Source organism: Pseudomonas sp. IPO3774 (assembly GCF_013386835.1).
Taxonomy (GTDB): Bacteria; Pseudomonadota; Gammaproteobacteria; order Pseudomonadales; family Pseudomonadaceae; genus Aquipseudomonas.
This window is the reverse complement of record NZ_JACAQY010000049.1, coordinates 1-47,150: the sequence shown is the minus strand read 5'-3', so window position 1 is coordinate 47,150 and position 47,150 is coordinate 1. Positions and strand designations below refer to the sequence as shown.

Sequence of the window (47,150 nt, the reverse complement as noted above, 5' to 3'; positions counted from 1 at the left end):
GTGTGTTCACCGGCCCCTTACCGTTTGTTTCCTTCTACTCACTGCGATTGTTTATGACCTGTCTGTACCTGTTGTGTATGGAGACGTAGGGCACGCAAAGACGTCCTGTACGTCGCCGCAGTATGTCGCAGGCTCGTCCTATGTTGCGGACTCCATCGTGCAAAATAATGGATGGGAATACAGATGTAAAAACGACACCGTGAATAGATAGGCACAGTGCGGCTTCGCCGCACCGAACGTCGCGATCACTCTGGCAAAGCAGTCTCGGTACCTGCTCGCATGTCCATCGGCTCGGTGGCGAGCCAGATGGAGTCGATGCGGATCATCGCAGCAGATCTCGAAGGAAGGTCGCGCAGGCCGCAGCACTTTCCGTTGGCCAGTTCACTTTGACGGTACCACGCGGGGGCTGGATCTCAACGCAGATATTCGGCGATGCAGCTTGCGAATTTGCTCCAGCCAGCTGCATGGGCAACGGAATGAAAGCAGGTTGCAGCGCCGTATTTTGCTGCGTGTGTAACCGAAACCATTTGTGGACGAGGTTTGCGTTGAGGCTATGGCTGAGCGCGATGCTGGCAATCGAAGCGCCTGGCTGGGCACACTCTTGAATGACCCGGGCTTTGAAGGACTTAGAATAGGAACGGCATGTTGGCTGCATGAAATACCCGCTTAAAAGGCTAGAACTGGTGTCCACTTAAATTTAAGTGCACACCATGTCTTGGCTTTGCAGGGTTGGGTAGGTGACTTGGCCGGACGGGTACGTTAGCTGGGCACATGATGCAGTCAGTTATGGACGGCTGAGCGATTGTTTGTGCTCATACATGGCGCGATCAGCGTGCGCCAACAGGTCTTCCACGTTTGTGTGAAGCTCGCGATGATATTCGACCTGACCGACGCTGAAGCGGATGGCATAACCACGGTGCAAGGTAGCATTGCTCTCCTCCAACAACTCCTTGAACCGCGCCATGATCGCCGAGGTTTCGACTTGACTGGAGCCTGTGAGTAATGCGACAAACTCATCACCTCCCAGACGTCCCACCACATCGCATTCTCGAAAGGCGATGCGGAGCACATCGGCAAAGGCCTTGAGGGCGTTGTCTCCTTCAGCATGTCCATACAGGTCATTTATTTGCTTGAAATCGTTCAGGTCAAAAAACAGCAGGGTGGCCGACCTTTCGTGTCGCTGACACGCGCCTAATGCATGTTGGGCGAGGGTCATGAAACCACGTCGGTTAGATAGCCATGTCAGCTCGTCGATGCTTGCCATCTGAACGGCAACCAGTTCTTGTTCGGCCATGCCCGCCAGGTCGCGTAGTAGCGCGTAATCTTCAGCATCGAAATGGCGAGGTTTGAAATCGATTAAGCACAAGGTGCCCATCTTGTGGCCATCGGGAACAGTCAAAGGGTAACCGGCATAGAAACGGATATACGGTTTCCCCGTTACCAGTGGATTGTCCCAAAAGCGTTCATCCTTGCGAGCGTCTGCCACCAGAAGCATTTCATTCTTCAAGATTGCATGTCCGCAGAACGAAACTTCACGCGACGTTTCAGTCACGCTGAGTCCAACCCAAGACTTAAACCACTGACGATGCTTGTCCACCAGAGACACGAGTGCAATGGGAACATCAAACAGACGCTTAGCCAAGCGCGTCAGGCGATCAAAACGCTCTTCAGGGGCAGTGTCTAGGACATGGAGGTCTTGCAACACCTTTATTCGATCATCTTCGTTAGCTGGTTCACCGGGTACTAACATCACACACTCCATTGGCAGCAATGTCTCTGAGCATAGACTTGTTTGGCAGAAGTGGCGTCAACGGCGAGGTGGATCTTTCGGGCCGATTGGCCCAGCTATGAATTGGTTCCGCGTCTGATGGTAGAAACCTGTCCTGAACGCTTCCTGTTCCTGGCGCTTCCACCGCCGCAACATGACGTAGCGAAGGAAGAAAACGAGAGACACGACTATAGCTAGGCCTGCGGCAACTATCGATTTACTGTCCAGCTCCAAGTAGCACCTCGTTCAATATCGAACATCTCCAATGTGGGAGTTCTTCCATAATCGCTACACTTGGCGGCTCGTTTCTCAGTTAGTTGAAACCAGCACAATTTATCCATCGGGCTAGGTAGGGTGTTGCCGCTGACCGAAAACTGACCCAGGTGCTCAACAGTTTTTGCTCACTTTTTGAGCAGGAGAGCACAGGGTGATCAGCATGGAAATGTTGGGGAAAATCCGGCGGATGTACTTCTGCGACAAGCTTTTGCTGCATCATATACCCGTTCAGCAGTCTTGCCAGGCACTCGCAGCTTTTCCGAATGGCTATTTCACTTCCGACCGGGATCCTGCGAAAAACTTTGCGGTTGCGCGTCATTTTTCAGAAGCGCATGGCTATGAGTTGATGGGCGTAGGTGCTTCTTACATCGGCTTCATTCGTGCTGAGCCGCCTGGTGTATGCCGCGCTAACGCTGTGGCCAAAGACTTCTATGCCCTCTACAACACTAGCGATGAAGACCTACAAACACGTATTTCTGAAGTCGCAAAGGCAATCTCTGGTCGGACGTATTTGTGGCTCCGTTACGTGGAATGAGCTTCGTCGCATCCAAAGTCCGGCTGAATAGATAACAGAGCTAGTGAGAGGTCTGGAGCTTTTTGCAGCCTTGTAGGAGGGCATTGGCTTTGCGCGTTGTGTTCAGCCCACGACGGTGGTGCTATTGATTCGAGCCGCAAGATCTGACTGACTTACCTCGGTTGGCGACCCGCTGTGCGCGGGCAGGCTGTCGTGAACCGAGCTCCCGCGTCCCGCGGTATCTCGGCCTTACGGGCATCCATCCTTCACGCCTTCGGCTGTGCCAGCCTGCGCGCTCCGCTTGCCTCGGTTACTCAGCGCTTTCCGACGTTCTGTACCCGAGCAGCCTATAGAATCTAAACATTGATACTTCTGCTTCATTTAAGTGTCTATTCTATTGTGACTTGACAGTACCAATTGCTTAGGAAACTCCCATGTCCAAACTCGCAGAATTCCGCCAACTCGAAAAACACCTTGCTGAGCAGCTCCAAGCGCTTGAAACTCTGAAAGGCGACGCCGGCCTTAAGAAGGAAATTGAATTCGAAACGAAGCTTCGCGATTTGCTCGCAAAATATGGCTACAGCCTGAAAGACGTGATCAACCTGCTTGATCCACAGGCCGGTCGTCGTTCTCCAGTGTCTGCGCCAAAAGCCGGCACACGTAAAGCCCGTCAGGTGAAAGTCTATAAGAACCCGCACACCGGTGAAATCATTGAAACGAAAGGTGGTAACCACAGGCGCTTGAAAGAGTGGAAAAGTGAGCACGGTGCCGCGACTGTAGAGTCCTGGCTGAGCAAGTGATTTTGGTTGGAGTACAAGAGGGCCTGTGATGGCCCTTTTTGGGCTCAGTACTTGGCAGGTTTAGTACGCCGGCAGCGCTCAGAACAGTAACGAACTTCCTCCCAGCAGCGAGCCCATTTCCTCCTCCATAGGAAGGGAAGGCCGCAAGTCATGCAGGTTTTGACTGGGAGTTCACTCTTTTTCAAAATGATTCACCGTTATCTAATTTTGCGAGCAACAATTGACCACGTTGCCAGAGCGCTTGCTGCTTTGATTCAGGCATTCGGTCGAGGTTTTTATACAGCATGCCCAAACGGTGATTGCTGCGCAGGCGGTCGCTGTGACGTATCAGGAAGTGCCAATAGAGCGAATTGAAAGGGCAGGCGTCATCTGTGGTGCTTTCGCTCACCTTGTACGCGCAGCCACGACAATAATCGGACATGCGCTTGATGTACTGTCCGCTCGCACAGTAAGGCTTAGACCCCATGTAGCCGCCGTCTGCATGCATGACCACGCCAAGTGTGTTGGGCAACTCCACCCAGTCGACCGCGTCCATATAGATTGCCAGGTACCACTCACATATTTGATTCGGCGTGATACCCGCTAGCAGAGCGAGATTGCCCGTAATCATTAGCCGTTGGATGTGATGAGCGTGGGCATGCTTAAGGCTTTGGTTGATGGGTCGCGGTAGGGATGGCAGTTACCTGCCACCCCCCGCACAGATCCGTACGTGCGGAACTACCGCATACGGCTCCTGCCTCGGGTGTATGACGCGAAGCGATCCTCAGGGTAAGGATGTGCATTTCTGGGTCTAGGTATGTAGAGGTCAGCAAGGCGTCCGTAGCGTGACCATTGAAGCCGATTACGCTGGCTGCGACGTTTGAGGGCTTGCCGCCATAGGCGACATACCGCCGAACGAAAACCACCAAGACGTATCAGGTTTCCCGGCACCGCGTGGTAATTGAAGTAGCCCCTGACCACCCGAGTAAGCCATTGCCCTTGAGCCCGGATGGGCTCATGACGTCGGCGCTTCAGCTCATCCCGAATAGCCAGCAGCGTCGCACGCATTCGCTTCTTGACCGTCAGTCGCAGTATTTGAAAACCACCGCTTCTGTTGGTACTACAACAGTGCGTGAAGCCCAGGAAGTCAAACGCCTCCGGTTTACCTAACCCTCGCTTCCTACGATTTCTCGCAGCAAAACGACCAAATTCAATCAGCCGTGTCTTCGAGGCATTGAGGGATAAACCGAACCTGGCCAAGCGTTCCTGCAACTGCACCAGAAACTGCTGAGCCTGCCATTGCGTCCTGAAACCCACCACACTGTCGTCCGCGTAGCGCACAACAATCACATCGCCATGGGCATGGGCATGCCGCTGGCGCCATTGCCTTGCCCATAGATCCAGCACGTAGTGAAGATAGATATTCGCCAGCAATGGCGATATCACTGCCCCTTGGGGAGTCCCCTTCAGCGCAGCCACCCTACGGCCATCCTCCATAACACCCGCTTGAAGCCATTTGCAGATAAGCCCGAGCAGGCGCCGGTCTGCAATCCGGTGTCCCAGAAACATCAGCATCCATTCATGGTCGATCTCATCAAAGAACGACGTGATATCCGCATCCAATATCCAGTTCACCTTCTGGCCCTTCAGCGCGACCGTTAACGCATCCAGCGCATCGTGCTGGCTGCGTCCCGGTCGAAACCCGTACGAGAATCCCAGGAAGTCCTCTTCATAGATCACATTCAGAACGGTAACGACCGCCTGCTGTACGATCTTGTCCTCCAAAGAGGCAATGCCCAGCGGGCGCTGCCTGCCGTCGGCTTTGGGGATATAGACCCGCCGCGACGGCGTTGCCCGATAGGCTCCCCTGTGGAGCCTTCCGTGCAAATCGGTCACCCGCTGGAGAAGACCTTCCTCATATTCTCGCCACGACATGCCGTCCACGCCCGCCGCTGCATCGCGGCGCAGGGCATAGAAGCTCTGCGCCAATAACTGCGGTGTGATGTGGTGCAGCAATGCCGTGAACTGCATGCCCTTGTTCCTTCGGGCTGCTTCACGTACACCGTCAAGTCCCATCGACGCGCAGCTGATCCGGCTCAGTGTCCGGGGCGCGGGAGGCCTGTTGGTGTTTCCCTTGACTACGTCCCTTTCCTCCACTATCTCCGCAGGGCCAGGCCCTTTGTTCGATGGCTTCTCAGGTACTACGGACGTATCCGACTTCTCAGCGACGTGAACAGCAGGGTTACGGCTTTTGGCCTTTCCTGCTCCGCCCGGCGCTTGCGCACTGGGCGCCGCTGAGATCTCCCAGTTTCTGTGCGGAGGACTTCCCGGCGTGCACAGGGTCTCCGACCGCGCGGGATCAGAGCATGACTGACGTATAACGCCATGCTCCGTGTTGCCTTCTGCTTCGCTTAACAGCATCGGCATCCCGAATTCCTGATTACGCGGCTCAATGGCTGGCCCATCGGTTTCCCCTGTCAACGCTTCACCCTGCACCTCACGGTGCAACATGCATGACTCGGGGTCTGGTTGATTCGCCATTTCTTACCAGTATCGAACTTTCATCGACTATCCTCCGCCAGCTTTAACTGGCGCACTAAGCGTCCGGCGAACACGCCTTGCGTAGTTCAAAGGTAAGCGTCTGCTCAACACGTCTTGCTTAATGATCAGCGGCTTTACGGCCTCAATGCGAAACTGGCTGGTCTCGGGCTGGGCCTATACCGGCGTCTCCTGCGCGGGCTAAGCAATTGATCGGTGGCCATGCCGTAGCGCTGAAGAAGCGAACTTTCAGGTAACTCATCGCTGGCTATTCAAATTTTAGGTAACGATTGACAGTCTTCTCGAGTCCGGCCCCAATCCATCCCGGCCATCCGAACAGTGGTCGCATAGAAAACCATCCTAAAAAGGACGAAAGAATGGGCGTTTTCGATTACAAAAGTATGAAGGGCGAACAGGGTAAGGCGCTGCTGAACGATGCCTTGGCTTTATCGAAGTATGCCTATGACTCCACCGGCGAGCCGCTGGCAACAGGTGGCTGGGCGCCTATTGGTGCACAAGCTTTGGGTGTGACCGAACATGTCGACAAGCAAGGCACTTTGTGGGGCGAGACAGCATTGGCGGCTTCCGCCAACGTTGAGGTGCTGGGGCAATACGACAGCTCTGGTAAGCTGGTTGCCATAGGAATCGCGTTCCGTGGCACCTCCTTCGGCTTGACCCTCGATGGCCTGGGCGATGTAGCCAGTGATTTGGCGGCCGCCATACTCCCCGGATACGCCACCGATTACGCCAAGCTTGCCTTTAACACCCTACTCGGCAACGTCGCAGACTATGCTAATAACCAGGGGCTGACCGGTAAGGACATTCTGGTCACCGGCCATAGCCTTGGCGCCCTGGGCGCCAACAGCCTGGCGACCTTGAGTCACGATCATTGGGATGGCTTCTATCGGGACGCCAACTACGTCACATTTGCCTCACCCACTCAACGTTTAGGCGATACCCAGGTCTTGAATATCGGCTATGAAAATGACCCAGTTTTTAAAGCCATTGATGGCAAAGGCATCAGTACCTCGGCGCTTTTGTGGGGCAACGACAGGGCTTGGGATTCGGCCGCCAACAACCTAGTCAGTTTTACTGACAATTACGCCTCGGCCTCGGCACATTTTTCCAATAGCCTTAACTGGGGCGTGGCCAAGGCTCACTACCTGGAAGGCTATACCCATGGTCTTGGCCGCATTGCGGCCTCGGACTTCTACGACCTGACTAGCAAAAATTCGACCATTGTCGTTTCCAGCCTGTCAGATGCCGCCCTTGGAACGACCTGGGTGCAAGACTTGAACCGCTACGCCGAAAAACACACAGGTAACACCTTCATCATCGGCACCGAGGGCGACGACCTGCTCAAGGGCGGGGCGAGTAATGACTTCCTAGAGGGGGGCGCCGGCAACGATCGTTTCCGAGATGACGGTGGCTACAACCTTGTGCTAGGCGGTAAAGGCGATAACATTTTTGAGCTGCAAAAGTCCCTAACCACCTTCAGCTTTGCCAACGATGGCGATGGCACGCTGTACATCAACGACGCCTATGGCGGTATCAGCATAACTCGGGATGTCGGTGCGCTGGTTAGCAAGGAAACCTCCTATATACCGTGGACTTCAATCCCTTGGGGCTCCCATGACATCACTTATCAGGTTACCAGCAACGGCCTGCTGGCCGGAACCGACTTGATACAATACGCGGCCTCGGCCAAAGGTGATGCCGGCGACAACGTTCTCACCGCCCATGGTGAGGGCAACTGGCTGTTTGGCCTGGGCGGTGACGATCACTTGATCGGCGGCCAGGGCAATGATGTGTTTGTCGGCGGGGCTGGCAGTGACCTGATGGTCTCGGGAGGCATGAGCAATACCTTCCTGTTCAGTGGTGTATTCGGCAACGATCGGATCGAGGGCTATCAGGCCAGCGATAAGCTGGTATTCATTGGCATCGAGGGCCTGGGGCAAGACTACGATTACCGCTCCTATGCCTCCACAGTCGAGGACAACACCTTGCTGTCCTTTGGCGATAACTCCGTGCTGTTGGTGGGTGTTGGCATCACGCAACTGAACGGTGCGGGGATTTTCATCTCCTGACCCGGTTGGTTTTGTGCGTGTCGACCCACCCCGTAAGGGTACATTCATAGAGTGCGTATTCCACACTCATTCGGACACCCACTCCACGCACATCCGGACAGTGATTCCACGCTGATCCGGATACTGGTTCTATGAGTATCCGGACACCGTTTCCACGGTAAGCGCCTGCCCAACTCACCTTACGTAAGTTAGGCAGGCACCCACTGATGCGGAAGCAGTTGGTCGATATCACTGGCCCGCTGCGTCGGCAGTCGCGTCGTTAGCGGATGGCGAAGTCATCTACCCAACCAAGAGATCAAGAGCGATAAGAGCAAAAACGTCCACCATGCTGCACCCAATGACTGGGATTCAGTTACAGAAGCCGTGATCGACTGAGGTCTTGGGTTCTCATCACTACGGGTTAGGTTCGTTGCAACTTTCCAGATAGTACCCGATGAGCAATGACCGGTCATGATGAGCGAAATACGTAGTCGACATCGCCTTATATCCGATTCTTGTTCATCGGCTTACGCGTCCTTCCCACACTCGGTCGCCTTCGTGCAGCTGCGCTTCACTTCGTTCGCGGTGGTCATTTTACGGCGGGGCTTTCACCCGCAAGATTGCGCCCGTGCTGGGCGCACATCGAAAAGGGCCGCTCAGCGGCCCTGTGGAGATGTGAATCAGCGGTCAGTTGATAATTTCAACTCGGTCAACATCAATCTCACGGCTCATCAGCCCCTTGTCGACCTCACCTGTCAGCTTGACCAGCGTCTTCTCATCGAAGGGAACAGGTGGCAGATCCTCGTTATCGATTTCCACAGCGATGGTACCTGTGGTGTCTTTGAACTCGTACTTCTCGTGGTCTTTGAGACGATTGATGATATGACCTTGCAATACCACGGGCGTATCGTCGGATGCGGCTTGGGCGCTAGCAACAGTGACCATCGATTGCGCGCCTGGGCCGGTGTAACCAGCACCCGCTAGGGCCGCGGTGCTAAACAAGGGGGCCAACAGGAGAGCGAAGTAACGGGCTTTCATGGGAGTGATCCATTCTGGGGTTCGAAGGTGCCAGCATAAACACCGTGGCTGAATTGAAACTTAATGCAATACGCCAGGCATAGACCATGGTAGTGAATCAATCCTACGTCGCTGCCTGCCTTAAGGTGGGCCTAATAGCCATGGAATCCGTATCTCTGTAAGCGCTTGCCAAAGTCACCTTGCATGACTCATGCAGATACCCACTGATGCGGCAGCAGTTGATCAATCTCGCTCGACCGCTGCGTCGGCAGCCGTGTCAGCACATTTTTCAAATACGGATACGGATCACGCCCATTCATACGCGCCGACTGGATCAAGCTCATGATCGCCGCCGCCCGTTTCCCACTGTGAAGCGACCCGGCAAATAACCAGTTGGAACGTCCAAGTGCCCACGGTCGGATCGGATTGTCGGGTAGTGAGACGCGGTTGCCCGCGTCCAACCCCGTAAGAACCGTGTATGCGAGTGTCTCAGTACACGGCCAAAACCTCTGCTAAGGCGTCTTTGGGCACCCGCTTATACATCGTCGACGTTGGCAGATTTCATATCCCTTGGGCACCGCAGATGATAGATCTCAAGATTGGACGCTGCATCCGTCCCGCCGTGACCTGGTTTCACAATATGGCGACTGTGCCACGGCGTGTCTTTTGTCACTGCTTGAAGCAGGCGCTGCGCCTGCCGCCTTGTTGTACCAATATCCGTTACAACTTTGCTCGACCTTTTGCGGGCGTGAGCATTCTCTTGCCCCTGCGAGATTCGAAGTACTCATCCCATTCAGGGTCGTTGGGATTGGCAGTGGCTTTGACCTTGACATGTCGCACAAATGGTGTGTCCGAGGCTTCCAATAACGGGTACTGACGCTTCCGGCTATCGGCGGTTTTTCAGCACATGAGAATACCTATCGACGCGCCCCTTGTACTTTGAAATACCGATCTTTCACCCAACGGCGTGTCTTGCGGAGGTGGGACCGCCCACCTCCAGAGCATTTCCCACGCTGCGCTCTCCACCTGGTTGAAGAGAGGGGCCACATTGTGCATAGACACCCATTGCGGCCTGTGCGGGGCGTTTTGAATTAAGTTTCAATTCATCCACGGTGTTTATGCTAACGCCATCAAAACCCAGATTGGATCACTCTGAATCGCCCCTAGTTTCGTAGACACCTCCAAGCCCTAAAATGAGGCCCATTAGGAGGTGCCATGAGCAACCAGCGTTATCCCGAAGAATTCAAAATCCAGGCGGTCAAGCAAGTGACCGAAAAGCAGCTTCCTGTCTCGGAGGTGGCTGCACGATTGGGTGTGTCTGTGCACAGCCTCTATGCCTGGGTTAAGCGCTACACCAAGCCTCAGGAACAGCGCGTTGAGGAGGATGATCAGAGCGCTGAGGTTCGTCGTCTACGTGCCGAGCTGAAACGGGTGACGGAGGAGCGAGACATCTTAAAAAAGGCCGCCGCGTACTTTGCCAAGGAGTGCGGCTGAAGTACGCCTTTATTAAGCAGCAAGCGGGTCATTACGCGATTCGACGGCTTTGCCTGACGCTCAAGGTTCATCCCAGCGGCTACTACGCGTGGCTATCAGAACCAAAATCTGCGCGAGCCAAGGACGATCAGCGACTGCTTGGATTGATCAAACACTCCTGGCTGGAAAGCGGTGGCGTTTATGGCTATCGAAAGATCCATGATGACCTGCGAGAGGTTGGTGAGAGCTGTGGCCGTCACCGGGTGGCTAGGTTGATGCGCCTTGAAGGTTTACGTTCTCAGACTGGGTATCGACGGAGGCCTGGAAAATACGGCGGTAAGCCAGCCGTTGCCTCACCGAACTTACTGAAGCGCCAATTCGATGTCAGAGAACCCAACAAAGTTTGGGTCACAGACATTACCTACATCCGAACATATGAAGGCTGGCTGTATTTGGCCGTGGTGCTCCATCTGTTTTCACGCCAGATCATTGGTTGGTCAATGAAGTCGCAGATGACCAGCGACGTAGCCATTGATGCACTGCTGATGGCGGTTTGGAGACGTAAGCCGAAGCAAGAGGTGATGATCCACTCGGATCAAGGCAGTCAGTACAGCAGCTCAGACTGGCGAAGCTTCTTGAAAGCTAACAACCTGGTAGCCAGCATGAGTCGTCGAGGTAATTGCCACGACAACGCTGTGGCGGAGAGCTTTTTCCAGTTGCTGAAGCGGGAACGGATCAAGCGTAAAATCTACACTACACGCCAGGATGCTCGAGATGATGTGTTCGATTACATCGAGATGTTTTACAACCCAAAACGACGCCACAGTTTCAACAATCAGCTGTCACCGGTAGAGTTTGAAAAGCGTTACGCAGCGAGCCTTGAGAGTGTCTAGAAAACCCGGGGCGATTCAAATGGCCACTATTTTTCTTGTACATAGACAAACCACTTGTATAAGTATTTTTGCGAGATATGCTCAGGTGAGTGAACTGACAGTGGCGGCTCAATTACGCGATGAAATTGGTTTTTTGATGCCCTTTGTCGCCGTCAGAATCTTTGGCGTTCGGCAACATTCCTCAACAGATCCTCCTGCCAGAGCCATCCTGAAACCCCATGGACAGCTCGCTGTGCCCATTGCCGATCCACCGCTCTTTTGATGGCGATAGGCTATCAGGGCGATGCTTATTAATAGCTGGATGGGCAATTCGGCATCGAAATCACCATTCAATCGATGCAGTCGCTGCTGCCTTCAAGCCGGGATAATCATCAAGTGCAAGATTAGGCTCGCTTCCGCCCGTGTGCAGACTTTCTGGCTTACGTATTACTCCGGCTTCAGCATCGGCTCGCATCTGATCAAGCTCTTTGTCAAAAGCCTTATCCTGGACTGTGCGTTTGCTAACGTAGGGCTTCCGCTCAGGGTCTCGCTGCGCCGCATAAGTCGTTAGCGCGTCCGGATCGTTCAGTAGCTTTTGTTGAACCTGCGATTCGAGCATCGCACGAAGCGAGTCTTTGTCGGGACGGTTTAGCATTTTCATACTCCTTTCGGTTGCCCAGATCCGCCAGCAAATGGTCAGGCAAAATGGGGCACTGGGTAAGAGCAGATTCGAGATCTTTGGGTGCTGACGACGCGGATGGCTCCGGGCACGCTCTATAGTCGACTATAAAGTCTTTTCGAATCCACCAGCCAGCGAAGCCAGAGATCTTTGTTCTGGGAAGCTAAAACGATGATGCCTGTCGTTCCTTCGGGCTTAAGCCCGGCTCGACGTCCTCACGTCATTTGGCCTACTCACGACGCCCACTGAAGAATTTTCTTAGGAAAACGCAGCCTCGATAAATGCCTCCAGCGCTTTGTCTTCCAGTATCTCAATAGAGAAGTGCCCGAAGCGTTTGGGCAACCAAATGATGCGTGCTCCAGACGGGGATTGCAGGTTCGCACGAGCCAATCGCTTTCCATTTTCGTCTTCTGGCTGAACACCTGCGGCCATCAATTCGTCATAGGCTTTCTCGATGTCCGGTGTTGAGTAGCAGTGGCGGTAAATCATCCCTTCACCCGACGTGTCCAATAGCTCTTTCAGGTTTCCCGCCAACGGCTGTGCCAACATGAAACGCTCTTGGCCCATCAGCGCAATCGCGTAGCGCACATGCAGACCACCTCGTTCCCAGACGAGCGTTTTGGAGATCCTGGCGTTAAGTATCTGCGCGTAGTATTCACAGGCTTCGTCGAGATTCTTGACCAGTACATCTACGTGACTGAATTTCAGATCCATTTGCAGTCCTCCTGTTGAAACGGCGTCCATGGTAAACACGACATCGATGCTTCGCTGATCGAACACTTTTATCCAAAGTCGAAGTGAAATATCAAAACGGCGCTGGTAATGTCCTGGCCACGTTCGCCAAACCATTAAGGGATGGAGGCGAAAATAGAAGCCCTGGAGCCGCGAACCTCCGGGGCTTTGTTTTTCTACTCTGTGGCTTTTTCACGTACGGTTTCCATTGCTACTGCACCGGCAATGGTTACGTGCTTGTACCTGCAGGCTCAGAGCGCGGCGAGCAAGCGTTCGAGCTGTTCACGCTCCCTGGAGCTCAATAGGTCGACAGGATCAGCCCCGTCGCGTTGCCAGAGCTCAAGTGTCCCGACTCGGCCATCAGGCGACCTGCCGTTCTCGCAGTAATCCAGGGTGTCACAGTCATTGAAGAGTGTGAGTAGCCATCCATCAATCTCCACGCTCATGAGCCCGTGATAGATCTCCCCCCATGACTGGGTCGAGCTCCGCATCATGATACGTTGTCCTAGGGCGACGTACGTCAACACCTGGCAGACCTCGCGGGCGGGAAGAGGGGAGGTTGTGTTCAAGTCAGTTGAGTCCGAGTGATTGCTTGCCCATCGCCATAGCTTTGCCGAAAAAGCGATAATTCTGACAAGGCAGCACCGTAGAATGTCGACGTTTGGCTTTCCACAGTAAGATGTTCTCTTCGAACGATGCCAGAGAAGGGACGCGATGGAACTCCAAGACCTGCTTGCGAAAGGCTACTTTCCCGTCCAGCTTCCTACCGGGTTTAACACGAAACAGCTTGCGGCCAATCTGAGTCATATCCAAGCGCCCTGGGACGCCGAGTTAGCCAAAAAAAATTCTGTGCTGTCACTGGGCGAGCGCTTCTAGGTTGCCAGATCGTCTTACAGCAGACGTATCACATCCATCATCAATCCGGTCAATTTTTATGGGCTGGCTAGAGATATTTGTGAATACTGGCCCCGCATACAAGAACATTACGAAACGAGCGAAATATCCCGCAGCATCCCAGGGCCAGGGGGGAGCTTACGGGCGATTGAGCTGACGAAGTTCACAGACCTCTACGAGGAACGCGTTCGGCAATCCGCAGGTGCTCGTTACGCTCTTGTCACGGACATCTCAAGCTATTTTCCTACGGTGTACACCCACACCATTCCTTGGGCTCTTCACACCAAAGCCGTCGCGAAGACGAATAAGAAGAAGACCGCACTACACTTCGGCAACATCCTCGACGGTCGATGCATGGGTACTCAGGACGGGCAAACTGTCGGGCTCCCTATCGGCCCAGATACCTCTCACATCATTGCTGAGATCATCGGCGTTTCCATCGATAAGGCAATCCGCGAGGAACTCGGAGCTTGGCCGAAGGGCTTTCGGTACGTCGACGATTTCACGTTTTTCTTCAACCGAAGGGAAGAAGCCGAGAGGGCGCTTGCTGTAATCATAAAATGCGTCAGTTCGTTTGAGCTGCAGATCAATGCGTCCAAGACACGAATTGTGGAGGTGCGCGAGCTGGTGCAGGAGTCATGGAAATACAGCCTGAAAAAGCTCCAGATTTCCGCGATGATCAGGCAGCAAAAGGACGACATCCACTATTTCTTTGAGATGCTGTTCTCCTTGGAGTCGAGATTCAAAGATGAAAGCTTGGTGAAGTACGGCCTCAAACAGCTGTCATCCACCATCATCAAGATCCCGAACTGGCCCATTGCCGAAGCCTATCTGCTGAAGTGCGGCTACGGCTTTCCGAATACCTTGCAGGTAATTACTCAGATCCTCGCGACCTACCATCATCACGGATATCCGCTGAACCTCACCGCAATCACCGATTTCTGCAGCAACCTTTTGGAATCCGCCTCAGCGGCGAATCACCACAGTGAAACCGCATGGCTTCTGTGGTTGAGTAAGGAAATCGGAATCACGCTCAAAGCATCGCTAATTGAGCAAGTCTTGCGGGTTGAAAGTTCGGTATGTTCTCTCATAGCTCTTGACCTTTATTACAGCGGCTATGTAGATGACCTAATTGACGTATCGAACCTGCAAGCCCTTGTGTCCCCCGAAGCACTTTATGGTGCCCATTGGCTGATGGCGTACGAGGGCGGACGAAGGCGATGGCTCGGCAATACCGATTTGTCGTTTATCCAGGGGCACCCCTGCTTCGGTGTGCTGCTGGCCGCAGGTGTCGGATTTTACAATCACGAAGCCAAGATTCCGCCCATCTTCGTTCTTAAAGCAACCGCCCAAGGTGAAGCCCGGTTTAACACGGACGAGGAAATCGATGACAACTTCGAATTCGATGACATGGACGAGGAGTATTTCGATTCATCAAGTCGGGACGAGGAGGAGGTCGAACCTAAGATAGACAAGGCTGGCGAGGATGGCGATCCACTGGAAGATCCCGATGATCTCTATTGATATCATCGAGCAAGTCGTTGCAGCAGCCAGGGGTCAAGATCCTACAGAGCATTTGGATCTTGGCCCTCGGGCTGCCGTCACGCAGTGCCAGGCTTCATGACCTAATTCTCGAAGGACTGTCTTTCGAATTACTTGACCGGATAGGGAGCCTACAGCAGGTGCAGCGGGGGGGAACAACTGAATGGATGAGCTTGCCGGTTCGAGGGCTGACTTCAAAGCACCCACTGGATGTGTCGAGGACGGGGGTGGAGACGAGAGCCGTCGTCGATCTTATCGGTCGACTGGAGGAGGGGTGTTCTCGTGTGAGATTCGATAGGCGCCTCGTTGGGCTGCGGAGCTAAAGTTACTTTGCCTATCGCTCCTTCGGGCTTTCGCCCGGCTCGACATTACGTCTTTACGTTGCCTTTCGAAGTGTTAGATGGTGATTTGATGTACGGTTTCTTTGGTCGAATGAATGATCGGATCACTTGTTAATGAATTGTCTTGTAGTAATGGGGCGTGTTACTTGGTTGCTGAGGTTTGAAATGGGAGTAAAGTTTCATGGGCGGTAATTCAACTTTTTGTGGTGGGGATCAGAGTTGGGCAAATGCATGTGTGGGTAATAACGGAAGTCCAAGTTATGTGGAATACTCCAAAGGTTTTTCTACGGCCGCTAATATGCTTCTAGATCAGGTCATTGATGATGGTGGCATACATTTATACGTTGATGAGCTAATTTACCCAATTTGCTTTAACATGAGGCACTCAGTTGAGCTTAGGTTGAAAGGCGCTATAGATGAGCTGTTTGAAATCGCAGCTATCAAGGGAGTGTCTTTTGTATTTGATTCCGCTACTTCGCATGATATAGGGATCATATGGGGTGCTTTTAAGTCTGAATCAGAAAGCCTTGACTCTCGATATGTTTCATTAAATGCGAAAATTAATCAGATAATTTTAGATATAGCATCAGTTGATTCAACTGGTCAAACTTTCCGATACCCTGTTAGTAATGAAAGTCAAAAGCATTTGGCAGAAGTTTCAATAATTAACATTGTTGTTTTGAAAGAGAAGTTTGCGGAGTTGGAGCAAAGTCTCGATTTGCTCCATCGTCTGAATTTGTGGTTGCGTGACGAATATCAGCAAGGGACTCATACATCTAAGCTTTCACGTCCGATGATTTACCATTTAGCTATGCATTTGCCACCAAAAAATAAATGGGGGGACGAAAGCTTTTCAGAAACAAAATCAGAAATTAGGGCAGAATTAAATTTAAGCAGTAATGATTTGTCCAAAGCTATAGCAAAAATTACAGGGCACTATTATCTGGCTTCGTTGGTAGGTGTAACTATTCCACTGGAGGGTGTTGCAGACGATCAATTGATATGTTTTTTTGATGAGTGGATAAAGCTTCATCCAGATGCTGACGGACAAGATAATAATGATGTAGCAGAACTTGGCTCTCAGGCCATGCTTCAAGAAATTATCAATAGCTTTGCTGTTGAGCGTGAAATTTGGGATTCGTTGTCTGCAAGATTGACGCCGAAATTTCTTGCGGGAATGAAAGCTTTGTTTTATTTTGCTAGAGACAAAACTTTTGTTGAATATTATTCAGTGATATATGCAAGTTACTTAAAAGAGTTGCAGTTTTATTTTGATAAAGATGTTCAAGGTTTTAAGGAAAGCTTTAGGCATCTTATTCAGAAGACTAACGCTTTGGAAAATGTTCTCATCACCTTGTTCGCTCTTGGGAATGCATCGTTAGCAGAGTTGTTGATAGAACGCTATAGCTTTGCAAGCAATTATTATTGGATTGAAAAGGCTAGATCAGGTGAATTGTTTGGGTACCCTGACTTTGCAGGATATTGACGTAGCTTGTTCAGTGCTTGGAAGCTATCGTTGTCGTCTCAGGGGGATAGTTTTCACTGCTGGCGAGCGACAGGCATGTGGTGCTTGTGCACTTTAAATGCTTCGTCGTAATACCTTCAGCCGTTCCTCAGCTTTATGCAGGGCTTCGGGCACCTGGGCTCAGTTGTCATGTGAGCATCTCGATAGAAACAACATTTCTAGCATCGTCTATTCCTCGGTGATAGGTACCCGGCCAAACCAAGTCCAGCAACTCTAGCGTTTGCTTAAGTCGTTTCAGTCTATTTAGTAGATTTTTTTCTGTTAATTTGAATAACTACATCATTTTGCAATTTAAGCGATTCTACAGTAGCCAATAGACTTTTAATCTGATCCAGTAGCATTATTTCTCTGCCGATTGATTGCTGAAACTGAACCTCTAGTTCGCGCAACTCCGATTTTAACTTCTTTATAGTGTTTTGCTTGCCTTTTATAAGGTCGATGTCACTTGGCTTTTTGATTTTATTCGTGTTATTGGCTTGCTCTGCCATCGCTGTGGCTATCTGTGACCGAAGATCATCAAGCGAAGAGCGCCCTTTTTTCAGAGAACCTTTTCCACATCCTGCCTCAAGTGCAACATTGTCGTATGAGATTGGGCTGCCAGGTTTTATCCTGATAGGAAGGTTTTCTTTTAGCCTTTCTAGCGCGTCTTCGTACTTTTTCGTGAATGTCATTTTTTGCTCCTTAATTTTTTGATCTGAGCAAGCAAATTATTATTCATTTCCAGTTGAGTGCGATGTTCTACCGATCCAACCTCTAATGAATTCAAGAAAATTGTATGGTGTGTTGTAGCTTTTTCTAATTTCGATAGTTGTACAGAGGATTTAGAGCAGTTGATGCAGTGTGATATGTCAGCATGTGCAAGGTGATGGCAAGGCACTAATGACATGCAAGCACCAACGATCGTTTCTTTGAAAGCAGTTAGGCCTCGCTTAAAGTTTTGTATTGTGGACTCTCTAAACTCAACCACGTTTATTACATTAATTGGTTTTAAGTTTTTCTCAATAAAAGTTCCGTGGCCTCCAAATAGCTGTTCATTACTTGAAATGACATGCTTGATGTATGCTAGCGCATTCAGTTCTTGGCTTTCTCTAGTTAATTCATAGGCAATATGATCGGTGTTTTCTCCTATCAAGCTTTTTGCAAAAGAAGATCCCTTTGCGTAGTAGAGCATTATCGAACGCATGAAATGTCCCAGTTGAACGCGCATCGTTTCATTACTTACTAACCCACTTTGTGTGGCATAAACGGTAAGTGATCTCCGCAACTGATGAGTGGTGAGGGGCCAGGGTTTTCCAATCTGAAACTTTGTTTCTGACTCCCAGTCACGAAATGGAGATATGAATTGTAGTTCTGCAAAATCATCCTCTTGGATAGTCGGTAATTTTAACCAATTTCCATAGTCAGCAATCTCTAAATTGGCTAGTGTGAAACTTGTTTTCCTCCAGGCTTCAAATCTATTGTATCCGTTGCTATACGGGAAATGCGACGTTGATATGAAAATATAACATTCATCTGGCCTGACAATTTTTGAATGCCCTGCGATTGCATGAAATATTGTCACGGCTGCTTTAACAGCCGGTACAACGTCGGGCGAAGTTACAAAGCTGGTTTGAACTTTTTTTCCATGCAGTTTTGTAGTTGTAGTAAATACTCTGACTCTTTTTCCAGATGAAGTATTTGTATGTCCCAAGCAATTTAATCTAAGAGCATAACCCTCGCTGCGTCTCATGCCAGAGTAAATGTGAACGAGGGTTTTACAGCACCATTGAATGAAGCTGAAGTATTTTGAGAATTGTGAGACGTTTTCTATCGAATATTTCTCAATGAATTTCTCCATTTTATGTTGTTCAACAGCTTCTAAGAAGATTTTTTCATAGATGTTGTCGGCTCTCGGATTGTAAAATTGTTGCGTAATACTCCTACCGTAGTTTTTGTCTCTCGCGAGAGCATCTGAAAAAGCTACAATGTTCTTGGAGTGTTTATTGAAATAGTTGATTTCAACATGGCATGTAGCAATGATGTTCATGAAAATGTTGCTAGGGATTGCTGGGTGCTGCTTATATGTGTTGTTTGTATTAAGTAGTCCTCGATTTTTGACCGATAGTAAATGAGTGGCTGGTGACAGACCGTCAATTGCGATAAAGCGCAACTTTGATAACAACGCCTTTAGCCGCTTTAAAATGTAGTCTGGCGCTGACCTAGTAAAGTTCGAGAGATGTGATGGGTTTGAAAGGCATGAATAGATGTCAATTTTTTGTTTAACGCAATAGGTTCCAAAATTCTTCAACAAGGTGAGGTAGCCAAATAAGCTCCCGTTACAAATTCTAACGCCGTTGTTGCCGGATGTGACGCTGATTATTACACATAAAATTATTTTAACTTGCGAAGTCAAAGTGTTTTCACTAGGGGTGCCTGCAAACATGTTTTTAAAATACATGATGTTTTGGGCTTTTAACGAGGTTGCGTACGCTGTTAGATCCCATGTGTCTCTATGAAAATCAGGGAACGCTTCCTCAATCCATTTAGGTACTTCTTCGATAGTGATTAATCTATTTTGAGGTAACGGTACGAAATCGTCCGTAATGCGTGACTTTTTCATCAAATCATTCCCGCTGAAATAAAGAAATTCATCATCTTGCTCCAGTATGGAGTTAAGTTTTCATTGCTGAATACATCATGGTGAATCCGCTTTACCAGGAGTTCTTTTGACTTCGAAAGCTTTGATATGTGATCCAGATATAAGTCTATTCTTGCAATTGTTTCACCATGTACTTCATTGAAATGACTTTCTGAATCTGCGAGAGACATGGTCTCCATAGTGACGTATTTTTGGCTGCAAAGTTTACGTACATCCTCCTCGTCAGCGTGTATTCTGAAATTGTCACAAAATAGACAGCCTCGAGGATTTCCGCATTTCACGATAGCGCTGACGGCTTGAGCTTCTGGCATCGGATTATCTGGTTTTTTGCAATGCGCCGCTTGAGTAGCCTTATCTCCTTCCGGGCTTCTAAACTCCTTCAGTGTTATACCAATTATTCTGTCAGATACGGACTCACTTAACTTCATGAAAAATGTTGTCATTTCGGTTTCGGCTGTTTCTTTGTTTTCCTCTGAGTAGTTATTATCTGAAGTTTGAGTAGTGTGTCCCATGGCGTTAGCTGATGCTTTAACACCCTTGTGTTTTCGTAGCCATATGCTTTTGAATTTACGGAGTTGGCGATAACCTAGTTTTGGAATGTCGAGTCGAAGTGTCTTATCGATCTTTTCATAGTAATTAACTAGCTGGCCTTCGTCTAAATCATTTAAAGCTAAATTCTCATCCAAGGACGTGCGGAAGAAGAGTTTTGGATGCTGTCGGTCGCGAAGAAGATATTTTCGGAGATCCATGTATTTCTCTAGGGATGGCCTAAATACATTCGTTATAGTCCCGTAAACTTCTTTACCTCCTGCTCTGTTTTTTATTGTGCATAACAAATGATTTTTTGTGTCTTTTATTATTTCCAGGTCTTCCGGTAGGTCAATGATTTGTTTTTCATTTAGGCCGGAGTTGGCACAGAATAGCGCTAAGAATGCGTCTCTTGCAAAACTAGCTAGCGTGTATCTTAGTTTTGTGTAACGACAACTATTGGCTCGCTCAATAGTTTTGTTCGTTCTTACTGAGGTTTTTCGCCACGTGTCAGCAGAGTCTGTTGTTTCATCCTGAGTTAGGGGTCTCCCTTCTCGGTAATTCCAGGTTTTGCTTTTTTTCTCCACTGAGCGGACATACCAAGGGTTGCTAGGAATAATCCACGTTGGATCTTTATTAAAAGTCACCTGGCATGGTAGTTTTGTGAACTGCATAGTGATGTCGAAGAGTTGGTTGAAGATTTTACTTGAGATATTTAAGCTTTTTTGCATTTCTTCTTCAGATGGCGTGGCCGTCTGTTTCTTTGAATGCTTTGGAGCGCGAATCAAAAATAGATTGTTCTTAAAGTCAGTTGTTGTGTTTGGGAAAAACCATGATCCAGACAAAATTGCTTCGGATTGCAATAGTTGTAAGTAACTGGCGCTACGCTCTGTGGAAAAGGTATTTCGGAGATAGTTTGTATAGCTTCTCAATGCATCGGCATAAGACTCAGCATCTTCGCATGGATCTTTTAACAATGCAGAGTCAGCGTAATCAAAAAAAGCTGCAAGTCGTTCAAATTTAGAACCGATTGTAACCGGTTTGAGGCTCTTGATTTGTACTCTTTCAATGGCCGACTCTGTCCATTTCCTCATCGCTTCGCAGCGCGTAAAAATGAGACTTTGGTTGTCTAGTGATTTTTTTGACTTGGTTCGAGATCGTTCTTTGTAGCAAAAAATTCCAATGTCCACAAATTCGATTGCAGAGATTTTTAATAGTATCGTAGGTGGTGATATATTCAGAATTTTGTCATAAGATTCAATTTTTGTGGGGTCTATTATATTTAAATTTGAATTGTTACGCTCAATCATTGAAGTGTTCATACTGGGTCTGCACACAAAGACTGAACGTAGCTTTCGAATTCGGATTGGGTATGTGTAAATATCTTAAGTTTGTCTCGATATTTTAGGTATCGTTCTGTGGTCTCCAATCGAGCGTGTCCCATCCTTTCTTGTACATATCTCAATACCAGGTCGTAGTTTCCGGTTGTTGGTTTGATTTGCTCAAGTTTGTCTTCGAGCAAGTTCATGCCAAAGGTTGCTCGCAAGTCGTGGAAGCTTAGTCTGAATTTAGGGTGGTGTTGTCTGAGGCAAGGGAGTAATTGACGAGAGATAAATAATCTCACGGCTTCCCCTTTTGGTAGTGTTCTCGATTCAATGATTTTTGTGTCTTTCTTGGCGGTATAGTACGGGAATCCTGATTTAGTTATAAACAAGTAGTCCATTTCTGATAAAGGGTGTTTTGTTTTGGCGGTATGGCACCGTTTGATGTATCTTTCGGATTTGGCGTAAGTGCAGGCCATCAAAAAAACCCATTTCGGTATCAGTAACGTCATCGGCGTATTATTTTTATTGTCAATATTAGTACCTCTCCCTATCCGAATAGGTACTAATTCACCCTCTTTGGCTGCTCGATCGGATGTAAAAATAGATTTCGGTAGGGTGAATACCGTTTGGCTTCGTGCTCCAGAGGTCATTGCAATCAAGAAAGAAATTAACATCTCTGGGTTTTTTAAGTGAATCAGTGCTTGCACTAATGCCTTTTGTTCTTCTCGAGTTAATGGTCTAAGTTTACCGCCGTCCTCTATGAATGCATCGGTAGGGTCTACATTTTTTTCGGACTTAAACGTTAAGTCTGTTCTAGTTGCGGCTTTTGAGTAAGTTTGGCCTCGATCATCAGTGAAACTTTGGTAAAAGGTGCTTTCCTCCCAAAGTCTTAAATCTTTATCAATGATGTTTTCTTTTTTTAACCATCTGTAAAACGCTCGTACACTACCGAGCTTTTTTTTCGCAGTGCTAGCCTCCCCAGCACCTAACTCCATAGCTTCGCTTAGAAGTCGGTGGTATTGATATGTGGGGAGTTTTAGCTTTCTTGTTGAGAAGTCTAAATACCCTATTTCATTTTTCGATATTTCGTTGATGAAGTGAACTAAGTCATTTGCAATTCCTCTTAGAGTTCCATCGTTGGTACCAGGGATGTTTAGAATTCTGTCTAATAAGAAGAGGTTGCCATGAGTCCAAGGAGTACCATCTGCTTGAATAATCGCGCTGAAATGCGGGAAGACATCCTCCCAAAGTGCTCGATCATGCTTTCGTGTGCAATATGAATTGGAAGGAGTTGGATTGATGCGCGTTTTTTGATGTTTTTCCTCATCTGGAGCCAATGCAATCTGTGTGAGGTGCAGACGTTCAATTTCAATGCGTTTAAGCGGAGGGTTGATACCTGAAAACATGGCATGGACTCCTAAGGAATGAGTCCATTGCAGACTATGATCTGAATCCTGTCAAAGTACTGCTATGTATCTAGTAGCTTTGCGACTGGATACAGCCGATGGCGAACATGAAGCCCCGCGCCGAGTTGGCCCAGTCGGCACCGATGGCCAGGACGCTGGCGATGTCGAACGCGCTGACGATCTTGCCGCTGGCGCCGAGCTTGATCTTGTCCCGCAGGTTCAAGCCCACCAGGGTGTTGTGCACGAACAGCAAGCCTTCACGCAGCGGCACGCCGATGTGGTCGGTGAACTCCACCGGCGCGGCGCCGGTGCCGCCTTCCTTGCCGTCCACCACGATAAAGTCCGGGAGGATGCCGGTTTCGAGCATGGCCTTGGCGATGCCCATGAATTCCCACGGGTGGCCCAGGCAGAACTTGAAGCCCACCGGTTTGCCGCCCGACAGTTCACGCAGCTGGGCGATGAAGTGCATCATTTCGATGGGAGTGGAAAACGCGCTGTGGCGCGACGGCGAGATGCAGTCCTCGCCCATCATGATGCCGCGGGTGTCGGCGATTTCCTGGGTGACCTTGTGCTTGGGCAGGATCCCCCCGTGGCCCGGTTTGGCGCCCTGGCTCATCTTGATTTCGATCATCCGCACTTGCGGGTTCTGCGCCTGCACGGCGAAGCGTTCCGGGTCGAAAAGGCCGGCGCTGGTGCGGCAGCCGAAGTAGCCGCTGCCGAGCTCCCAGGTCAGGTCGCCGCCGTTTTCCCGGTGATAGGGGCTGATGCTGCCTTCACCGGTGTCATGGGCGAAGTTGCCGAGCTTGGCCCCCTGGTTGAGCGCGCGAATCGCGTTGGCGCTCAGCGAACCGAAGCTCATGGCCGAGATGTTGAACACCGAGGCCGAGTAGGGCTGCTTGCATTGCGGGCCGCCGACGATCACGCGAAACGCGCTGGGGTCGCTCAGCGGCGCGGGGCGCATGGAGTGGCCGATAAACTCAAAGCCCGACTGGTACACGTCGATCAGCGTGCCGAAGGGTTTGTCGGCACTTTCATTCTTGGCGCGGGAGTAGACCAGCGAGCGCTGGGCCCGGGAGAAGGGCAGGGCGTCGCTGTCGGATTCCAGCAGGTACTGGCGGATTTCCGGACGGATGCCTTCCACCAGGTAACGGATATTGCCCAGGATCGGGTAGTTGCGGCGCACCGCGTGGGGGCTTTGCAGCAGGTCGAAAATGCCGATCAGGCTAAGGATGCCGGTGACCACGGCGATCGGCCACAGCCATTCGTGTTCGATAAACGGCATGCTGGCGAGGGTGAAAATGACGCAGACGGCAAAGAACGCGTAACGGCTTAACAAGGACAGGCTCCTACAGGGCTCGATCAGGCGTTTTGCGCCTGCAGAAAAATCGAGAACAGCTCCGACTGGGATTTGATCCCTAGCTTGCTGTACATGTGTTTCTTATGGACTTTCACGGTTTCAACAGAGATTTCCAGCTTACGAGCGATTTCCTTGCTGGAGCAACCACTGAGCATCAAACGGCCCACATCCAGCTCCCGCGCGGTGAGTTGCGCGCCCCAGCCATCGTTGTGGATCGGCTGCTCCGGAGCGCTCACCTGGTTGAGTTCATGGGGCAGGCGCTGGCGCAGCAAGCCCAGTACCCACGGTTGAATCAGCGACAGCAGGGCAATCTGCTGTGGGTCAAAGCGCTGTTTGGAGCCCAGGGACAGGCATAGGGTTCGCCCGTCCGGTTGCTGGCAGTTGAACTGGATTTCATCGGCCACCACGTTCAGCCGGAAGTAACGCTGGTAATACTCGGTCAGCTCGAAATGCTCCGGGGCCACTTCGGCCAGGCGAAACAGCCCGGTGCGCGAGTGTTCGCGGCTGGCGATGTAGAAGGGATCGAGCAGGTATAAACCGTTGAGGTAATCCTGGAACAGATGGTCGGGTTCGCCGTCCTGGCCGGGGCATTCGGCGAACACCAGGGGCTTGTGCTCACTGCTGAACAGCAACACCACCCAACTGTCGAACGGCACATATTGGTCCAGCAACCGGACCAGTTGCGTCCAGAAATTCGGCTGGTCCAGGGCGTCTATCATCTGCCCCACCGAACGGTGCCAGGCGATGTCTTCCAGCGACAATGTCATGCATCTACCCCCATAGGGTTAACCCGGCTGCGTGATTTCCCGAGTGTTCGCGGCTGCGCATACTGCGCCACAGATAAAGAACAAGGAATAACCATGAAGGTCGAATTTGCCCAGCTGGCAGGCCGCGATAACGGCACAGCTTACAACCTTGAGCGCGCGTTGGCGGCAATTGCTGCGTGTGCGGCGGATACCCAATTGGTCGTATTCCCGGAAACCCACCTGATGGGCTTCCCGACCGCTGGCACCGTGGCCGAGGTGGCCGAGCCGGTGGACGGCCCGACCGTGCAGGCGATTATCCAGGCCGCCCGTGCGCGCAATATCGCCGTGGTGATCGGCATGGCCGAGAGCGACGCGGGCCAATTCTATAACACCACCTTGATGATCACCCCGGACGGCATCGCCCTGCGCTATCGCAAGACCCACCTGTGGGCCTCGGACCGCGGCGTCTTCACCCCGGGTGACCGCTACGCCACCTGCGTGTGGAACGGCGTGCGAGTTGGCCTGTTGATCTGCTACGACATCGAATTCCCGGAAACCGCCCGGGCCCTGGCGCAGTTGGGCGCTGAAGTGTTGATCGTCACCAACGGCAACATGGACCCGTACGGCCCCACCCACCGCACCGCGATCATGGCCCGCGCCCAGGAAAACCAGGCGTTCGCGCTGATGGTCAACCGGGTGGAAGAGGGCGACGACGGCCTGATGTTCGCCGGTGGCAGTGCGCTGGTCGATCCGTTCGGCAGCTTGCTGTTTGAAGCCGGGCGCGGGGAAGGGCAGTTCAGCGTTGAACTGGACCTGGGACAACTGGCGGCGGCGCGACAGGACTATCGCTACCTGGATGACCAGCGCTTGAAATTGCCGGGGGAGGTGATTGAGCGCGAGGACGGGACGCGGGAATTGTTGATCCCCAAACCCTGACACGGGTCTCGTGGCAAGGATGCTGTTGTGGCGAGGGGGCTTGTCCCCCGTTGGAGTGCGAAGCGCTCCCGCTTTTTCTGGGGCCGCTACGCAGCCCAACGGGGGACAAGCCCCCTCGCCACAGAAGCTGCATTTCACCAAAAAGCTGCTTCAACCATAAAAACTATTGCGTTCGCTGCACCGACTTCAGTTCTGCCATAAATCTAATAATTGCGCGGAGAATCGCTCATGGCTCGTTTGCAACGCACCCTGTCGTTAGGGTCGGTGGTGCTGTTTGGCATCGCCTATATGACACCGATCATTGTCCTGGGCACCTTCGGTATCCTGGCGCAATCCACCGCCGGCATGGTCCCGGCCGCTTACCTGGCCGCCCTGGTGGCGATGTTCTTCACCGCCATGAGCTACGGCCGCATGGCCTCGGCGTTCCCGGTGGCCGGGTCCGCCTACAGCTATGTGCGCAAGGCCATCAGCCCCAAGCTTGGGTTTATCGCCGGTTGGGCGGTGTTGCTCGACTACCTGTTCCTGCCCATGGCCATCTGGCTGATCGGCGCGGCCTACCTGCATTCGGCTTTCCCGGCCGTGCCGCAATGGGTCTGGGTACTGGCGTTTATCGGGGTCACCAGTGTGATCAACATCATCGGCCTGAAACTCGCCAACGGCATCAACGCCTTGCTGATGCTGGTGCAGTTCCTGGTGCTGGTCGCCTTCGTCGCGCTGTGCATCCACTACATCGGCGGTGATGCGAGCAAGCCGCTGTGGACCATCACCCCGTTCTTCAACGGCCAGATGCAAATGCCGTTGATCATGAGCGGTGCGGCGATCGCCTGCTATTCGTTCCTGGGCTTTGACGCGGTCAGCACCCTGACCGAAGAAACCCGCGACCCGCGCCGCACGATTCCCCGGGCGATCATGCTGATCACCCTGATCGGCGGGCTGATCTTCGTCGGTGTGTCGTACTTCGTGCAGATCGCCCACCCATCGTTCGAGTTCACCGACGTGGATTCTGCCGCCTACGAGATTGCCCGCAACATTGGCGGCGACCTGTTTGTGTCGATCTTCCTGATCGGCCTGATCGTCGGCCAGTTCGCCTCGGGGCTGTCGGCGCAGGCCAGCGGTTCGCGGTTGCTGTTTGCGATGGGGCGCGACGGGGTGTTGCCCAAGTCGTTCTTCGGTACTTTGCACGCGCGCTTCGGTACGCCGGTCAACAGCATCCTGCTGTGCGCGGTGGTTGCGTTACTGGCGTTGAGACTGGACGTCACCACCTCCACCTCGTTCATCAACTTCGGTGCGTTCCTGGCTTTCAGCCTGGTGAACCTGTCGGTGATCTTCCACTACTGGATCGGTGCCAAGCAGCGCGGTTTGCGGGAGTTGGTGCTGTTCCTGGTGTTCCCGACCATCGGCCTGGTGGCGGATTTGTGGTTGATGGTCAGCCTTGATCACCTGGCGATTTACCTGGGCCTGAGCTGGTTGGCGATTGGCCTGGTGTACCTGGGTTTCCTGACGCGGGGCTTCTCCCGGCAGCCCCCGGAAATGGACTTCCAGGAAGCCGCATAGAAGCTCGGGGTCTATTCTTATTGCAATCGGTTCTCGTTTGGGTGCATCATTTGTGTTACTGTATAACACTTGATGTTCACCCAGACGCCCCGGAGGCCTTATGAAACCTGGTATCCACCCCGACTACCGCACCGTGTTGTTCCATGACACCGCCGCCGACGTTTTCTTCCTGATCGGTTCCACCGTGGAAACGGACCGTACGCAACAACACAGCGACGGCAACACCTATCCCTACGTGCTCCTGGACGTGTCCAGTGCCTCGCACCCGGTGTACACCGGCCAACAGCGCAAGACCCAGTCCGAAGGCCGCATCGCCGGCTTCAACAAGCGATTTGCGTCGTTTGGTTCGGCCGGTAAAACCGCCGAGGCGTGATGCACCGCGCGTTACCTCAGGGCTGCTTCATTCAATGAAGTGGCCCTTTTTTATGCCTATCTGACGAAGTGATGTCGCAAGGCCATCACTGCAAAGAAAAACCGACTAAACTGCTGGGTAATGGCCAGGAGGCTGTTACCTTGACCGTAGGACACGCACATCGACGCTATACGAGGTGCCCCATGGGAGAGTCAGTGACCTTCGCAAATCCCGACCGCCCGGTGGTGCTGTTGATTGACGCACACCCGGACGTGCTGGACCGCCTGACGCAGTTGCTGCGCCTGGAACCCTTTGAATTATGCAGCGCCACCGACGCCGCTCACGCGCTGGCGATTCTGGCGCAGCAACCCGTCGACCTGGTGATGAGTGCCGCGCGCCTGCCGGACATGGACGGCGCCACCCTGCTTGCGCAGATCCACCATGATTACCCGCACACCGTGCGCATCCTGCTGACCGGTGAAACCGACCTGACGCTGATCATCAAGGCCATCAACGAAGGGCAGATCTACCGCTACCTGAGCAAACCCTGGAAAGACGAAGAACTGCTGCTGGCGTTGCGGCAATCCCTGGCCCATCAACACTCCGAGCGTGAGCGCCTGCGCCTGGAGCAATTGACCCGCCAGCAGAACGACGAACTCAAGCAACTCAACGCCAGCCTGGAAAAACGCGTGGCCTCACGCACCAGCGAGCTGCAGCAAACCGCTGACATGCTCGACCTGGCCTACGAAGAACTCAAACACAGCTACGCCACCGGCACCGAAGTGTTCTCGCTGCTGGCCAACCTGCGCTTGCCCCGAGCCAAGCAAACCAACCGGCAGATCATCGAGCTGGTGCGCACCTGGTGCCACGGCCGCGGCCTGGATGAGGCCAGCAATCGCGACCTGACCATGGCCGCCGCGCTCTACAACATCGGCAAGTTGAGTTGGAGCGACAACATGATGGTCTCTCCCAGCGACCTGCTGCACAGCACCTACCGTGAGCGGTACCGGGCGTATCCGGCCCAGAGCGAATCGTTGCTGATGACCCTGGAACCGATGAAAGACGCGGCACGCTTGATCCGCCACCACCAGGAACGCTGGGACGGCAGCGGCTTTCCCGACCACCTCAAGGGCGAAGCAATACCTGTAGGTTCGCGCCTGTTGAAACTGGCGGTGGACTTCATCGAACTGCAACGCGGCTTGATCCTCGAACGGCAGATGAACAGCGACGAAGCGCTGCTCTACATCCGCAAATACGCCGGGCGCCTTTACGACCCGGACATGGTCGAGGACTTCGTCCAGGCGTGCGCCGCGTTCCTCAGCGACGTGACCCTGGGCGACCCGTCGGTGAAGGTCCTGACCACCCGCGAACTGGCCGAAGGCATGGTGCTGGCGCGCAACCTCAACGCCGACAACGGCATGCTGCTGCTCAACGCCGGCAAGGTGTTGAACCTGCCGCTGGTGGACAAGCTGATTGCGTTCGAGGCGATGGAAGGGGCGAAGTACAGCGTGTTCATCAAGGAGCCGGATGAGGCACTGCTTTCGGGGTGAGACCGGTTCATGGGATCCTTGCGCCTTTGTATTCAAGGCGACCTTTTCATGACCTCCACCATTCGCATCGCCGCCGCCCTGCTGATCGGCAGCGACGGCCAGACCCTGCTGGTACGCAAGCGCGGCACCCAGGCCTTCATGCAGCCGGGCGGCAAGATCGATGCCGGCGAGCAACCCGCAGAGGCTTTGGCCCGTGAGCTGCACGAAGAACTGGGCCTGCGAGTTGATCCGGCGGCGGCTGTGTACCTTGGGCAGTTCTCGGCGCCGGCGGCGAATGAGCCGGGGTTTGTGGTGCAGGCCGAATTGTTCCAGGTGCACATCGACGTGCCTGTGACACCGGCTGCCGAGATTGAAGAGGTGCGCTGGATCGACCCGGCCGGTGACGGCGGTTTGCAGCTTGCGCCGCTGACTCGGGATTTGATTCTGCCGTTCTATCGCGCCTCTCTGATCCCTGCCTGATCTTGTGGCGAGGGAGCTTGCTCCCGCTGGGGCGCGAAGCGGCCCCAGGATTTTTGGGTCTGCTGCGCAGCCCAGCGGGAGCAAGCTCCCTCGCCACAGGTATCCGCTACAGGTCAGCGAACGGCGCTGACGCCGTCCAGGGTCGAAAACGAGGTGTCCTTGGCCGTCAGCAGAAAATCACGCATGTACGGCGCGTCCAGCATGTCGGCGCGAATCCCGGCGTACAGCGTGGCAAACAAACCTTTCTCCCCCAGCCGCTTGGCCTTCACATACCCCCGGGAGCTGTATTCATGCAGCGCCCAATGGGGCATGCCGCACACGCCGCGACCGCTGGCCACCAACTGCATCATCATCACCGTCAGTTCCGAGGTGCGCACCTGGGCCGGTTCTACATCCGCCGGTTCCAGGAAGCGGGTGAAGATGTCCAGACGATCCCGCTCCACCGGGTAGGTGATCAGGGTTTCGCTGATCAGGTCTTCGGGCACGATGTACGGCTTGTTCGCCAGCGGGTGCTGGTTGGCCACGGCGAGCATGGCTTCGTAGGTGAACAGCGGTACATAGGTGATGCCCGGCAGCTCCAGCGGGTCCGAGGTCACCACCAGGTCCAGGTCGCCACGGGCCAGGGCCGGCAGCGGCGCGAAGGCGAAGCCGGAGGCCAGGTCCAGCTCGACTTCCGGCCAGGCATCGCGGAACTGGTCGATGGTCGGCATCAACCACTGGAAGCAACTGTGGCACTCGATGGCCATGTGCAAACGCCCGGCCGTGCCGCCGGCCAGGCGCGCGATGTCGCGTTCGGCACCGCGCAGCAAGGGCAGGGTGGCGTCCGCCAGTTGCAGCAGGCGCAGGCCGGCGCTGGTGAAGCGCAGCGGCTTGGTCTTGCGCACGAATAACTGCATGCCCATGCGCTCTTCCAGTTCCTTGAACTGGTGGGAGAGTGCTGATTGCGTCAGGTGCAGGCGCTCAGCGGCCTCCACCAGGCTGTCGGCTTCGCGCAAGGCGTGCAGGGTCTTGAGATGGCGGATTTCGAGCACGGGGTCTCCATGAATATAACTTGTGACAAATTCGGATCGGTTGAGTTTGTCTCATGTTGATAGGCCTGTCGACCGTCGTGCTCAAGTCCCGCCGCCTCACACCCCGGCAAAGTGCCGGGTGGCCAGCGCTCGCCCGATATTGCCGCGCCAGATAGGGTCCACCGCGGTCCCGGCTTGCGCCTGGGCGACTTGCCATTGCAGGCCCAGGTTGCGCTGCTCGGGAATCTTCAAGTGGGCCTTGATGAACTCGTCGAACTGCGCCCCGGCCTTGTCGTAATGAAAGTGCGCATACCACAGGGTGGCGGGCGGCGTTTGTGTCAGGTCCTCAACCACGTATTCCTGAAGGTAATCCGCTCGTCCCTTCTTGCCTTCATTGAGGTTGCGGGCCGGTTCGCCCTTGCGAATCTCCACCACCCGTTGTTCGCGAAGGTAGTCCAGATAGCCTTCGGTGGGGGTTTTGCTGGCGAGGGTCTGGCGGATTCGCAGGTTGCGGCCCTTGATGGTCAGCTCCATGGCCTTGGCCCGCAGTTGGCGCACGAGGTCCTCGGTAGGGTCCAGGCGTTCCAGGCGATTGGCCCGCAGGTTCAACTCGGCCGCTTCACTGACCAGCAGGTGCTCCAGGTCCACCGGCAGCATTTTTTGCTCGGTGTAGGCGGTGGCGCGGCTTTCGTACAGCGCGACGTTGTCCAGGCGAGCCCTGGCTTCGCTCACCACGAACGGCTTGACGTTGGACTCCGGCGGCGCGGGTTCCGAGGCGGCACTGTCCTTGAGCCGGGATTTGCCGCCGGGGCCCTTCACCCAGGTCTCGACGCGCCCGCTGGCGCTCTCAACCTGGTAAGTGGTGGCTTGGGTTTGTGGGTCGATGCTCTCGGTGCCCACCAGGGAAATATTGTCCTCGGTGTCGAATACCCGCCGCACGGGTTGCCCGGCCGGTGGGCGGCTTGCCGGCGACTCCTTGATGGCCCGGCGGGCGAGTTCGATCATCTGGTCAATGTCGACGAAAAACGCACTGAGTTGCGCCTGGTCGAAATGCTGGGGGTAACCGAGGTTCCAGGTGCGGATGGTCAGCCGGAATTGTTCATAGGCCTGTATGCAGTCTTCCAGCACCTTGCGCCGCTGTGTGATGTTGGCGCTGGCGTTGGGCAGTTCAAAATGCGAAGCCCATGCGCGGTTGACTTTGGCGTAGCTGTCCCGGGCCTGGGCCCGCAAGTAGAACCAAGACAGCTCGGCAACTTCGGGGTAAGTCTCAAGGGTATCGAAGCGGTGTAAAAATTTCAGGTGCGTGCGGTAGCTGTCATTGAGCGTACGTCGGAATTGCTCCAGCATCGGGCTTAGCCGGGTACGGTGGGCGGCATCGGTAACCTGATCGAACCAGCGGTTGAACTGGGAAAAGTCGGCATCGATCCGGTCCAGGTCACGCAGAATCTCGCTGCTGATCCTTTTACGCTGCCGCAGGATCTCCAGCATGGCGGGAACGATTGCCAAGGTGTCGAAAACCTCGGGGGAGATAGCGGTCATGTTATGGGTTCCAAGCTCCAGGATCCGTGCCTCGATCTGCTTGAAGTGATAGCGCGCCCGGTTCAGGGTGGTCAGGGTCAGGCGCGCCGCATTGCGGCTCATGTCCTCTCTGATCGCGCGCTGGCGGTTGCCGCTGGTAAAGGGCACGAACTCCGTCAGTTCCTGATACTGGCGGCTGTACAGTTCGATGTCCTGCTCGAAGGATCTGCGGATCGCCGGGCCTGCGCTGTCGGTGCGGGCCATCAGTTCTTCGGTTCGGTTAATGGAGAGCGCAATCAGGTCTTCGCGGCTGTTGATACTGTTGGCCAGCGCCTGTTGGCGGCGCAGGGCGCGGTCGGTCCACCAGCGTGGCAAGTAATCACGGATCGACTGGGGCCAGATCGGATCAAGCACTTCGGCCATATGCCCGAGCACGCTGCCGCCACCCGCCAGGCCGCCCTTGAATGCGCTGCCGTAGACGCCGTAGTGAGTGTCCCATTCGCCGTTTTCATCCAGGGCAATCGGCTGCTTGTAGGTTTTGCTGCGGGTCGGGCTCAGGCGCCAGTCCAGGGGATCGCCGGCCAGCTCAACCTGATAGATGCGCCCGCGCCGCATGATGAAGTCGCCTTCGGTATGCCGGTACACATTGCGATAAAAACCGTGGGTCTGCGGTTGCAGCCCGGCCAGCGAGATCACTCCTTCATATTCATAACCGGCGAAACGCTGTGCCGCCCGCCGAGCCTGGGTGACCGAGGGCAGGTGCAGGCTGGCGGCGCTGCTGGCCAGATGGCGCAATTGACGCTGGCGCGTGGCGGCGCGGGCGTTGACCGGCAGGACGAGGCTGCCCGGCAGAATGTCCATGGCGCAGTCGATCAGCGACAACAGCACCGCCTCGACCTCGGCCAGGCCATGGCCGACGTTCCCGCGCAGGAACGCAGCAGTGGCCAGGTTGGCACTGGACCAGGCGTCATACAACGCGACGACCGAACCCACGAAAGGCACCAGCCCCAGGGCGATTTTCAGGTAGTTGAAGATCAGCCCGGCGCGCAGCGCATTCTGCTCCAGCAACAAGGCCGCGTTGGAGCGCGAGGTCGCGCGGTGCGCTTCTATGACGCGGCCCATATGGGCGTTCAGCAAATGGGCGGCCAGCGAGGTGGTGGCCGGCCACGGGGTCCCGACGGCAAAGACCGGATCAAAATTCCGTTGCTGGGCCTGGGCGATCCGGGCGAGGTGGGCGGCGGTGTCGCCCTTGATGGCCAGGCCGGCCAGGTAGGCGCTCATGCCGCTGACCAGGCTGAGGTCGTAGAGCGCCTTGCGGGCCAGTTCCAGGCTCGCGTAGCGCCGCAGGTCCTGGTTGTCCGGGCTGTTTGGCAGGTACAGCAGGGTTGTGCCGGAGATTTGTTCCTGGATGAAGGTGACCCCTGACAGGGTGGTCGGACCGAAGTCGGTATCTTCACCGCCCGCACTCAGGGTGGCCGGCAGCAGCACGATTTTCTTGTCTTCCACCTGCCAGGCATCCGCGTTGTCGGCGTCGATGGCGATGTTCAGCAGCCGCAGATCGTTGTCGTCGAATCGCCCCAGGGCCCGCGCGCGTTTGCCTAGCAGCATGAGCATCAGGCGCAGCGGCTCGGCCAGGCATTCGCGACGGTGCTGCGTGGTGAAGGGCGCCGCCGCGGGATCACCGAGGAAGGTGCGGGTGATCAAGCTTTCGTAGGCCCCGGCGAGGTCCAGCTCCTTGACCAGGGTCTTCAGGTATTCCAGGGACAGGCCGGTGGTCAGCCGGGTGGTTTCAGGGGCATTGGGGCCGGAGACATCGAGCTTCATGTAGGTCAGGCGCTGGGCCAGCGTCGGGTCGATGTTTTGCTGGGCCAGTTGCAACAATGACAGGGTGCTGCGGCGGGTACTGGGCACCGTCACATACTTGAACGGTGTACCCGGGCCCGCGTATTCGGACAGGTATTCGCGCTCCTGGCTGACCGTATCGGGCAGGTCCAGTTGCACCGACCAGGTGTGTTCAAGCTGGAAGTCTTCGCGCAGGCGTTGGTCCAGGCGGCGCTGGCCGAAGTCGTCGAAGGGTTCCAGCTCGCGCTCGAGCAGTCGCTGCGAGCGATGCAGGGCGCTGATCTGCGCGTGTATCAGGTGCTTGAGCGCCAGGCGTTCATCTGCCGGCAACTGGCTCAACTCCCCAGGCAGTGCCCCGGCCAGGGTGCTGCTGCGTTGTTGCTCGAGCAGTTGTCCATACGCCAGTTCCCGCGCCGGGCACACCGGGGTTTGCAGGGTAAACAGGGTTTGCTCTTTGAGTCTGTCCAGGCCTTCGGTTCGCTCCTGGCCGAACGGAGGCACCGGGAAGAGGGAGATCAGCGCATACGCCTGTTGTTCGCTGGCGTACAGCTGCTGTTGCAACGAGTATTCAATCGGGTCGCCGGTGAGCAGCGACAATTGCAGGGTGACGTCCTGCGCTTCGCTCGACAGCTTGAACAGCGAGTGTTCCAGGGCTTGGCGGGATTCGAAACGCTGCAGGCCCCCTGCATTGCCGGGCCAGTACAGCAACAGGCTGTGGGGCGCCGAAGAGGTCAGCGCGCTGGTCTGGGTGATGAGCAACAGGCCTGTCAGTTCCTCGGAACCTTCCCTTGGGTCACGGCTGGAGAGGATCAGGCGGGTCACCGCGACAGCCGGGCGGCGTTCCGGGGCCGCGGGGTGTTCCGTGACGGCCAGGAGCAGGCCGTGTTCTTCATCGCTGATCTGCTGGAGCGCATGCTGGATGGCGCCCTCGGCGCGCAGGGCGGCGAGCCGCGCCTGGTAGAGCGCGTCATAGTCCGGATTGGGTTTTTGCCGCAGCTCAAGTTGATCGAAGGCGGCTTTTTTTGCCAGCAGGCCGCTGGCGGCATCATTGCCGGCCTGCTCTGCGTCTTTCAGCGCCTGCATCAAACCCTTCAACTGCGCCAGTCGGGCGGTTTGCTCAGGGCCATCGCCCAGGAAGCGCTCCAGTGCGCTGCGTTGCAGCCTGATCGCGGCCCAGCGTTGGCCCAGGGCAATGTCGGCGCTGAGGTGGCCGAAGGGCAGGGCAGGAGGCAGGTCGTCAGCGTCCGGGCCGGGCGTAGCTGCCTGTTGATGCGGTGCGATAAGCATTGGGATTTCCCGGCGCTGGCTGTCCAGGCGGTCGGCATCATCCAGGGCATGGCTGGCGTAACGGGCCAGGTCACTGCCATTGCGATGACGGTTGCGCAGGCTTTCCAGCTGAGCCGCGTGCAGGTGCGACAGCAGGTCCAGAATGCCGTGCTCCAGGGGTTCGGTGCGCGAGCTGTATTCGACGGTGACAGCGTCAGCCGCGACGTCCGGCGGGATCAGTTGCTGATGCGCTGCGACCAGCCACTGCTCCATGTCGCGGCGTTGGCTGAAGACCATCACGCCGGGTTGCCGGCAGGGCAGGTACAGGGTTTGTGTCAACAGCGGCTCCTGGCCCACGGAGATGACCCAGGCGCCAGCCAATTTGACCTTGCTCTGGTCGGGCAGCAGCAACGCCAGCTGGCAGGTCTCGACAGGGCGTACGCCATTGGGGGTGGTGACCGGGTTGAGCACTGTCTGCAACGAGATCAGTTGTTGGGCACCCAGCCTTCCCTGGGCATAGGCCGATTGCCCGCAGGCCTCGAAATGCTGGCAGTACAGTTGTGCCGCCCGCTCGCGACGGGACAACGGCGTACCCGGCGCCCGGGTACTCCAATAGTTTTCCCAGCGGGCGCTGAGCAGTTTCCCCAGGCCCAGTGCCTGGAGCCGCTTGAGCAATTGCACGGGCGTGAGGGCTGACAGGCGGTGGGACGCCAGGCCGACCACGGTGCTGCGCGTATCCAGGGTGGGGGAGATGTCTGGAAACTGGCAGATAAATCCCCAGGCATCCACCAGGCTGACGAAGTGCTCGTCGTGATCTTCGGTCTTGAGAAAACCCAGGCCGACCGGTGCGGCGCCCAGTTGCCAATGCTCTGTGAGCAGTTGTTCGATGGAGTCGCGCACGCCGGGTGCCTGGGCAATCAGTTGATGCAGTTCCTGTTGGCTTTCGCGCCAGCGCGCTGAGGCTTGCAGGGACAGGCTCTGGTCCTGGAGGCGGGCCTGGCCTGGAAGCGACGGTGAGGCGAAGTCGCTCAGGGTGGCAGACGGGGGAAGTAGGGTGAGGTCACTCATGATGGTGTGTTCATGCTCTGGTGAGACCGGGCTTGCCGGTGAATGCACCATTAAAAAGGCGGGGCCAGGGCGTGAGGTGATAGATAGATACGCGGATGACCGTTGGGCGCCCTTCATCAAACTGTCACTGAACTGTGGCAGCGCGCTTGTACAAAGTTCATCAGACTCGCGCTCTACTGGGGTTCTGCGTTTCGGTGTTTTTCATGCGCGTGTTGTTTTTCATGGCCGCTCTGTTATTCGGCCTGCCGTCCTTTGCGGCTTCTCGATGTGATGTGAATGTCCCGACTGAACGGGTTGATCTGGAACAGGTGAGCCTGGCCTACCAGAGCATTGGTCGTGCCTCCGACCCGGCCTTGCTGCTGGTGATGGGCCTGGGCGGGCAGTTGATCCACTGGCCGGACGAAGTGGTGGTGGCCCTGTGTGAGCAGGGCTTTCGGGTGATTCGTTATGACAACCGTGATGTCGGGCTGTCCACCTGGCGCCAGGCACCGGCCAGCGCCAACCTGACCTTTGAAGTGCTGCGCTACAAGCTCGGCCTGCCGGTGGCGGCGCCCTACACCCTGACCGACATGGCGGACGACGCACTGGGCTTGATGGACGGCTTGCACATCCAGCAATTCCACGTGCTGGGCGCGAGCATGGGCGGCATGATCGCCCAGCACCTGGCGGCCATGGCGCCGCAACGAGTGGAAAGCCTGACGCTGATCATGACCAGCTCCGGCGCCGAAGGCCTGCCGGCACCGAGTGCGGCGCTGGTGCAACTGTTGTCGCGCCGCAGCGCGCCCAATCGTGAAGTGGCCCTGGAACAACAGGCCGACCTGCTGGCGGCGCTGGGCAGTCCTTATGTGAAGGATGATCGCAAGGTGCTGTTGCAGCAGGCGGCGCAGTCGTACGACCGGGCGTTCAACCCTGACGGTGTGAAGCGCCAGATCATGGCGATCCTTGCCGAACCGAGCCGGGTGCCGTTGCTCAATCAACTGCGGGTGCCGACGCTGGTGGTGCATGGCACGGCCGATCCGTTGTTGCCGGTGATGCATGGGGTGCACCTGGCGGCGCATATCCAGGGCAGCCAGCTGCGGCTGATTCCGGGGCTGGCCCATCGTTTCCAGGAGGCGTTCAAGGCGCCGTTGCTGGCGGCGGTCTTGCCCTACTTGCAAGAGCATCGGCAGGATGCGGCGCATTGGGCGCAGATCGACCCGGTGGTGCCTGCGAAGGTTTTGTAAGGGCTTGACGGGGTGTATCGTGGGACCTTTCCGGCGTTTAATGCCAGCGAGGTTGCCTAGTCATGAGTACTCCCCTGAAAATCGATTTCGTCAGCGACGTGTCGTGTCCCTGGTGCATCATTGGCCTGCGTGGCTTGACCGAGGCCCTGGACCAACTGGGTCCGGAGGTGCAGGCCGAGATTCATTTCCAGCCGTTTGAGCTGAACCCCAACATGGCTGCCGAAGGGCAGAACATTACCGAGCACATCACTGAAAAGTACGGTTCCACGGCTGAGCAGTCCCAGGCTAACCGGGCGCGGATTCGTGATATGGGGGCGGAGTTGGGTTTTGCGTTTCGTACGGACGGGCAGAGTCGTATCTACAACACGTTTGATGCCCATCGTCTGTTGCATTGGGCGGGGCTTGAGGGGTTGCAGTACAACCTCAAGGAAGCATTGTTCAAGGCGTATTTCACTGACCAGCAGGATCCGTCTGATCACGGGACGTTGGCGGGGATTGCCGAGGGTGTTGGGCTGGACCGTGTGCGGGCAGAGGAAATTCTGGCTTCGGACGAATATGTCGCCGAGGTGCGGGAGCAGGAGCAGTTGTGGGTATCTCGCGGGGTGACTTCTGTGCCTACCATCGTGTTCAACGATCAGTACGCGGTGAGTGGTGGGCAGCCGGCTGAGGCGTTTGTCGGGGCGATTCGGCAGATTATCAGTGAGGCCAAGGGCTGAATGGGGCTGTCAGATAAAAATCAAAAGCAGCCGACCTGAGTGTTAGAAGCAAAAGCAGAGCCGCTTTATGTGGGAGCGGGCTTGCTCGCGAAGAACCAGAGGGCGCCGCGTTGAATCAGGAGGCCCAAGTCATCGTTAACGACCTTCGCGAGCAAGCCCGCTCCCACATTTGGAGCGTGCCCGCCTTTGATTTTGCTGTTGCTTCAATCAAACTTATAGCTGATGGCCGTCTGCACCTGCCCCTGATTCACATCCCCGGTCTCCTTGACGATGCTGCTATTGGCCGCTGACCCCACCAGGTGTATCCAACTGGCACTGGTCAACAGCGACCACTTCGCATCCAAAGGAAACTCAAAACTCTGCGTCAACGTCAGGTTCTGAAACCCGGCACTGGCGTTATACGGCCGAAACCCGGAGGCCGCAGCCTCATTGGCATCCACCCCGAAAAACGTCTGCGCCTGGCGGGCATCGGCAAAGTGCGCCATCAAGCCGGTGCTGCCGATAATGCCGCTCCCCAACGGATAACCCAACTCGCCGCCGAGCTTGCCCACCACGCCGCTTTGATCACGCGCCCCGCCCACGGCCTGACCCACCTGCGCATACACCCGCCAGAACTCAGCCGGAGCGTATTGGATGAAGCCGCCGATCTCGGCCATATCCGAAACATCACGCAAGCCCCGCAGCGACCCATTGGCCGTCCGCCCCGGCAAGTAGTTGATGTAAGGCCCGGCAGTAAAGCCATGGGTATTCAGGGCACTCCAGGTCAGCCCATCGTCGGTACCCAGGCTGACACTCCCCCAATCCAGGTCGAAATACGGGATCGGCCGCGTTTCGTAGCGGCTGCCCGTCGGATCGTGGGGCTGATAGCTGACGCCTGCGCCGGCTTCACCGGTAATTCCGTCCGCCAGCGCAGCGCCGCAAACGCCCCACAGCCCCAGCAAGCCGGTGAATACAGCAAAAGTAACCCTGAACATGGAGCCATTTCCTTTTGTGAACATGCGCGCATGAACGCGCAAACGCCCTGCCTTAGGCAAGCACTCATCTAGGTTGTAGCGAGCTACAAAAATTGTAGCAAGTTCCGACACAACCACACGCCGATACCCGCCAAACCCTTTGAAAACAGGGGTTGGTGGCACTTGGCACACTCCATGCTCTATCCCCTGCAAGCGCAACAGCGCGTTCCTACTTCATAGGTAAATGCAGATGATCCACTGGCATATCGTGTGTGACTTCGACGGGACTATCACTCCTACCGACGTCATCGACAACGTCCTCCAACGCTTCGCCGGCCCCGAGTGGGAAACCATCGAGCAGGAATGGCTGGATGGGCACATCGGTTCGCGCGAATGCCTGAGCCGTCAACTGGCGCTGATCAAGGCGACCCCGGCCGAGTTGCTGGCGTATTTCGACAGCGTCGAGATCGACCCGGACTTCCCGGACTTCGTCGACCACGTCATGGGCCTGGGCGCTTCCATTGAAGTGGTCAGCGATGGCATCGAACAAGGCATCGCGCGGATTCTCTCGCGCAACTACGTGACCTTGCTGCCGATCCTCGCCAACCGCCTGCGCCAGGTCGACCAGAACAGCTGGCGCATCGACTTCCCGTATGCCAGCGACGCCTGCCGTGCCGCCTCCGGCAACTGCAAGTGCAAGTCCACGCCGCGCAACAAGCGCGTGCTGGTGATCGGCGACGGCAAGTCCGACATGTGCGTGGCCTCCACCGCCGACTTCGTCTTCGCCAAGGCCAGCCTGGCCGACTACTGCGAAGCCAACAACATCCCTTACGCGCGGTTCGACACCTTCGCCGAACTGCCGGCATTGCTGGCCAAGCTGCCTCAGGGCATCGCCGCCAACGCCACCTCCTTCAGCACCTCTTCCGACAATCAGGAACTCTTCCACCATGTCTGATATCCGCATCGCTACCGCAGAAGACCAGGTTCTTCTGGATAAAGAAGCCAAGTACTGCTCCTACGGCGACACCGTTCACTACATCGACCCGCCGCGCATTTTCAGCCGCTGCGAAGGCTCCTACGTGTGGGACACCGAAGACCAGGCTTACCTCGACCTGCAAATGTGGTACTCGGCCGTTAACTTCGGTTACGCCAACCCGCGCCTGAACAACGCGCTGAAACAGCAGATCGACACCCTCCCGCAAATCGCCAGCCAGTACCTGCACAAAGGCAAGATCGAGCTGTCGGAAATGATCGCAGTCGACGCCAAGAAAAAATTCGGCCTCGACGGTCGTGTGCACTTCAACGTGGGCGGTTCGCAGTCCATCGAAGACTCCCTGAAGGTGGTGCGTAACGCCACTAACGGCAAGAGCCTGATGTTCGCCTTCGAAGGCGGCTACCACGGCCGTACCCTTGGCGCTTCGTCGATCACTTCGAGCTACCGCTACCGTCGTCGCTATGGCCACTTCGGCGAGCGCGCCAACTTCATCCCGTTCCCGTACCACTTCCGCGGCCCTAAAGGCATGACCAAGGAAGAATACGGCAGCCACTGCGTGCAGCAGTTCGCCCGTCTGTTCGAAACCGAATACAACGGTGTGTGGGACCCGAAAGTCGGCCAGAGCGAATACGCCGCCTTCTACGTCGAGCCGATCCAGGGCACCGGCGGCTACGTGATCCCGCCGATGAACTTCTACAGCGAGCTCAAGCAGGTCCTCGACCAGCACGGCATCCTGATGGTCGTCGACGAAATCCAGATGGGCTTCTGGCGTACCGGCAAGCTGTGGTCGATCGAACACTTCGACGTCAAGCCGGACGTGATCGTCTTCGGCAAGGCGCTGACCAACGGCCTGAACCCGCTGGGCGGCATCTGGGCCAAGGAAGAGTTGATCAACCCTAAGATCTTCCCGCCAGGCTCCACTCACTCCACCTTCGCGTCCAACCCGTTGGGCACCGCGGTAGGCCTGGAAATGTTCAAGATGACCAGCGAAGTCGATTACGGCGCAATGGTCATGGCCAAGGGCAAATACTTCCTGGCCGGCCTGCAGGAACTGCAAAAACGCTTCCCGATCATCGGCGACGTCGACGGCCTGGGCCTGGCACTGCGCTGCGAAATCTGCGGCCCGGACGGCTTCACTCCGGACAAGGCGACCCTGGACTACATGGTCGAGGAAGGCATGAAGGGCGACATGGTGGTTGACGGTCAGAAACTCGGCCTGATCCTCGACGTGGGCGGCTACTACAAGAACGTGATCACCCTGGCACCGTCGCTGGAAATCAGCTACCCGGAAATCGACCTGGGCCTGAAGCTGCTCGAGCAACTGCTTGTGCGAGCGACCAAACGGTGAGCAGCCACGAGATCGACCTCGGTGAAGGTGATGCCGGCTTCGTTCTCGGTAGCGGTCCGATTGGGATCCTGTTGATCCACGGCCTGACGGGCACCCCGACGGAACTCCGTCGGGTGGCCCAGGGGTTGGCCAAGGTCGGTAACTGCACGGTGTACGTGCCGACCCTGGCCGGCCACTGCGGGGACAACAGCGACCTGCAAGCCACCGGCTGGCAGGACTGGTACGAAGGCGTGCGCAAGACGTTCGTCGCGGTGAAACAGCGCCACGAGCAGGTATTCGTCGGCGGCTTGTCGATGGGCGCGGTGATGTCGATGTACGTGGCGTCGCAGTTCCCCGGCCAGGTTGCCGGCTTGCTGATGTACTCCACGACGTTGAAGTACGACGGCTGGAGCATCAACAAGATGGCGTTCATCACGCCCTTGCTGATCCGTATTCCCTTCGGTGTGCGCCTGTTCCGCTTTACTGAAAAGCCGCCCTACGGCATCAAGAACGAGCGCCTGCGGGCGATCGTCGAGCGGCAGATGAAGGAAGGGGAGAGCAGCGAGGCGGGTCTCTTGACCATGGAGGGCGTCACGGTGCGCGAGTTGCACTGGATGAATGCCGTGGTGAAGAAACTCATGCCGTCGATCAAGACCCCGGCCCTGGTGCTGCATTCCATCGAGGATGACATCACCAGCCGTTGGAACGCCGATTACGTGGAACGCCATCTCGGCGGCCCCGTGACCAAGATCCTGCTGGACAACTGCTACCACATGATCACCGTCGACCTGCAATACCGTCGGGTGATCGAGTTGAGTGCCGAGTTTGTCGGGCAGCACGCACACGCCACAGAGGCACCTGAAGATTATCGACAGCTGGCTTGAACCCTAAGGATTTGACGTGATCACCGCCCAAGCCTTTTCGACCATTCGGGCCATCGAACGCAGTGCCTGGAACGACTGTTTTCCCGATGCCCTGGAGGATTGGGACTATTACGTGGCCGTGGAAAACGCCGCTATTGATGACTTTCAGTGGCGCTACCTCGCGGTGTTTGACGATGCAAGGCTGGTGGCGGTGGCGCCGGCGTTCATCACGCGGTATCGCCTGGACACCACCGTGTCAGGCGTAGGCAAGCGCTTTACCGAGCGCCTGGAGCGACTGTGGCCGGGTGTTTTGAAGTTGGGCCTGTATGCCATCGGCTCGCCGGTGGCGGAGCAGTGCAATGCGGGCATCGCCAGCCACGTTGCCGAATCAGGGCGCGAGGCTCTGCTTGCGCAATTGCTCGCTGCCGCGCGCCAGGATGCCGATACGTTCGGCGTCGGGCTGGTGGCGGTCAAGGATGCACCGACCAGGGACGAAGGCTGGTCAAACAGCTGCCTTGGCGCGGGTTTCCAGAGCATGCCCAGCCTGCCAACGGCCTTGTTGCCGATCCCTTTTGGTTCAGTGGACGCCTACCTCGGTTCCCTGGACAAAGCCACCCGCAAGGACCTGCGCCGCAAACTGCGTGCGCCGGGGCCGCGTGTCGAGTGGCGACGCAACATCGACGACGTACTGCCGCGCATCATGGCGCTGTATGAGGTCACCCTGGAACGCTCCGACCTGCAGTTCGAGCGACTGCCGGCGGGCTATTTCACCGGTATCCTTGAACAGCTGAAGGAACGTGCGGTCTGTGTGCTTTATTGGGTGGACGAGCAACTGGTGGCGTTCAACCTGATCCTGTTTAACCGGGATCGCCTGATTGACAAGTTTTTCGGCGAAGACAGTGACTACAGTCGCGAATACAGCCTGGCGGTGCGCAGTTGGTTAACCAACATCGACTACTGTATTCGCAACGATATTGCGTTATATGAATGTGGTCAGGCCGGCTATGCCAGCAAGTTGCTGCTGGGCTGCGAGTTCCAGGGCAACAGCATGTTTTTCCGCCACCGTAACTGGCTGGTCAACCGTGCGCTGTTCGTTGCAAAAGTGTTTCTCCGACCGGATCGATCCGACCCTGCCATGGCTGCTGCGATAAGCGAAACCTGATGATCAACAAGACCCGCCAAAAAGCCCGCCCCTTTGCCATTTCGCGTTGGAGCGTCCAGCGCAAGCTGGTGTTGGCGTTCTGGCTGGTGACGGTGATCCCGACGATGATCGCGGCGGAGCTGGCCGCCACGACGTTGTCGCAGATCTTCGACAGCAACGTGCGCATCTGGCTGCAGGAGTCGACCAAGATCGTCAAGGACGAGATCGGCGACATCCTCCACGACAACGCCCGGGTTGCCCAACTGTTCCTGCGCTATACCAAACCGCCGTCGTCGCGCCAGGCCGAGAAACACGACAAGCTGACCGCCGATATTGCCGCCGCCACCGACATCGACGTGGTGGCGCTGATCCGCAGCAGTGACCACAAAATCGTGTTTACCACCGCCGCCGATGACATCGTCAAGCAAATCAACCTGGCCAGTAATGCGGTGTTGCAGACGGTCCAGGTGGGTGGCGTGACCACCGGGGTTGTGGTGTCCACCTTCGAGACCAGCGAGGACGGCGTCGATTATCAACTGCTGGTGGCCACTTATCTGGACAGCAGTTTCCTGACCAGCGTGGCCGATGTGCATTCCCTCGACCTGCGCTTGTACCTGGCCAACCCCACCGGGTTTTCGGAGATTTTCTCCACCCAGCGCTTCGTCGATCACCCCACGCGGATTCCTTCGAGTATCGAATCCGCGCTGCGCAGCACCAAGCAACCCAGCGAACAATTCACCAACAACTACAGCGGTTTGTACTGGCCGATCTTCAACGATGCCGGCGAGCTGCAAGGGGTGATCTTCAGTGGCTTGCTGCGCCATACCAGCCTGGTGGGCCTGGTGAACCAGAGCAATCTGTTCGTGTTGATCTTCCTGCTCAGCTCGGCGTTGTCCCTTGGTGCGGGCATGCTGGTGTCCCAGCGCCTGACCCGGCCATTGCGGGATCTGTCCGAAGGCGTCAGCGCGGTGATCTCGGGTAACTATCAGCATCGTGTGGCGGTCAGCGGCGGCGACGAGTTGGCGCAACTGAGCAGCACCTTCAACCACATGACCGAGCGCCTCGGTGAGTTGCATCACCTGGAAGCGCAACTGCGCCGCCGCGACCGCCTGCATGCACTGGGCGAAGTCGCGATGGGCCTGGCCCATGAAATTCGCAACCCGCTGGGCATTATCAAGACGGCCACCCAGTTGCTGCATCGCCGCGCCGATTTGCCGGAAACCGACAAGCGTCACCTCGAATATGTGATCAGCGAAGTCAGCCGGATCAACGACCTGATCACCGAATTCCTCGACTTCGCCAAACCCAGTGCGCCGCTGCGCACCGTGCAGGCGGCACGCCCGGTGGTGGAGGAGATCCTCGGCTTCTGCGGGCCTGAGCTTGCGACCCATAACATCGACGCGCAAATTGATGATGCGGCTCCCGGCGCGACGATTTATGCCGATGCCAAGCAGCTCAAGCAGGCGTGCCTGAACCTGATTCTCAACGCCATCGACGCCATGCCCGGAGGCGGGCGCCTGACCCTGGGCATCCACAGCGTGGGCGGCAACACGGTGATCAGCATCGGCGATACCGGCGAGGGCATTGCGCCGGACATGATCGAGCGGATCTTCACACCATTCGTCACCACCAAGGCCTCGGGCACGGGCTTGGGTCTGGCCAAAGTGTTCTCGATCATGGAAAGTCATGACGGCAGCATCGAATGTGTCAGCGAGACAGATGCCGGCGCCACCTTCAGCCTGTACATTCCGGCCCAGGGTGCAGACGACGGCGATGATGAGGATGGTGATGACGCATAACGTATTGGTAGTTGACGACGAACCCAAGCTCTGTGACTTGCTTTCGTCGGCCTTGAGCCAGAGCGGGATCCAGGTGTTTACCGCCGGCAACGGTCTGCACGCGCTCAAGGTGCTGGAGCAGGAAGACATCGACCTGGTGATCAGCGACTGGCGCATGCCCGGCATGGACGGGCCGGCGCTGCTGGCGGAAATCAAGGTGCGCTACCCGCAGTTGCCGGTGATCGTGATGACCGCCTACAGCACCGTGAAAAACGCGGTGCAGTCGATGCGCAACGGCGCCTACGACTATATCGCCAAGCCCTTCGATATCGACGAGCTGGACATCACGGTGGCGAAGGCCCTGCAGTTTCGCGACATCATGCGCGACAACGCGCGCATGCGTGCCGAGTTGGATGAACATGCGCAGTTCGACAGCCTGGTGGGTGACAGCCCGGCGTTCCGCCGCGTGCTGCACGCCGTGGACTCGGTGCGCGACAGCAACGCTACGGTGCTGCTGACGGGCGAAAGCGGCACCGGCAAGGAGATGGTCGCCCGCGCCATTCACAAGCACGGCAACCGCGCCGATAAGCCGTTTGTGGCGGTCAACTGCGCGGCAATCCCCGAAGGTTTGCTGGAAAGCGAGATGTTCGGCCACCGCAAGGGCGCCTTCACTGGCGCCGTGGCGGATCGGGTCGGGCGCTTCATGCAGGCCGACAAGGGCACGTTGTTTCTCGATGAAGTGGGTGACATGCCGTTGGCGTTGCAGGCGAAAATCCTGCGGGCCTTGCAGGAGCGGGTGATCGAGCCGGTGGGTGACCCGCGCGGGCGCAAGGTGGATGTGCGAGTGATCGCTGCCACCAACAAGAATTTGCTGGATGCGGTGGCGAACAAAGAGTTTCGTGAAGACCTTTACTACCGCTTGAACGTATTTCCGATTCCGCTGCCGGCCTTGCGTGAGCGGGTGGAAGATATCGCGCCGCTGGCCCGGCACTTTGCCCAGACCTTGAGTGCCACGGCGGGCAAACGCATCACCGGTTTCAGCCCCGAGGCGTTGCAGGCCATGGCGGCGTATTCCTGGCCGGGCAATATTCGTGAGCTGCAGAACTGTGTGGAGCGGGCGACCATTGTCGCGGCGACGCCGGTGATCGAGGATATTGATTTGCCTGCGTATTTGTTTGCTTCGACGCCTGCTGAGGATGGGGTGGGCGCGATACTCAGCAACGGGCCGGGTGTGCCGCAGGATCTGGATGCGGCGCTGGCTGAGGTGGAGAAGGCTTACATCATGGCTGCGTTGCAGGAGAGCAACGGGGTGCAGGCTGCGGCGGCGCAGAAGATCGGGATTTCCGAGCGCAGTTTTTGGTATCGGTTGAAGAAGCTGGGGATTCAGGTGGACAAGATTGTTCGCTAGGGGGCGCTGAGCGGTTGCTTGGGGGCATATCCGTTATTTAGGTAACGGCGACTTATGGTTCCGCTCTTACAGCGGCTCACTTTTGGCAAACGCCCGGAATGCCGGCCCAGCCAAAAGTAAAAGGTCTTTGCCCCGCCACTCGGTGCCTCGCTTAGGCTCGGCATGCCCGCACTCCG

The 47,150-nt window shown here is 55.8% G+C and carries 35 protein-coding genes and 3 pseudogenes; 19 read left to right on the top strand and 19 right to left on the bottom strand.

Annotated elements, in window-relative coordinates:
- Nucleotides 1–322: 322 nt before the first annotated feature.
- Nucleotides 323–655: a transposase gene (locus HYE77_RS24515; RefSeq protein WP_218174598.1), complete on the bottom strand. Its 333-nt coding sequence runs from the start codon at nt 653–655 to the stop codon at nt 323–325.
- Nucleotides 656–784: 129 nt separating this feature from the next.
- On the bottom strand, nt 785–1,750 hold the full coding sequence (locus HYE77_RS24510) for a sensor domain-containing diguanylate cyclase (RefSeq protein ID WP_177069627.1): 966 nt from the start codon (nt 1,748–1,750) through the stop codon (nt 785–787).
- Nucleotides 1,751–2,252: 502 nt separating this feature from the next.
- Here HYE77_RS24510 and HYE77_RS24505 point away from each other — a divergent pair.
- Both HYE77_RS24505 and HYE77_RS24500 read left to right on the top strand, forming a co-directional pair.
- Nucleotides 2,253–2,579 (top strand): DUF4253 domain-containing protein, encoded by a 327-nt coding sequence (locus HYE77_RS24505; RefSeq protein ID WP_371321567.1) that lies wholly within the window; start codon nt 2,253–2,255, stop codon nt 2,577–2,579.
- A gap of 413 nt (nt 2,580–2,992) precedes the next feature.
- Nucleotides 2,993–3,358, top strand: coding sequence for a histone-like nucleoid-structuring protein, MvaT/MvaU family (locus tag HYE77_RS24500; protein ID WP_177069626.1), 366 nt, complete (start codon nt 2,993–2,995; stop codon nt 3,356–3,358).
- A 44-nt stretch (nt 3,359–3,402) separates the two neighbouring features.
- Here HYE77_RS24500 and HYE77_RS24495 read toward each other — a convergent pair whose 3' ends face one another.
- From HYE77_RS24495 to ltrA, 3 genes and pseudogenes are all read right to left on the bottom strand, one after another.
- Nucleotides 3,403–3,543: a DUF2256 domain-containing protein gene (locus HYE77_RS24495; RefSeq protein WP_177069625.1), complete on the bottom strand. Its 141-nt coding sequence runs from the start codon at nt 3,541–3,543 to the stop codon at nt 3,403–3,405.
- A pseudogene (locus HYE77_RS24490) lies at nt 3,540–4,016 on the bottom strand (cryptochrome/photolyase family protein); the annotation flags it as partial. The gene HYE77_RS24495 and the pseudogene HYE77_RS24490, both read right to left, overlap by 4 nt.
- A gap of 59 nt (nt 4,017–4,075) precedes the next feature.
- Nucleotides 4,076–5,368 (bottom strand): group II intron reverse transcriptase/maturase, encoded by a 1,293-nt coding sequence (gene ltrA, locus HYE77_RS24485; RefSeq protein ID WP_177069624.1) that lies wholly within the window; start codon nt 5,366–5,368, stop codon nt 4,076–4,078.
- An 884-nt stretch (nt 5,369–6,252) separates the two neighbouring features.
- Here ltrA and HYE77_RS24480 point away from each other — a divergent pair.
- Complete coding sequence (locus HYE77_RS24480) at nt 6,253–7,962, top strand: polyurethanase (RefSeq protein WP_177069623.1); 1,710 nt, start codon at nt 6,253–6,255, stop codon at nt 7,960–7,962.
- Nucleotides 7,963–8,628: 666 nt separating this feature from the next.
- Here HYE77_RS24480 and HYE77_RS24475 read toward each other — a convergent pair.
- Both HYE77_RS24475 and HYE77_RS24470 read right to left on the bottom strand, forming a co-directional pair.
- Nucleotides 8,629–8,979: a YgiW/YdeI family stress tolerance OB fold protein gene (locus tag HYE77_RS24475; protein WP_177069622.1), complete on the bottom strand. Its 351-nt coding sequence runs from the start codon at nt 8,977–8,979 to the stop codon at nt 8,629–8,631.
- Between the two features lie 188 nt (nt 8,980–9,167).
- Nucleotides 9,168–9,389: pseudogene (locus tag HYE77_RS24470) on the bottom strand (transposase domain-containing protein); the annotation flags it as partial.
- 784 nt (nt 9,390–10,173) lie between these two features.
- On the opposite strand from HYE77_RS24470, the gene HYE77_RS24465 reads away from it, so the two are divergent.
- Nucleotides 10,174–11,324 (top strand): IS3 family transposase gene (locus HYE77_RS24465; RefSeq protein WP_177069621.1). Its coding sequence is split into 2 segments (ribosomal slippage): nt 10,174–10,408 and nt 10,408–11,324, totalling 1,152 coding nucleotides; the frame shifts between segments, so codons are not numbered across the junction.
- A 322-nt stretch (nt 11,325–11,646) separates the two neighbouring features.
- On the opposite strand, the gene HYE77_RS24460 is transcribed toward HYE77_RS24465, so the two are convergent.
- The 3 genes from HYE77_RS24460 to HYE77_RS24450 all read right to left on the bottom strand — a co-directional run bounded on the left by HYE77_RS24460 (nt 11,647) and on the right by HYE77_RS24450 (nt 13,521).
- Nucleotides 11,647–11,958: a hypothetical protein gene (locus tag HYE77_RS24460; protein ID WP_177069619.1), complete on the bottom strand. Its 312-nt coding sequence runs from the start codon at nt 11,956–11,958 to the stop codon at nt 11,647–11,649.
- 282 nt (nt 11,959–12,240) lie between these two features.
- The gene (locus HYE77_RS24455; protein WP_177069617.1) at nt 12,241–12,696 is read right to left on the bottom strand and encodes a VOC family protein; all 456 of its coding nucleotides are present in this window, start codon (nt 12,694–12,696) and stop codon (nt 12,241–12,243) included.
- 588 nt (nt 12,697–13,284) lie between these two features.
- On the bottom strand, nt 13,285–13,521 hold the full coding sequence (locus tag HYE77_RS24450) for a hypothetical protein (protein WP_177069615.1): 237 nt from the start codon (nt 13,519–13,521) through the stop codon (nt 13,285–13,287).
- A gap of 96 nt (nt 13,522–13,617) precedes the next feature.
- On the opposite strand from HYE77_RS24450, the gene HYE77_RS24445 reads away from it, so the two are divergent.
- Both HYE77_RS24445 and HYE77_RS24435 read left to right on the top strand, forming a co-directional pair.
- Nucleotides 13,618–15,132, top strand: coding sequence for an RNA-directed DNA polymerase (locus HYE77_RS24445; protein ID WP_177069631.1), 1,515 nt, complete (start codon nt 13,618–13,620; stop codon nt 15,130–15,132).
- Nucleotides 15,133–15,672: 540 nt separating this feature from the next.
- Nucleotides 15,673–16,977 (top strand): hypothetical protein, encoded by a 1,305-nt coding sequence (locus tag HYE77_RS24435; RefSeq protein WP_177069611.1) that lies wholly within the window; start codon nt 15,673–15,675, stop codon nt 16,975–16,977.
- Nucleotides 16,978–17,255: 278 nt separating this feature from the next.
- On the opposite strand, the gene HYE77_RS24430 is transcribed toward HYE77_RS24435, so the two are convergent.
- From HYE77_RS24430 to HYE77_RS24405, 6 genes and pseudogenes are all read right to left on the bottom strand, one after another.
- On the bottom strand, nt 17,256–17,687 hold the full coding sequence (locus HYE77_RS24430) for a hypothetical protein (protein WP_177069609.1): 432 nt from the start codon (nt 17,685–17,687) through the stop codon (nt 17,256–17,258).
- Nucleotides 17,684–19,615 carry a hypothetical protein gene (locus tag HYE77_RS24425; protein WP_177069607.1) on the bottom strand — a complete coding sequence of 644 codons (1,932 nt, stop codon included), beginning with the start codon at nt 19,613–19,615 and terminating at the stop codon, nt 17,684–17,686. The genes HYE77_RS24430 and HYE77_RS24425 overlap by 4 nt, the downstream gene beginning before the upstream one ends.
- A complete protein-coding gene (locus tag HYE77_RS24420; RefSeq protein ID WP_177069605.1) occupies nt 19,615–21,492 on the bottom strand; it encodes a hypothetical protein in 1,878 nt (625 codons plus the stop codon). Before HYE77_RS24420 ends, HYE77_RS24425 begins: the two co-directional genes overlap by 1 nt.
- 8 nt (nt 21,493–21,500) lie before the next feature.
- Nucleotides 21,501–22,913, bottom strand: coding sequence for a site-specific integrase (locus HYE77_RS24415; RefSeq protein WP_177069603.1), 1,413 nt, complete (start codon nt 22,911–22,913; stop codon nt 21,501–21,503).
- A 76-nt stretch (nt 22,914–22,989) separates the two neighbouring features.
- Nucleotides 22,990–24,273 (bottom strand): annotated as a pseudogene (locus HYE77_RS24410) (FMN-binding glutamate synthase family protein); the annotation flags it as partial.
- On the bottom strand, nt 24,273–25,037 hold the full coding sequence (locus HYE77_RS24405) for a LuxR C-terminal-related transcriptional regulator (RefSeq protein WP_003216446.1): 765 nt from the start codon (nt 25,035–25,037) through the stop codon (nt 24,273–24,275). The pseudogene HYE77_RS24410 and the gene HYE77_RS24405, both read right to left, overlap by 1 nt.
- 93 nt (nt 25,038–25,130) lie before the next feature.
- Between HYE77_RS24405 and HYE77_RS24400 the strand changes: the two genes are divergently transcribed.
- The 5 genes from HYE77_RS24400 (at nt 25,131) to HYE77_RS24380 (ending at nt 29,867) form a co-directional block, all read left to right on the top strand.
- Complete coding sequence (locus HYE77_RS24400) at nt 25,131–25,952, top strand: carbon-nitrogen hydrolase family protein (protein ID WP_003216449.1); 822 nt, start codon at nt 25,131–25,133, stop codon at nt 25,950–25,952.
- A 228-nt stretch (nt 25,953–26,180) separates the two neighbouring features.
- Nucleotides 26,181–27,506 carry an APC family permease gene (locus HYE77_RS24395; protein WP_003216451.1) on the top strand — a complete coding sequence of 442 codons (1,326 nt, stop codon included), beginning with the start codon at nt 26,181–26,183 and terminating at the stop codon, nt 27,504–27,506.
- A 100-nt stretch (nt 27,507–27,606) separates the two neighbouring features.
- Entirely contained in the window at nt 27,607–27,879 is a 273-nt protein-coding gene (locus HYE77_RS24390) for a type B 50S ribosomal protein L31 (protein ID WP_003216453.1), read from the top strand.
- Nucleotides 27,880–28,061: 182 nt separating this feature from the next.
- Complete coding sequence (locus tag HYE77_RS24385; protein WP_177027752.1) at nt 28,062–29,408, top strand: HD domain-containing phosphohydrolase; 1,347 nt, start codon at nt 28,062–28,064, stop codon at nt 29,406–29,408.
- 48 nt (nt 29,409–29,456) lie between these two features.
- A complete protein-coding gene (locus HYE77_RS24380) occupies nt 29,457–29,867 on the top strand; it encodes an NUDIX domain-containing protein (RefSeq protein ID WP_003216458.1) in 411 nt (136 codons plus the stop codon).
- Between the two features lie 113 nt (nt 29,868–29,980).
- Here HYE77_RS24380 and metR read toward each other — a convergent pair whose 3' ends face one another.
- Together metR and HYE77_RS24370 are read right to left on the bottom strand one after the other, a co-directional pair.
- Nucleotides 29,981–30,898 (bottom strand): transcriptional regulator MetR, encoded by a 918-nt coding sequence (gene metR / locus HYE77_RS24375; RefSeq protein ID WP_003216460.1) that lies wholly within the window; start codon nt 30,896–30,898, stop codon nt 29,981–29,983.
- Between the two features lie 96 nt (nt 30,899–30,994).
- The gene (locus tag HYE77_RS24370; RefSeq protein WP_177069601.1) at nt 30,995–36,571 is read right to left on the bottom strand and encodes a dermonecrotic toxin domain-containing protein; all 5,577 of its coding nucleotides are present in this window, start codon (nt 36,569–36,571) and stop codon (nt 30,995–30,997) included.
- 203 nt (nt 36,572–36,774) lie between these two features.
- Between HYE77_RS24370 and HYE77_RS24365 the strand changes: the two genes are divergently transcribed.
- Together HYE77_RS24365 and HYE77_RS24360 are read left to right on the top strand one after the other, a co-directional pair.
- Entirely contained in the window at nt 36,775–37,794 is a 1,020-nt protein-coding gene (locus tag HYE77_RS24365; protein WP_003216464.1) for an alpha/beta fold hydrolase, read from the top strand.
- Nucleotides 37,795–37,856: 62 nt separating this feature from the next.
- Nucleotides 37,857–38,510 (top strand): DsbA family oxidoreductase, encoded by a 654-nt coding sequence (locus HYE77_RS24360; protein WP_177069599.1) that lies wholly within the window; start codon nt 37,857–37,859, stop codon nt 38,508–38,510.
- Nucleotides 38,511–38,713: 203 nt separating this feature from the next.
- Here the strand turns inward: HYE77_RS24360 and HYE77_RS24355 are convergent, their stop codons facing one another.
- Nucleotides 38,714–39,484 (bottom strand): MipA/OmpV family protein, encoded by a 771-nt coding sequence (locus HYE77_RS24355; RefSeq protein ID WP_102369842.1) that lies wholly within the window; start codon nt 39,482–39,484, stop codon nt 38,714–38,716.
- A gap of 229 nt (nt 39,485–39,713) precedes the next feature.
- Here HYE77_RS24355 and HYE77_RS24350 point away from each other — a divergent pair, with 229 nt between their 5' ends.
- The 6 genes from HYE77_RS24350 to HYE77_RS24325 are packed head-to-tail and all read left to right on the top strand — an operon-like array spanning nt 39,714 to nt 46,974.
- Nucleotides 39,714–40,418 carry an MtnX-like HAD-IB family phosphatase gene (locus HYE77_RS24350; protein ID WP_177020513.1) on the top strand — a complete coding sequence of 235 codons (705 nt, stop codon included), beginning with the start codon at nt 39,714–39,716 and terminating at the stop codon, nt 40,416–40,418.
- A complete protein-coding gene (locus HYE77_RS24345; RefSeq protein WP_003216473.1) occupies nt 40,411–41,805 on the top strand; it encodes an aspartate aminotransferase family protein in 1,395 nt (464 codons plus the stop codon). The genes HYE77_RS24350 and HYE77_RS24345 overlap by 8 nt, the downstream gene beginning before the upstream one ends.
- The gene (locus HYE77_RS24340) at nt 41,802–42,668 is read left to right on the top strand and encodes a carboxylesterase (protein ID WP_003216475.1); all 867 of its coding nucleotides are present in this window, start codon (nt 41,802–41,804) and stop codon (nt 42,666–42,668) included. The genes HYE77_RS24345 and HYE77_RS24340 overlap by 4 nt, the downstream gene beginning before the upstream one ends.
- A gap of 16 nt (nt 42,669–42,684) precedes the next feature.
- Complete coding sequence (locus HYE77_RS24335; protein WP_177069597.1) at nt 42,685–43,809, top strand: GNAT family N-acetyltransferase; 1,125 nt, start codon at nt 42,685–42,687, stop codon at nt 43,807–43,809.
- A complete protein-coding gene (locus tag HYE77_RS24330) occupies nt 43,809–45,587 on the top strand; it encodes a HAMP domain-containing sensor histidine kinase (RefSeq protein WP_003216479.1) in 1,779 nt (592 codons plus the stop codon). Before HYE77_RS24335 ends, HYE77_RS24330 begins: the two co-directional genes overlap by 1 nt.
- Entirely contained in the window at nt 45,577–46,974 is a 1,398-nt protein-coding gene (locus HYE77_RS24325; RefSeq protein ID WP_177069595.1) for a sigma-54 dependent transcriptional regulator, read from the top strand. The genes HYE77_RS24330 and HYE77_RS24325 overlap by 11 nt, the downstream gene beginning before the upstream one ends.
- Nucleotides 46,975–47,150 lie beyond the last annotated feature (176 nt).

Excerpts from the sequence above, each read along its gene's own strand:
- HYE77_RS24515 (WP_218174598.1), bottom strand. The coding sequence starts at position 655 with ATGCAGCCAACATGCCGTTCCTATTCTAAGTCCTTCAAAGCCCGGGTC.
- HYE77_RS24510 (WP_177069627.1), bottom strand. The coding sequence starts at position 1,750 with ATGTTAGTACCCGGTGAACCAGCTAACGAAGATGATCGAATAAAGGTG.
- HYE77_RS24500 (WP_177069626.1), top strand. The coding sequence starts at position 2,993 with ATGTCCAAACTCGCAGAATTCCGCCAACTCGAAAAACACCTTGCTGAG.
- ltrA (WP_177069624.1), bottom strand. The coding sequence starts at position 5,368 with ATGCAGTTCACGGCATTGCTGCACCACATCACACCGCAGTTATTGGCG.
- HYE77_RS24480 (WP_177069623.1), top strand. The coding sequence starts at position 6,253 with ATGGGCGTTTTCGATTACAAAAGTATGAAGGGCGAACAGGGTAAGGCG.
- HYE77_RS24475 (WP_177069622.1), bottom strand. The coding sequence starts at position 8,979 with ATGAAAGCCCGTTACTTCGCTCTCCTGTTGGCCCCCTTGTTTAGCACC.
- HYE77_RS24460 (WP_177069619.1), bottom strand. The coding sequence starts at position 11,958 with ATGCTAAACCGTCCCGACAAAGACTCGCTTCGTGCGATGCTCGAATCG.
- HYE77_RS24455 (WP_177069617.1), bottom strand. The coding sequence starts at position 12,696 with ATGGATCTGAAATTCAGTCACGTAGATGTACTGGTCAAGAATCTCGAC.
- HYE77_RS24450 (WP_177069615.1), bottom strand. The coding sequence starts at position 13,521 with ATGACTCAGATTGGCCGCAAGCTGTTTCGTGTTAAACCCGGTAGGAAG.
- HYE77_RS24435 (WP_177069611.1), top strand. The coding sequence starts at position 15,673 with ATGGGCGGTAATTCAACTTTTTGTGGTGGGGATCAGAGTTGGGCAAAT.
- HYE77_RS24430 (WP_177069609.1), bottom strand. The coding sequence starts at position 17,687 with ATGACATTCACGAAAAAGTACGAAGACGCGCTAGAAAGGCTAAAAGAA.
- HYE77_RS24425 (WP_177069607.1), bottom strand. The coding sequence starts at position 19,615 with ATGAAAAAGTCACGCATTACGGACGATTTCGTACCGTTACCTCAAAAT.
- HYE77_RS24420 (WP_177069605.1), bottom strand. The coding sequence starts at position 21,492 with ATGATTGAGCGTAACAATTCAAATTTAAATATAATAGACCCCACAAAA.
- HYE77_RS24415 (WP_177069603.1), bottom strand. The coding sequence starts at position 22,913 with ATGTTTTCAGGTATCAACCCTCCGCTTAAACGCATTGAAATTGAACGT.
- HYE77_RS24405 (WP_003216446.1), bottom strand. The coding sequence starts at position 25,037 with ATGACATTGTCGCTGGAAGACATCGCCTGGCACCGTTCGGTGGGGCAG.
- HYE77_RS24400 (WP_003216449.1), top strand. The coding sequence starts at position 25,131 with ATGAAGGTCGAATTTGCCCAGCTGGCAGGCCGCGATAACGGCACAGCT.
- HYE77_RS24395 (WP_003216451.1), top strand. The coding sequence starts at position 26,181 with ATGGCTCGTTTGCAACGCACCCTGTCGTTAGGGTCGGTGGTGCTGTTT.
- HYE77_RS24390 (WP_003216453.1), top strand. The coding sequence starts at position 27,607 with ATGAAACCTGGTATCCACCCCGACTACCGCACCGTGTTGTTCCATGAC.
- HYE77_RS24385 (WP_177027752.1), top strand. The coding sequence starts at position 28,062 with ATGGGAGAGTCAGTGACCTTCGCAAATCCCGACCGCCCGGTGGTGCTG.
- HYE77_RS24380 (WP_003216458.1), top strand. The coding sequence starts at position 29,457 with ATGACCTCCACCATTCGCATCGCCGCCGCCCTGCTGATCGGCAGCGAC.
- HYE77_RS24370 (WP_177069601.1), bottom strand. The coding sequence starts at position 36,571 with ATGAGTGACCTCACCCTACTTCCCCCGTCTGCCACCCTGAGCGACTTC.
- HYE77_RS24365 (WP_003216464.1), top strand. The coding sequence starts at position 36,775 with ATGCGCGTGTTGTTTTTCATGGCCGCTCTGTTATTCGGCCTGCCGTCC.
- HYE77_RS24360 (WP_177069599.1), top strand. The coding sequence starts at position 37,857 with ATGAGTACTCCCCTGAAAATCGATTTCGTCAGCGACGTGTCGTGTCCC.
- HYE77_RS24355 (WP_102369842.1), bottom strand. The coding sequence starts at position 39,484 with ATGTTCAGGGTTACTTTTGCTGTATTCACCGGCTTGCTGGGGCTGTGG.
- HYE77_RS24350 (WP_177020513.1), top strand. The coding sequence starts at position 39,714 with ATGATCCACTGGCATATCGTGTGTGACTTCGACGGGACTATCACTCCT.
- HYE77_RS24345 (WP_003216473.1), top strand. The coding sequence starts at position 40,411 with ATGTCTGATATCCGCATCGCTACCGCAGAAGACCAGGTTCTTCTGGAT.
- HYE77_RS24330 (WP_003216479.1), top strand. The coding sequence starts at position 43,809 with ATGATCAACAAGACCCGCCAAAAAGCCCGCCCCTTTGCCATTTCGCGT.
- HYE77_RS24325 (WP_177069595.1), top strand. The coding sequence starts at position 45,577 with ATGACGCATAACGTATTGGTAGTTGACGACGAACCCAAGCTCTGTGAC.